This is a genomic window from Corallococcus sp. AB018 (genome assembly GCF_003986945.1).
Lineage (GTDB): Bacteria > Myxococcota > Myxococcia > Myxococcales > Myxococcaceae > Corallococcus > Corallococcus exiguus.
The window spans coordinates 1-56,429 of the sequence record NZ_RAWR01000008.1 but is presented as its reverse complement, the minus strand read 5'-3'; the positions used below and the strand labels follow the sequence as shown (position 1 = coordinate 56,429).

The 56,429-nt window shown below is 69.3% G+C and carries 52 protein-coding genes (1 of these 52 running past the window's edge); 32 read left to right on the top strand and 20 right to left on the bottom strand.

Annotated features, from left to right (window positions below):
* The 4 genes in view from D7Y11_RS03305 to D7Y11_RS03290 are tightly spaced (at most 19 nt apart) and all read left to right on the top strand, a layout consistent with a single transcriptional unit that may run on beyond the window.
* Positions 1-794: the 3' portion of an aspartate carbamoyltransferase catalytic subunit gene (locus D7Y11_RS03305; RefSeq protein WP_120576544.1), read on the top strand. Its footprint begins 100 nt before the window's first position; 794 of the gene's 894 nt are visible here — the last part of the coding sequence; the start codon falls outside the window, past its left edge; it ends in the stop codon at positions 792-794.
* Entirely contained in the window at positions 791-2,092 is a 1,302-nt protein-coding gene (locus tag D7Y11_RS03300) for a dihydroorotase (protein WP_199753682.1), read from the top strand. Before D7Y11_RS03305 ends, D7Y11_RS03300 begins: the two co-directional genes overlap by 4 nt.
* Entirely contained in the window at positions 2,092-3,219 is a 1,128-nt protein-coding gene (carA, locus tag D7Y11_RS03295) for a glutamine-hydrolyzing carbamoyl-phosphate synthase small subunit (protein WP_120576545.1), read from the top strand. The genes D7Y11_RS03300 and carA overlap by 1 nt, the downstream gene beginning before the upstream one ends.
* A gap of 19 nt (positions 3,220-3,238) precedes the next feature.
* Positions 3,239-3,904: a hypothetical protein gene (locus D7Y11_RS03290; protein WP_120576546.1), complete on the top strand. Its 666-nt coding sequence runs from the start codon at positions 3,239-3,241 to the stop codon at positions 3,902-3,904.
* A gap of 34 nt (positions 3,905-3,938) precedes the next feature.
* Here D7Y11_RS03290 and pyk read toward each other — a convergent pair whose 3' ends face one another.
* The 3 genes from pyk to D7Y11_RS03275 all read right to left on the bottom strand — a co-directional run bounded on the left by pyk (position 3,939) and on the right by D7Y11_RS03275 (position 6,845).
* Positions 3,939-5,339 carry a pyruvate kinase gene (pyk, locus tag D7Y11_RS03285; RefSeq protein ID WP_126932983.1) on the bottom strand — a complete coding sequence of 467 codons (1,401 nt, stop codon included), beginning with the start codon at positions 5,337-5,339 and terminating at the stop codon, positions 3,939-3,941.
* A gap of 216 nt (positions 5,340-5,555) precedes the next feature.
* Positions 5,556-6,350, bottom strand: a complete 795-nt coding sequence (locus D7Y11_RS03280; RefSeq protein WP_169820390.1) for a bifunctional nuclease family protein — start codon at positions 6,348-6,350, stop codon at positions 5,556-5,558.
* A gap of 129 nt (positions 6,351-6,479) precedes the next feature.
* Entirely contained in the window at positions 6,480-6,845 is a 366-nt protein-coding gene (locus D7Y11_RS03275) for a hypothetical protein (RefSeq protein WP_172810996.1), read from the bottom strand.
* Between the two features lie 95 nt (positions 6,846-6,940).
* Between D7Y11_RS03275 and D7Y11_RS03270 the strand changes: the two genes are divergently transcribed.
* Positions 6,941-8,761 (top strand): long-chain fatty acid--CoA ligase, encoded by a 1,821-nt coding sequence (locus D7Y11_RS03270; RefSeq protein ID WP_172810997.1) that lies wholly within the window; start codon positions 6,941-6,943, stop codon positions 8,759-8,761.
* 80 nt (positions 8,762-8,841) lie between these two features.
* Here D7Y11_RS03270 and D7Y11_RS03265 read toward each other — a convergent pair whose 3' ends face one another.
* The 8 genes from D7Y11_RS03265 to aroF all read right to left on the bottom strand — a co-directional run bounded on the left by D7Y11_RS03265 (position 8,842) and on the right by aroF (position 17,020).
* Positions 8,842-10,149: a citrate synthase gene (locus tag D7Y11_RS03265; RefSeq protein WP_120576549.1), complete on the bottom strand. Its 1,308-nt coding sequence runs from the start codon at positions 10,147-10,149 to the stop codon at positions 8,842-8,844.
* 86 nt (positions 10,150-10,235) lie between these two features.
* Positions 10,236-11,531: a 3-phosphoshikimate 1-carboxyvinyltransferase gene (locus D7Y11_RS03260; RefSeq protein WP_126932982.1), complete on the bottom strand. Its 1,296-nt coding sequence runs from the start codon at positions 11,529-11,531 to the stop codon at positions 10,236-10,238.
* Positions 11,528-12,598, bottom strand: a complete 1,071-nt coding sequence (locus D7Y11_RS03255) for a 3-dehydroquinate synthase family protein (protein WP_120576550.1) — start codon at positions 12,596-12,598, stop codon at positions 11,528-11,530. Before D7Y11_RS03255 ends, D7Y11_RS03260 begins: the two co-directional genes overlap by 4 nt.
* Complete coding sequence (aroC, locus tag D7Y11_RS03250) at positions 12,595-13,614, bottom strand: chorismate synthase (protein WP_120576551.1); 1,020 nt, start codon at positions 13,612-13,614, stop codon at positions 12,595-12,597. Before aroC ends, D7Y11_RS03255 begins: the two co-directional genes overlap by 4 nt.
* Positions 13,611-14,861, bottom strand: coding sequence for a shikimate dehydrogenase (locus D7Y11_RS03245; RefSeq protein WP_120576552.1), 1,251 nt, complete (start codon positions 14,859-14,861; stop codon positions 13,611-13,613). The genes aroC and D7Y11_RS03245 overlap by 4 nt, the downstream gene beginning before the upstream one ends.
* A complete protein-coding gene (locus D7Y11_RS03240; protein WP_233596925.1) occupies positions 14,858-15,334 on the bottom strand; it encodes a shikimate kinase in 477 nt (158 codons plus the stop codon). The genes D7Y11_RS03245 and D7Y11_RS03240 overlap by 4 nt, the downstream gene beginning before the upstream one ends.
* Positions 15,335-15,437: 103 nt before the next feature.
* Entirely contained in the window at positions 15,438-16,127 is a 690-nt protein-coding gene (gene ubiE, locus D7Y11_RS03235; RefSeq protein ID WP_120576554.1) for a bifunctional demethylmenaquinone methyltransferase/2-methoxy-6-polyprenyl-1,4-benzoquinol methylase UbiE, read from the bottom strand.
* Positions 16,124-17,020 (bottom strand): 3-deoxy-7-phosphoheptulonate synthase, encoded by an 897-nt coding sequence (gene aroF, locus D7Y11_RS03230; RefSeq protein WP_126932981.1) that lies wholly within the window; start codon positions 17,018-17,020, stop codon positions 16,124-16,126. The genes ubiE and aroF overlap by 4 nt, the downstream gene beginning before the upstream one ends.
* A 147-nt stretch (positions 17,021-17,167) precedes the next feature.
* Here aroF and D7Y11_RS03225 point away from each other — a divergent pair, with 147 nt between their 5' ends.
* The 7 genes from D7Y11_RS03225 (at position 17,168) to D7Y11_RS03195 (ending at position 26,038) form a co-directional block, all read left to right on the top strand.
* Entirely contained in the window at positions 17,168-18,388 is a 1,221-nt protein-coding gene (locus D7Y11_RS03225; protein WP_126932980.1) for an isochorismate synthase MenF, read from the top strand.
* Positions 18,385-20,157, top strand: coding sequence for a 2-succinyl-5-enolpyruvyl-6-hydroxy-3-cyclohexene-1-carboxylic-acid synthase (gene menD / locus D7Y11_RS03220; protein ID WP_233607183.1), 1,773 nt, complete (start codon positions 18,385-18,387; stop codon positions 20,155-20,157). The genes D7Y11_RS03225 and menD overlap by 4 nt, the downstream gene beginning before the upstream one ends.
* Entirely contained in the window at positions 20,148-20,999 is an 852-nt protein-coding gene (gene menH / locus D7Y11_RS03215) for a 2-succinyl-6-hydroxy-2,4-cyclohexadiene-1-carboxylate synthase (protein ID WP_126932979.1), read from the top strand. The genes menD and menH overlap by 10 nt, the downstream gene beginning before the upstream one ends.
* Positions 20,996-21,916: a 1,4-dihydroxy-2-naphthoate polyprenyltransferase gene (locus D7Y11_RS03210; RefSeq protein WP_120576696.1), complete on the top strand. Its 921-nt coding sequence runs from the start codon at positions 20,996-20,998 to the stop codon at positions 21,914-21,916. The genes menH and D7Y11_RS03210 overlap by 4 nt, the downstream gene beginning before the upstream one ends.
* A 9-nt stretch (positions 21,917-21,925) precedes the next feature.
* A complete protein-coding gene (menC, locus tag D7Y11_RS03205; RefSeq protein WP_126932978.1) occupies positions 21,926-23,080 on the top strand; it encodes an o-succinylbenzoate synthase in 1,155 nt (384 codons plus the stop codon).
* A 63-nt stretch (positions 23,081-23,143) separates the two neighbouring features.
* Entirely contained in the window at positions 23,144-24,607 is a 1,464-nt protein-coding gene (menE, locus tag D7Y11_RS03200; protein ID WP_120576698.1) for an o-succinylbenzoate--CoA ligase, read from the top strand.
* A 105-nt stretch (positions 24,608-24,712) separates the two neighbouring features.
* Entirely contained in the window at positions 24,713-26,038 is a 1,326-nt protein-coding gene (locus D7Y11_RS03195) for a cytochrome P450 (RefSeq protein ID WP_121751672.1), read from the top strand.
* A 69-nt stretch (positions 26,039-26,107) separates the two neighbouring features.
* On the opposite strand, the gene D7Y11_RS03190 is transcribed toward D7Y11_RS03195, so the two are convergent.
* Complete coding sequence (locus D7Y11_RS03190; RefSeq protein ID WP_120576700.1) at positions 26,108-26,308, bottom strand: hypothetical protein; 201 nt, start codon at positions 26,306-26,308, stop codon at positions 26,108-26,110.
* A 107-nt stretch (positions 26,309-26,415) separates the two neighbouring features.
* On the bottom strand, positions 26,416-27,210 hold the full coding sequence (locus tag D7Y11_RS03185) for a class I SAM-dependent methyltransferase (protein ID WP_126932977.1): 795 nt from the start codon (positions 27,208-27,210) through the stop codon (positions 26,416-26,418).
* A gap of 456 nt (positions 27,211-27,666) precedes the next feature.
* On the opposite strand from D7Y11_RS03185, the gene D7Y11_RS03180 reads away from it, so the two are divergent.
* Complete coding sequence (locus tag D7Y11_RS03180) at positions 27,667-29,307, top strand: bifunctional 3-(3-hydroxy-phenyl)propionate/3-hydroxycinnamic acid hydroxylase (protein WP_121751671.1); 1,641 nt, start codon at positions 27,667-27,669, stop codon at positions 29,305-29,307.
* A 6-nt stretch (positions 29,308-29,313) separates the two neighbouring features.
* Here the strand turns inward: D7Y11_RS03180 and D7Y11_RS03175 are convergent, their stop codons facing one another.
* Together D7Y11_RS03175 and D7Y11_RS03170 are read right to left on the bottom strand one after the other, a co-directional pair.
* Positions 29,314-30,057: a hypothetical protein gene (locus D7Y11_RS03175; RefSeq protein ID WP_126932976.1), complete on the bottom strand. Its 744-nt coding sequence runs from the start codon at positions 30,055-30,057 to the stop codon at positions 29,314-29,316.
* 11 nt (positions 30,058-30,068) lie between these two features.
* Positions 30,069-32,216 carry a hypothetical protein gene (locus D7Y11_RS03170; protein ID WP_169820686.1) on the bottom strand — a complete coding sequence of 716 codons (2,148 nt, stop codon included), beginning with the start codon at positions 32,214-32,216 and terminating at the stop codon, positions 30,069-30,071.
* A 403-nt stretch (positions 32,217-32,619) separates the two neighbouring features.
* Between D7Y11_RS03170 and D7Y11_RS03165 the strand changes: the two genes are divergently transcribed.
* The 18 genes from D7Y11_RS03165 (at position 32,620) to rsmI (ending at position 49,366) form a co-directional block, all read left to right on the top strand.
* On the top strand, positions 32,620-33,171 hold the full coding sequence (locus D7Y11_RS03165) for an ATP-binding protein (RefSeq protein ID WP_120576705.1): 552 nt from the start codon (positions 32,620-32,622) through the stop codon (positions 33,169-33,171).
* Between the two features lie 181 nt (positions 33,172-33,352).
* Positions 33,353-34,648 (top strand): NADP-dependent isocitrate dehydrogenase, encoded by a 1,296-nt coding sequence (icd, locus tag D7Y11_RS03160; RefSeq protein WP_120576706.1) that lies wholly within the window; start codon positions 33,353-33,355, stop codon positions 34,646-34,648.
* Between the two features lie 30 nt (positions 34,649-34,678).
* Complete coding sequence (gene mdh, locus D7Y11_RS03155) at positions 34,679-35,620, top strand: malate dehydrogenase (RefSeq protein WP_120576707.1); 942 nt, start codon at positions 34,679-34,681, stop codon at positions 35,618-35,620.
* A gap of 229 nt (positions 35,621-35,849) precedes the next feature.
* Positions 35,850-37,727, top strand: coding sequence for a succinate dehydrogenase flavoprotein subunit (gene sdhA, locus D7Y11_RS03150; protein WP_126932994.1), 1,878 nt, complete (start codon positions 35,850-35,852; stop codon positions 37,725-37,727).
* Positions 37,728-37,822: 95 nt separating this feature from the next.
* Positions 37,823-38,629 (top strand): succinate dehydrogenase iron-sulfur subunit, encoded by an 807-nt coding sequence (sdhB, locus tag D7Y11_RS03145; RefSeq protein WP_120576708.1) that lies wholly within the window; start codon positions 37,823-37,825, stop codon positions 38,627-38,629.
* Between the two features lie 262 nt (positions 38,630-38,891).
* Positions 38,892-40,052 carry an ADP-forming succinate--CoA ligase subunit beta gene (gene sucC / locus D7Y11_RS03140; protein WP_120576709.1) on the top strand — a complete coding sequence of 387 codons (1,161 nt, stop codon included), beginning with the start codon at positions 38,892-38,894 and terminating at the stop codon, positions 40,050-40,052.
* 32 nt (positions 40,053-40,084) lie between these two features.
* The gene (gene sucD / locus D7Y11_RS03135) at positions 40,085-40,981 is read left to right on the top strand and encodes a succinate--CoA ligase subunit alpha (protein WP_120576710.1); all 897 of its coding nucleotides are present in this window, start codon (positions 40,085-40,087) and stop codon (positions 40,979-40,981) included.
* Between the two features lie 42 nt (positions 40,982-41,023).
* The gene (ndk, locus tag D7Y11_RS03130; protein WP_120576711.1) at positions 41,024-41,449 is read left to right on the top strand and encodes a nucleoside-diphosphate kinase; all 426 of its coding nucleotides are present in this window, start codon (positions 41,024-41,026) and stop codon (positions 41,447-41,449) included.
* 150 nt (positions 41,450-41,599) lie between these two features.
* On the top strand, positions 41,600-42,415 hold the full coding sequence (locus D7Y11_RS03125; RefSeq protein ID WP_120576712.1) for a siderophore-interacting protein: 816 nt from the start codon (positions 41,600-41,602) through the stop codon (positions 42,413-42,415).
* Between the two features lie 88 nt (positions 42,416-42,503).
* On the top strand, positions 42,504-43,634 hold the full coding sequence (rlmN, locus tag D7Y11_RS03120; RefSeq protein WP_120576713.1) for a 23S rRNA (adenine(2503)-C(2))-methyltransferase RlmN: 1,131 nt from the start codon (positions 42,504-42,506) through the stop codon (positions 43,632-43,634).
* A 102-nt stretch (positions 43,635-43,736) separates the two neighbouring features.
* Complete coding sequence (rpsP, locus tag D7Y11_RS03115; protein WP_014397299.1) at positions 43,737-43,997, top strand: 30S ribosomal protein S16; 261 nt, start codon at positions 43,737-43,739, stop codon at positions 43,995-43,997.
* 23 nt (positions 43,998-44,020) lie between these two features.
* Complete coding sequence (locus tag D7Y11_RS03110) at positions 44,021-44,305, top strand: KH domain-containing protein (RefSeq protein WP_120576714.1); 285 nt, start codon at positions 44,021-44,023, stop codon at positions 44,303-44,305.
* Complete coding sequence (gene rimM / locus D7Y11_RS03105) at positions 44,302-44,853, top strand: ribosome maturation factor RimM (RefSeq protein WP_121751668.1); 552 nt, start codon at positions 44,302-44,304, stop codon at positions 44,851-44,853. The genes D7Y11_RS03110 and rimM overlap by 4 nt, the downstream gene beginning before the upstream one ends.
* Positions 44,850-45,587 (top strand): tRNA (guanosine(37)-N1)-methyltransferase TrmD, encoded by a 738-nt coding sequence (gene trmD, locus D7Y11_RS03100; RefSeq protein WP_120576716.1) that lies wholly within the window; start codon positions 44,850-44,852, stop codon positions 45,585-45,587. The genes rimM and trmD overlap by 4 nt, the downstream gene beginning before the upstream one ends.
* A 119-nt stretch (positions 45,588-45,706) precedes the next feature.
* The gene (rplS, locus tag D7Y11_RS03095; RefSeq protein ID WP_120576717.1) at positions 45,707-46,105 is read left to right on the top strand and encodes a 50S ribosomal protein L19; all 399 of its coding nucleotides are present in this window, start codon (positions 45,707-45,709) and stop codon (positions 46,103-46,105) included.
* A gap of 101 nt (positions 46,106-46,206) precedes the next feature.
* A complete protein-coding gene (locus D7Y11_RS44085; protein ID WP_233596970.1) occupies positions 46,207-48,117 on the top strand; it encodes an ATP-binding protein in 1,911 nt (636 codons plus the stop codon).
* Positions 48,118-48,153: 36 nt separating this feature from the next.
* Positions 48,154-48,519: a YraN family protein gene (locus tag D7Y11_RS03085; protein WP_120576718.1), complete on the top strand. Its 366-nt coding sequence runs from the start codon at positions 48,154-48,156 to the stop codon at positions 48,517-48,519.
* Positions 48,520-48,532: 13 nt separating this feature from the next.
* Positions 48,533-49,366 carry a 16S rRNA (cytidine(1402)-2'-O)-methyltransferase gene (gene rsmI / locus D7Y11_RS03080; protein WP_120576719.1) on the top strand — a complete coding sequence of 278 codons (834 nt, stop codon included), beginning with the start codon at positions 48,533-48,535 and terminating at the stop codon, positions 49,364-49,366.
* Positions 49,367-49,396: 30 nt separating this feature from the next.
* Here rsmI and D7Y11_RS03075 read toward each other — a convergent pair whose 3' ends face one another.
* From D7Y11_RS03075 to D7Y11_RS03055, 5 genes are all read right to left on the bottom strand, one after another.
* Positions 49,397-50,689, bottom strand: a complete 1,293-nt coding sequence (locus D7Y11_RS03075) for a hypothetical protein (RefSeq protein WP_120576720.1) — start codon at positions 50,687-50,689, stop codon at positions 49,397-49,399.
* Positions 50,690-50,767: 78 nt separating this feature from the next.
* On the bottom strand, positions 50,768-51,799 hold the full coding sequence (locus D7Y11_RS03070) for a M23 family metallopeptidase (RefSeq protein WP_120576721.1): 1,032 nt from the start codon (positions 51,797-51,799) through the stop codon (positions 50,768-50,770).
* A gap of 75 nt (positions 51,800-51,874) precedes the next feature.
* A complete protein-coding gene (locus tag D7Y11_RS03065; RefSeq protein ID WP_120576722.1) occupies positions 51,875-53,299 on the bottom strand; it encodes a sigma-54 dependent transcriptional regulator in 1,425 nt (474 codons plus the stop codon).
* 24 nt (positions 53,300-53,323) lie between these two features.
* The gene (gene encA / locus D7Y11_RS03060; protein WP_120576723.1) at positions 53,324-54,196 is read right to left on the bottom strand and encodes an encapsulin nanocompartment shell protein EncA; all 873 of its coding nucleotides are present in this window, start codon (positions 54,194-54,196) and stop codon (positions 53,324-53,326) included.
* 63 nt (positions 54,197-54,259) lie between these two features.
* Positions 54,260-54,748, bottom strand: coding sequence for a ferritin family protein (locus D7Y11_RS03055; protein ID WP_126932975.1), 489 nt, complete (start codon positions 54,746-54,748; stop codon positions 54,260-54,262).
* A 237-nt stretch (positions 54,749-54,985) separates the two neighbouring features.
* Here D7Y11_RS03055 and murJ point away from each other — a divergent pair.
* The coding region (murJ, locus tag D7Y11_RS03050) for a murein biosynthesis integral membrane protein MurJ (RefSeq protein ID WP_233607184.1) at positions 54,986-56,429 on the top strand (1,444 nt) is incomplete at its 3' end.

Below are 56,429 nucleotides of genomic sequence, written 5' to 3'. Positions count from 1 at the left end.
ACGTTCTGCGGGGCCGCGTCGTGGCGAACCTCTTCTTCGAGGACTCCACCCGGACGCGCTCCTCCTTCGAGGTGGCCGCGCGGAAGCTGGGCGCGGACGTCCTCAACTGGAGCTACGCGGGCTCCTCCGTGTCCAAGGGGGAGACGCTCCTGGACACCGCGCGCAACATCGAAGCCATGGGGCCGGCGGTCATCGTCATCCGCCACCGCTCCTCCGGCGCGCCGGGGCTCGTGGCCCGCCACGTGAAGTGCGCGGTGGTCAACGCGGGCGACGGCGCGCATGAGCACCCGTCCCAGGCCCTGCTGGACGCCTTCACCCTGCGCCAGCGCTGGGGCCGCCTGGACGGGCGTACGGTGCTGATTGTTGGCGACGTGCTGCACAGCCGCGTGGCGCGCTCCAACCTCTTGTGCCTGAAGGCGCTGGGGGCCCGGGTCGTGCTCTGCGGACCGCCCACCCTCCTGCCGCCAGGGCTGGAGGAGATGGGCGGAGAGGTGACGCATCAGCTGGACGCCGTGCTGCCCCAGGCGGACGCGGTGATGTGCCTGAGGCTGCAGACGGAGCGCATGTCGGAAGCCTTCCTGCCGTCCCAGCGGGAGTACTCGCGGCTGTTCGGTATCACGCCCGCCCGCGCGGAGCGGATGAGGCCGGAAGCCCTCGTGCTGCACCCGGGCCCCATCAACCGCGGCGTGGAGTTGTCGCCGGTGGTGGCGGACGGGCCTCGCAGCGTCATCCTGGAGCAGGTGGCCAACGGCGTCGCGGTGCGCCGGGCCGTCCTGGAGGCGTGCGCATCATGACCACGGTGCTCTTCCAGCGGGCGCGCGTCATCGACCCGCGCAATGGCGTGGACGGCGTTCGTGACGTCCTCGTGACGGACGGCCGGGTGGCCCAGGTGTCGCAAGGCCCGCTGCCCGCGCCCAAGGACGCGCGGGTGGTGGACGCCACCGACAAGTGGCTGGTGCCGGGCTTCATCGACCTGCACGTGCACCTGCGCGAGCCGGGAGAAGAGGGCAAGGAGACGGTCCTCACCGGCTGCCGCGCGGCGGTGGCGGGCGGCTTCACCGGCGTGGTGGCCATGCCCAACACCAAGGTGGTGAACGACAGCGCGCTCGTCACGGAGCTGGTGCTGTCGCGCGCTCGGGACGCGGACCTGTGCCACGTGTACCCGGCCGGCGCCATCACCAAGGGGCTCAAGGGCGAGGAGCTGTCGGAAGCAGGCGAGCTGATTGGCGCCGGCTGCGTGGCCCTCACCGACGACGGCCGCCCGGTGATGAACGCGAGCCTGATGCGCCGGGTGCTCCAGTACGCCACCCAGTTCGACGTGCCAGTGATGGTGCACGAGGAGGACCTCACCCTGTCCGCCGGCGGCGCCATGCACGAGGGCGCCACGTCCACGCGGCTGGGCCTGCGCGGCATTCCGTCCTCCGCGGAGGTGGCCATGGTGGCGCGCGACCTGGTGCTCCTGGAGGAGACGAAGGGGCGGCTGCACGTGGCGCACGTGTCCTGTGAGGGCAGCGTGCGGCTCATCCGCGAGGCCAAGGCGCGCGGCCTGCGCGTCACCTGCGAGGTGGCGCCGCACCACTTCACCCTGGATGACCGGGCGGTGGGGGACTACGACACCCACGCGAAGATGGCGCCGCCCCTGCGCAGTGACGTGGACGTGAAGGCGCTGCGCGAGGCGCTGGTGGACGGCACGGTGGACGCCATCGCCACGGACCACGCGCCGCACGGAGTGTCCGACAAGCTGGTGGAGTTCGAGAAGGGCATCAACGGCATCGTCGGGCTGGAGACGGCCCTGGGGCTCACGCTGGCGCTGGTGCACGAGGGCGTGCTCACCCCGCGCCGGGCGGTGGAGCTCCTGTCGGACGGGCCGGCGAGGGTATTCAGCCTGCCGGGCGGTCACCTGGCGCCTGGTGCCCCGGCGGACATCACTCTTGTGTCCCCTTCGGAGGAGTGGACGGTGGATGCCCACCGGTTCTATTCCCGCAGTCGCAACACGCCCTTCCACGGGCGCACGCTGAAGGGTCGCGTGACGCAGACGTGGGTGGGCGGCCGGTGTGTGTTCGAGGACGGTCAGCTCAAGGAGTCGCGGTGATGACGAAGCGGGCGGTGCTCGCACTGGCGGATGGCACCACGTTCGAGGGACGCGCCTTTGGCGCTTCCGGCGAGACGGTGGGCGAAGTGGTCTTCAACACGTCCATGTACGGCTACCAGGAGATCCTCACGGATCCCTCGTACGTGGGGCAGATCGTCACCATGGCGTACCCGGAGATGGGCAACATCGGGGCGAACGCGGCGGACGAGGAGGCGGGACTGCCGCACGCGGTGGGCATGGTGGTGCGCTCGCTGACGAAGACGCCCTCCAACTGGCGCTCGCAGGAGACGCTGGACGCGTACCTCGCGCGCCACGGCCGCGTGGGCATTGAAGGCGTGGACACCCGCCGGCTGGTGCGCCACCTGCGCACGCACGGCGCGCAGACGGGCATCATCTCCACGGAGAACGTGACCGCCGCCGCCCTGTCCGAGCGCGCGCGCACCGCAGTGGGCATGGAGGGCCTGGACCTGGCCACGGGCGTGTCCTGCAAGGAGCCCTACCTCTTCACCACGCCGTCGCCGGACGTGTTCCTGGCCACCGGTGACAAGCGCCCGGAGCCGGAGCTGAAGTTCGACGTCGTCGCGTACGACTACGGCCTCAAGCGCTCCATGCTCCAGTACCTGGTGGACGTGGGCTGCCGCGTGACGGTGGTGCCCTCCCACTTCACGGCGGAGCAGGTGCTGGCGAAGAAGCCGCACGGCGTCTTCCTGGCCAACGGCCCGGGCGACCCGGCCGCGGTGAAGGGCGCGGACCGCACGGTGGCGGCGCTGCTGGGCAAGGTGCCGGTGTTCGGCATCTGCCTGGGGCACCAGATCATGGCGCTGGCCCTGGGCGGCCGGACGTACAAGATGAAGTTCGGCCACCGCGGCGGCAACCAGCCCGTGAAGGACCTCACGACGGGCAAGGTGGAGATCACCGCGCAGAACCACGGCTTCGCGGTGGACGACGCCAGCCTCAAGGGCAAGGCCGTCGTCACGCACATCAACCTGAATGACGGCACGGTGGAGGGCCTGGCCGTTCCGGACGCGCGGGCCTTCAGCGTGCAGTACCACCCCGAGGCTTCGCCCGGCCCTCACGACGCGCGCTACCTGTTCAGCCGCTTCGCGACGCTGATGGCGGGTTCGTAGGAAGAGGCACGCACCGGCCATGGACACCGCGCTGACCCCGATGTCGTACCAGCCCTACCTGGACCAGCTCATCGCCTTCGGCAGCTCGGAGGCGCGCAAGCCGGACCTCCTGGAGGCCAAGGCGGAGTACTTCCGTCTCACCGGAGAAGTCTTCGAGGACGACAAGCTCTTCGAGCTGCGGATGGCGTCGTTCCTGGACTACTACCTCTACGACCGCGTCTCGCCGCTCACGGGCAAGACGCCGGCCGCGGAGCTGTACGAGCAGCGCCTGCAGTCCGCGCCGCCCGAGGAGGCCAACGCCTTCCGCAGCTTCACGGAGACGGTCCACGGCCTCTTCGAGGTGCGCAAGCTGGCCAAGGGCATGGTGCGCCTGCGCGAGCTCTTCTCCGGCAAGGACTTCGACGTGACGGAGCGCCGCCACATCGCGGGCCTGGAGACGGGGGACGTGCTGGAGGCGCGCCTGGTGCCCTTCGGCGGCCACCTGCTGTTCTCCTCCGCCTTCTGCTACCACCCGGCGCTGGCCCTCAAGTCCATCAAGGCCGAGGTGAAGCGCCGCAAGAAGAAGGAGCCGGAGCGCCCCGCCAAGGACCTGGTGTGGGAGTGCGCCCGCCGGGCCCTCAACGTGGAGCGCTACCGCCAGCTGTCGGTGGAGAAGATCTACGACTTCGAGCAGAAGGTCCTGTAGGCCTGCTGCCCGGAAGCCTCCACCGCGGGCTCTTTCAGATGCGGTGGATGCTCATCATGTTGGTGTTGCCCGGCACGTTGAGCGGCACGCCGGCCACCAGGATGAAGGGCGCGCCCGGTTCGCAGAAGCGCAGCTCCTGGCAGAGCCGGCGCACCTGCTTGAGCATGGCCTCCGTGGTGCTGACGCGCTTCACCAGGTGGCCCGTCACGCCCCAGTACAGCGCCATCCGGTTCACCGTGTCCGCGTTGGGTGTCAGGCCGAGGATGCGCGCGCCGGGACGGAACTCGGAGATGAGCCGCGCGGAGTGGCCGCTCTCCGTGTACGCGATGATGGTCCCGATGTTCAGCTGCCGGGACGCGGCCACCGCCGCCGCGGCGACGCCGGTGCCCAGGTCCTCGGAGCGCTCGAAGGGGGAGTGGGGCAGGGTGATGACGCCGGTGCGCTCCGTCTCCTCCACGATGCGCGCCATGGTGGCCACCGCGTCCACGGGGTAGCGGCCCGCGGCCGTTTCCCCGGAGAGCATCACCGCGTCCGCGCCGTCGAGGATGGCGTTGGCCACGTCCGACACCTCCGCGCGCGTGGGCCGGGCGTTGAGCACCATGCTCTCCAGCATCTCCGTGGCGACGATGACGATGCCGCCCATGCGGTTGACCTCCCGCACGGTGCGCTTCTGGATGGCCGGCAGCTGCTCCAGCGGCATCTCCACGCCCAGGTCGCCGCGGGCCACCATCACCCCGTCCGACTCCGCGGCGATGGACTCCAGGTTCTCCACCGCCTGGGGCTTTTCAATCTTGGAGATGATGGGCGTCTTGCCCTTCGCCACCAGCGTCCGCGCCTGGCGCACGTCCTGGGCGGAGCGCACGAAGGACAGCGCCACGTAGTCCACGCCCACCTCCTGGCCGAACGCCAGGTCCACCTTGTCCTTCTCCGTCAGCGTGGGCACCGACATGGCGGTACCGGGCAGGTTGAGCCCCTTGTGGTCCTTGAGCAGCCCGCCCACCTCCACGCGGCAGGACACATCCTGGCCGCTCACCTTCAGCACGCGCAGGCGCACCCGGCCGTCGTCCAGGAGCACCTCGTGGCCCTTCTCCACGTCCCGGGGCAGCGTGCGCACCGGGGTGGGGATGACTTTCCCCTGGCCCAGCACCGCGCGCGTCGTCACCGTCACCGTGTCGCCGGCCGTCACCATCAGCTGGCCGCCCTCGAAGCGCCCCAGGCGCACCTTGGGGCCCTGCACGTCCTGGAGGATGGCCACCGGCACGCCCAGCTTCTTCGACACCGCGCGGATGCGCTGGACGCGCTGGCGGTGCTCGTCGTGCGTTCCGTGGGAGAAGTTGAGCCGGGCCACGTTCATGCCCGCCTTCACCAGCCCCTCGATGACTTCCTTGGAGTCCGAAGCCGGACCCAGCGTGCAGATGATCTTCGCCTTGCGCATAAGGCGGCCCATCCTAGCGCCACGGGGTGGGCGTCTTGACAGGCTTGCGCCCGAAGGACTAACTCTTCGCTTCACGCGCTGGACGGAAAGTTACCGCAGGCCGGCGTACGCCATTCGTGGCTCTCAGACGCTTGAGACGAAGAAAGCCCGGCTACCCTGGGAGGGGGGGCCGGGCTTTTTTCGTTCCAGGTTCCAGGCAGGCCTTTTCGCGGACGCCTACAGGTCGATCTCCTGGCCCTTGCCCATGGGCTCCATCAGCGGGCGCGTGGAGTGGTCCATGCCGATGTCCTCCGAGTGAGGCTTCGGGTTGCCGGCGCTGGGGCCCATGGGAGGCGGCGGGGGCAGGGGACCCATGTCCTCTTCACCCAGGCCGCCGCTGCCGCCCACGCCCAGGTCCTGCTGCTTCTGGAGGGCTTCAATCTCCGAGCGGGTGATGCCCGCCATGGTCAGCACCTTGCGCGTCACGCGGATGCGGGCCTGGCTGTGCATGGCCATGGCGATGGAGTCCGAAGGGCGCGCGTCCAGCGCCAGCTCCTTCTTGCCCTGCTGGAGGAAGACGCGGCCGGAGTAGACGTTGTCGCGCAGGTCGTCGATGCGGACCTCGGTCACCTTGCCGCCCAGCTTGTTCACCACGTCGTCCAGCAGGTCCTGCGACAAGGGCTGCGGGGGCGGACGCTCCGCGAGGCGGAAGGCGATGGAGACCGCCGCGCCCTCGTCCACGAAGAGGGGCAGCACCGTCTCCCCGTCCTTGGTGGTCAGCACGACGGCGTGCGTCTGCGCCTCCATCAAGGGCACCACGTCCTTCACTTCCAGCTCCACCAGCTCCGAGCAGGCCTTGGGGTCGCTGCCCTTCTCCGTGATGCAGGGCCTCTCTTTGCCTGCCGCCGCTGAGTCTGCGGCGGCGTTGGCGCCGGGGATCCCGAACGCGGGGAGGAACAACGCTCCCCCCAGCGCCAGCACCACAGCCGTGAACGGAGCGACGAAGAAGTTGGCGCGGTTGGACGTTTTCACATCCCTAAGCTACGCACCTCCCCCTTCACCGGGAGGGCACCGCCCCCACGCCGTCGCGAGCAGCCCCCGGGCCCTGGCCCACCCGGTTGGAGGGCGGGCGGGCAGCCGGGAACAAGGGGCGCCAGGCGACTAGCGGTCGCCGTCCTCGGGCTCTTCGTCGTCGTAGTCCTCGTCGTCCTCGGACTCTTCGTCGTCCTCGTCCTCGTCCTCGTCGTCATCCTCGTCGTCGTCGGACTCTTCCTCGTCTTCGTCCTCGTCGTCGAGTTCGTCCTCGAGCTCCTCGGCTTCGAGCGTCATCGTCACCGCGAACTTCTTGCTCAGGATGGCGATCTGCGCGCGCATCTCCGTGAGCGCGGCGACGAAGTCCTCGGAGAGGTTGGCGGGCGCCTTCGCGTCGCAGTGGGGGCAGACAATCTTCTCCGTCCCCTCGATGAGGTCCTGGGCTTCCAACTCGAAGCTGGCCTCGCACTTCTGACAGGTGAAGTCGATGCTCATGGTCGGGCGCGGCATACAAAGCTGGTGAACATGCTGTCAACGCCTGAGACGCGGGGACGTGGAACGGGCGGGGAGCTTCCACTACGTTTCGCCAGATGGACCTGCCCAAGACGATGCTGCATGCGCTCCATGACCAGGCCGCGCGGCTGGAACACCGCCCGGCGCTCTGGTCTCGCCATGGAGGCGCCTATGTCCCCACCTCGTGGTTCGACTATGCCCAGCGCGTCAAGCGCTTCGCCCTGGGGCTGCACGCGCTGGGGTTTCAGGAAGGCGACCCGCTGGGCATCCTGAGCTTCAACCGCGAGGCGTGGCACGTCGCGGACCTGGGGGCCATGTCCCTGGGCGGCATCCCGGTGGGGCTCTACACCACCAGCAGTGTGGACCAGCTCGTCTACATCCTGGGCCACTGCGAGGCGCGCTTCCTCCTGGTGGAGAACGCGAAGCACCTGGCCACCGGCCTGGAGGTCCAGAAGCGGCTGCCCGCGCTCCAGCACCTCATCGTGATGGACGCGCCCACGCCGCTGCCCGAAGGCGTGCTGCGCTACGCGGACGTGCTGGCCTCTGGCGCGAAGGCGGATGAAGCCCCCTACTGGGACGGCGTCCACGCGCTCCACCCGGACGCGTTGGCCACGCTCATCTACACGTCCGGTACCACCGGCCAGCCCAAGGGCGTGGCGCTCAGCCACCGCAACCTCGCCTGGACGTCGAAGCAGCTGGGCGACACCATGGGCTTCCATGACATGGAGGACGAGCGGCTGGTGTCGTACCTGCCGCTGTCCCACATCGCGGAGCAGATCGTCTCCCTGCACAGCCCGCTGCTCATGGGCACGCAGGTGTACTTCGCGGACTCGCTGGACGCCCTGGGCAAGAACCTCACGGAGGTGCGCCCCACCGTCTTCTTCGCGGTGCCGCGCGTCTGGGAGAAGTTCAAGACGAAGGCGGAGGAGGGCCTGGCCGCGCAGCCACCCCTGAAGCGCCGGCTGGTGGAGTGGGCCCGCGCCACGGCGCTGGAGCGCAACACGCGCGTCCTGAGCCAGGAGCGCGTCCCGTCGTTCATGGAGGCCAAGTTCGCGCTGGCCAAGCGGCTGGTGTTCGAGCCGTTGAAGACGCGCATCGGCCTGGAGAAGGCGAAGCTGTTCTCCACCTCCGCGGCGCCCATTGGCCGGGACGTGCTGGACTTCTTCGCCTCCATCGACGTCGTCCTCTTGGAAGTGTGGGGCATGACGGAGGTGTCCGGCCCCGCCACGGTGAGCACCGCCGAGTGCGCCCGGATGGGCACGGTGGGCCGCCCCATGCTGGGCGTGGAGGTGCGCATCGCACAGGACGGGGAGATCCTCGTCCAGGGCGGCAACGTGTGCCTGGGCTACCACCGCAACCCGGAGGCCACGCAGGAGCTGCTGGCGGACGGGTGGCTGCACACGGGCGACGTGGGGCAGCTGGATTCCGAGGGCTTCCTGCGCATCACCGGGCGCAAGAAGGAGATCATCGTCACCTCCGGCGGCAAGAAGACGTCGCCCGCCAATATCGAAGAGCTGCTCAAGGGCGTGTCCCCCGTGGGGCACGCGCTGGTGGTGGGGGACCGGCGCAACTACCTGGTGGCGCTGGTGACGCTGGATCCGGACCGGGTGCGGAAGCTGGCGCGGGAGAAGGGCTGGCCGGAGGACGTGGCCACGCTGGTGAAGGACGCGCGCCTCCAGCAGCACCTGTACGAGGCCTTCGAGCGGGACGTGAACCCGAAGCTGTCGCGCTTCGAGACCATCAAGCGCTTCCGCGTGCTGCCGGGGGAGTTCTCCATCGACGGTGGCGAGCTCACGCCCAGCATGAAGATGCGCCGCAAGGTGGTGGAGCAGAAGTACGCGGACGCCATCGAAGCGCTCTACAACGAGCCAGGCGCGCCTGGCGTCGCCCACGGCTAGGCAAAGCGAAAGGGGCGGGGGACTCAAGCTTCGAGTCCCGCGCCCCTTCGTGCTTCAGTGGCTGCTACCGCCCGCGGTGACTACTTGCCGCCGGGGGTGCGCTTGTCCTGGGCCACGTAGTCGCGGCGCGCGGCGCCGGTGAAGACCTGACGGGGACGGGCGATCTTCTGCTCGTTGTCCGTCACCATCTCCTCCCACTGCGCGCACCAGCCCACCGTGCGGGGGATGGCGAACAGGACGGGGAACATCTCCGCCTGGAAGCCCATCGCCTCGTAGATGAGGCCCGAGTAGAAGTCGACGTTCGGGTACAGCTTGCGCTTCACGAAGTACTCGTCCTCGAGCGCGATGCGCTCCAGTTCGAGCGCGATCTCCAGCAGCGGGTTCTTGCCCGTCACGTCGAAGACCTCGTCCGCCACGCGCTTGATGACCTTCGCGCGCGGGTCGTAGGACTTGTAGACGCGGTGGCCGAAGCCCATCAGCTTCTTCTCGCCCTCGCCGCCCTTCACCTGCTTGATGAACTCCGGGATGTTGGACTTGCTGCCAATCTCGCGGAGCATGCGGAGCACCGCCTCGTTGGCGCCGCCGTGCAGCGGGCCGTAGAGCGCGCCCACGCCCGCGGCGACCGCGGAGTAGGGGTCCACCTGCGAGGAGCCCACCGTGCGCACGGACGTGGTGGAGCAGTTCTGCTCGTGGTCCGCGTGCAGGATGAAGAGCACGTCCAGCGCCTTCTCCAGCGTGGGGTGCACCTTGAAGGCGCTCGTGCCAATGCGCTTGATCATCGCCAGGAAGTTGGCGACGTAGGACAGGTCGTTGTCCGGGTAGACGAACGGCAGGCCCATGGCGTGGCGGTACGAGAACGCGGCCAGGGTGGGCATCTTCGCGATGAGGCGCGTGATCTGGATCTCACGGCTGCGCGCGTCCTTGATGTTCTTCGCGTCCGGGTAGAACGCGGACAGCGCCGCCACCGTGGAGCCCAGCATGGCCATGGGGTGCGCGTCGTAGCGGAACCCGTCGATGAAGGACTTGATGTTCTCGTGCACCAGCGTGTGGTGGGTCACGTTGAACGTGAAGTTCTCCAGCTCCTTCTGCGTGGGCAGCTCGCCCTTCAGCAGCAGGTAGGCCACCTCCAGGAAGGAGGACTTCTCCGCGAGCTGCTCGATGGGGTACCCGCGGTACTCGAGGATGCCCTTGTCGCCGTCGATGAAGGTGATGGCGCTCTTACAGTTCGCCGTGTTCAGGAACGCGGGGTCGTAACCCATCAGACCGAAGTCATCGCTGCCGGTCTTGATCTGGCGCAGGTCGGGGGTGCGGATACAGCCGTTCTCGATCGGGATCTCGTACGTCTTCCCGGTCCGATTGTCGGTGACGGTCAGCGTGTCCTTGGGCATGGGCGGAGATTTCACAGGGCGGCGGACGCTTTCAACAAAAAAGATCGATAAGTCTTAGAGGCGAAGTTTCCGGTCCGCGCGCCCGCTCAGGAATAGCGGACGCCGACCCGCGCGAGCTGCCGCCAGAATCCGGGGAAGCTCTTCTCCACGCACTCCGGCCCCGTCAGATCCAGAGGCACCCCGGACAGCACACACAGGGTGGCCGCTGACATCGCCAGGCGGTGGTCACCCCGGCTGTCCATGGCGAAGCGCGTGGGCTTCACCTTGGGCGGGAGGATTCGCAGCGTCTCACTGTCGGCTCCGGCCGACAGTTCCGTGGTGCCGCCGTAGGCCGCCACCAACGTGCGGATGCCCTCCAGCCGGTCGCTCTCCTTGACCCGCAGGATGCCCACGTCGCTGAGCGTGGTGGGCCGGGGCAGCACGCACGCGAGCGCCGCCAGCGTGGGCAGCAGGTCCGGGCACTCCTTGCCGGTCGCGCGCAGCTCGCCCGTGGCTTCACCCTCGACGCGCCAGGTGTTGGGCGCGCCCGACGGGAGCATCTTCAGACCCATTTCAGCGGCCAGCCGGAGGATCGCCTGGTCCGGGTGGGCGCTCTGGGGCTCCGCGCGCTCCACCGTGCCGCCCGTGCGCCAGGCGATGAGCACCAGGTAACCCAATGAAGACCAGTCGCCCGGCAGTGATGGGACGGATTCGGGCGCCTGATAACCCGTGACGGAATAGTGTCCTTCGGACTGTTCCACGGTGAAGCCGAAGCGGCGCAGCCACGCCACCGTGAGGTCCATGTAGCCAGCGCTGGTGAGCGCGCCTTCAATCTCCACGCTCCACGCGCGCTTCTCCCGGAGGAAGCGCTCGGCGCAGCCCAGCAGCAGGCTGGAGGCGTACTGGCTGCTCTGCGCACCCGGCACGCGGAACACCGGCGCGACCTTCGTGGTGTCCTGGGGCGCGTGCAGCTCCACCGGCCACGGGGTGCCTTCGGTGAGCGTCAGACCCGTGGGGCCCAGGGCCTGCTTCAACGACGTGAAGAGCGGGCCGTGCGGGCGCTCACCCAGGCGGGGCGTGCCGGTGAAGCGTACGCGCACGTCGGGAGTCACCGCGGCCTGCGTGACGAGGATACGGAAGGGGGCGCCGCCATCCGCGCAGTCCACGTCGCGCACGGGGCCGGCGGGAAGGCGCAGGGCCTCCACGCCCCGGCGCAGCACGCGCACGTCGGCGGGAAGGTCCTCGTCCGATTCCGCCTGCACCGACGGCAGCGGCCAGGCGCCGGTGAGGTGTCCCAACACCAGGGCTCGCTGGGCGTCCGACTTCGACACGGGCGGGGTGAGCGGTGAGGCGCTCAAGGCGCTCGGGTCGACGGTGAGACAGCTCGGCGAGGCGTGGCTCAAGGGCGGGCTCCACGGGTCCAGGCGGGCCACAGGGCCCGCCACGTCTTCGGCAGCACATCCACGACTTCGGAGGCGCCCACGGCGGTGAGCAGCACCATGCGCAGCTCGCCGTTGGCACCGGCCTTCTTGTCTGCGTCCAGGAGCGCGACCACGTCCTTCAGCGGCGCGCGCCGGGCAATCTCCGCGGCGCGGTCGCGGCCGAGCACGCCCGGGCCTCGGGCCAGCGCGCGCTCCACCTCGTGCGCCACGGGCTCCGGGGTGATGCCCAGGTGCCGGCCCACGTCCAGGGCCCAGAGGATGCCCAGGCCCACCGCGTCGCCGTGCGACAGCTTGAAGCGGGAAAGGCTCTCCAGCACGTGACCGAAGGTGTGGCCGAAGTTGAGCACGCGGCGCAGGCCCTGGTGCTCGTACGGGTCCTTCGCGCAGATGCCTTCCTTCAGGCCGCGCGCGTCCTTCACCAGCTTCTCCAGCTTCGGCGGCGTGCGCACGTAGCGCTTGAAGAGGGACGCATCCAGCGACGCGACCATCTTCCACGCCTCCATGGAGCCCTCGCGCACCTGCGCGTCGGACAGCGTGGCGTACAGCTCCGGGCACAGCCACGTCTCATCCGCGTAGTGGAAGACGCCCGCGGGGTTCTTCACCACGCGGCCGCGCACGACGAGGTCCACCGCGCCCTTGCCGCCCAGGCTGCTGTCCACCGCCGCGAGCAGCGTGGTGGGCACCTGCAACAGCCGCACGCCGCGCTTGAGCAGGTGCGCGGCCACGGTGGCCACGTCGCCCACGGTGCCACCGCCCACGGCGACGAGCGTGCCGGAGCGCGGCAGCGTGATGCCGCCCGCGAGCACCTTCTGGAGCGAGATGAGGCTCTTGGCGCGCTCACCGCCGAGCAACTGGATGATGGCGCGCGGCTTGCGGGCCTCCAGTGCGGGGATGAGCGTGGGGTGGAAGCGCGCGACGGTGCGGTCCACCACGGCGACACTGCCCTCGGGCAGCTTCGCGGCGAGCTTGGTGAAGGAACCCCAACGGTCGTTCGGGGGGCGGTAGGAACCGGGAGGAAGCGAGCTCATGCGGAGTGGGGGCGGGCGTTGAGTTGCTGGACGAGGTCGGCGATGACGAGCGACACCATGGCCTCCAGCACCGGGACGGCGCGGGGCATGATGCACGGGTCGTGACGGCCGCCCTTGGCGTGATCCGCCAGCGTCGCGGGCGGCTTGAAGAAGGCGCGCACCTGCATGGGCTCACCGTTGGCGAGCCCACCCTGGATGCCACCGTACGCGTCCTTCACGGCGTGGAACTTCGTGCCGGGCTGGCCGAGGCGCTGGATCAGATCCGGCGGGCCCCACACGACACCGGTGACGGCGCCAATGCTGCCCAGCGCCTGCGCGATGAGCGCCTTCAGCTTGCCGAAGATGGGCTCGCCCAGACCGACGGGCAGGCCCTCCACGCGCACGTCGATGGAGCCGCCCAGGCTGTCCCCGGCCTCCTTCGCGGCGAGGATCTGGCGGGCCATCTCCTCGCGCACGGCGGCGTCGGGGCAGCGGGTGGGGTGCGCGTCCACCATGGCGCGCGTGAGTCCCGGCGACGGAACGGGGGCGACCAGCTCACCCACCTGGGAGACGTAGGCCACGGTGCTGATGGAGGGCAGGTCGCGCGCGAGGTACGCCTCCGCGATGGCGCCCCCGATGACGCGGCAGAGCGTCTCACGTCCGCTGGTACGGCCGCCGCCCCGGTGGTCGCGGTGCTTGTAGCGCTCCCTCCACACGGCGTCCGCGTGGCCCGGCCGGTCCACGCTGGCCAGCTGGTTGTAGTCCTGCGAGCGCTGGTTCGCGTTGCGCACGATGGCCGCGATGGGCGTGCCCAGCGTCTTGTCCTCGAAGACGCCGGAGAGGATTTCAACGGTGTCGGGCTCGTTGCGCGGGGTCACCAGGGCGGACTGACCGGGACGCCGGCGGTCCAGGGCCGCCTGGATCATCTCGCGCGTCAGAGGAACGCCCGCGGGGCAGCCGTCGATGACGGAGCCCAGCGCGGGACCGTGGCTTTCGCCGAACGTGGTCAACCGGAAGAGGGTGCCAAAGGTATTCATGTCGCCGTTTCCCAGAGTTGTCGCTGCCGCCGGGCCTGGGCGACAAACCACGCCGCACCTAGCAGGAGAGGGGTGCCCCCGCGGCGAACGATCTCCGCGGCGACGCGCCGGCCGGGCGCACCGTATGCGATCACCGCCACGCGTGCCCCCTGGAATCTCAGGTTTTCGGGGGCGGCCACGCGGTCCGGCCACGTCCAGACCCAATCCCCGGACAGCGGTGCATGAATCTCCGCGCGCTTGACGACCCGCAGGGCGAGTCCTTGTTCAGCGGACACCAGCCGCAGGGCCTGCGTGGAACCGCCGTCACCCAGCACCGCCACGTCCTTCGTGCCCAGGCGCTCCAGCACGGCGCGCGCGCCTTCCGTGTCGGTGTTGAAGGACTCCCACCGAGAGCCCCGGCGCACCAGCGTGTTGATGGCGTCCAGCTGCGAGCCCGTGTGCTTCGCGAGCCGCATCTTGAACGGGCTCGTCACGGCGAAGCCCGCGTAGTGCGGCAGGAGCGCGTCCACCACCGCCTCCACCGGCGCGTCCTCGGCCAGGTCGATGCGGTCGAACGGCTGACGGTGGATGCGCGGCGAGCGCGAGTGCGGAATGGCCGTGCCCAGGATGCCCAGGCGCAACGAGTGCGGATCCTTCGCCTTGCGGTGCTCGCGCACCACGTCGTCCAGGAGACGCTGTCCCGGGGCCGCCGTCCACGGGCCGCCCATGGCCACGTACTCCAGGCCGTTCCCGCGAGAGAGCACCGCGCGCGCCGGGATGGCGACGGGCCCCATGCCCAGGACGGTGACGCGCTCGGCGCCGAAGCGCTGCGACAGCGCGGCCTGCGTCTCCAGCAGCACGTCCAGGTGCGCGGGCCCGTCCATGGGCTCCACGTGTTTCACCAGCGCGTCCGGCGGAATGGGACGGGACCAGCGCTTGAGCGCCTCAGTCGTCGTCAGCGGCCCTTCCGCGTGGTGCGACGCGAGCAGCTTCCCCGGCGGCGCGTCCATGTCCTGCGCGCGCTCCACGTCTCGGTCCACGCGCCACGCGGCCTGGACCCACGGCGCGGGCACCGGCTTGCCCCGCTCGGAGACGAGCAGCGGCATCACGCGGGCGAGGGCGTCCGGATCGATGTCACCGGGCGCGTGCAAGTCGGTCCGCACCTCGATGACGTCCGCGCCACGCTTGAGGCCGTCGCGCGCGAACGCAACGGCGTCCGCGCCGGTGAGGGTGGGGGGCAGGGTGATGATGCGCCGGGTGGCCATCACGCGGGCTCCTGGGCAAGGCAGCCCCGGAGGAAGTCCGCCAGGGAGATGGTGGGGACGCGGGCGTGCATCGCCTCGCGTTCATGGAACAGCGAGTGGAGCTCTTCCTCCAGCGACACATCAGCACGCAGCCGCGGGCGCGTGGTGTCCGCCATCAGCCGCTCGCGGTACGTGTCGAAGGTGACGGGGACGACGAGCGTGAAGTGTCCCGCGAGCACTTCCGGATGGTGCGACAGGAAGCCGCCGCCCACCGCCACCACGCTGCCCGAGGGCAACAGGCCCAGCGTCTCGCGCTCGGCGGCGCGGAAGGTGGTGGGGGACTCCGCGACCCAGGAGCGGAGCGGGCGCCCATGCCGGCGCTCCAGCTCCGCGTCCAGGTCCAGGCCAGAACGCCCGAGCAACTTCGAGACGAGCGGCAACAGGCGCGTCTTGCCGGCCGCGCGGTGTCCCGCGATGACGACGGTCTGCGCGCCCACGGGGCGAGGGCAGGGCCCCGGGGACGTAAGGGCCCCCTGGAGCACCTGCTGGAGTCTGGGATCTACCGACGCGACGACTTGCGAGACAAGGAGGCGCCGGGCCTCAACGGACGGTTCCGACATAGACGTAGGCGGTTCCAAACAGCAGGGGGTGGGCGGCGCGCTCAGCGTAGGCGCCGGCCTGGTCCATCAGGGAGAGGAAGCGATCGCCAGCGGGGAAGGCCGCGGCGGTGCGGGGCAGGTACTGGTACGCCGCGCGGTTGCCCGTCAGCAGTCCGCCAATCGCCGGCATCACCGTCTTGCTGTAGAAGCGGAACAGCGCGCCGTACGGGCCCGTGGGCTGGCCGAACTCCAGCACCACCACGCGGCCTCCGGGGCGCACCACGCGCGCCATCTCCTGGAGGCACTTCACCGGATCATCCACGTTGCGGATGCCGAAGGAGATGGACGCCACGTCGAAGCTGTTGTCCGGAAGGGTGAGCGCCATGGCGTCCTGCACCTGGAACTCCACGTCCAGGCCCGCCTTGGCCGCCTTGGCCGGCGCGCTCTCCAGCATCTCCGGGCAGAAGTCCGTGCCCACCACGCGGCCCGTGGAGCCCACCTTGCGCTTGAACGACAGCGCCAGGTCGCCCGTGCCGGTGGCGCAGTCGAGCACCTGACTGCCTTCCTTCGCGCCACTGAGCTTCACCGCCGTGCGCCGCCACAGCCGGTGGATGCCGAAGGAGAGGACTTCGTTCGTCACGTCGTAGCGCGTGGCGATGGAGGAGAACATCTGACGGACTTCGGTGCTCATCGCGCCCCCGCGATCTGTGCCGGCCCCGCCGGCGTCCAAAGGTGACGGTCCACCGTGGCGAGCACGCCCGGCAGCCGTTGCATCAACGTAGCGAAATCCCCGGGCGACATCGCCTGCTGCCCGTCGCACAATGCCTGCTCCGGCCGGGGGTGGACTTCAATCAACAATCCATCCGCCCCGCAGGCCGCGGCAGCCAGCGACATGGGAGTGATAAGCGACGGGATGCCCGTCGCATGCGAAGGATCCACGATGACCGGCAGGTGCGTGCGCTCCTTCGCCCACGCCACCGCGGCCAGGTCCAGCGTGTTGCGCATCGCGGTCTCGAAGGTGCGGATGCCGCGCTCGCAGAGCATCACCTGTTCGTTGCCGCCCGCGAGGATGTACTCGGCGGCGTTGAGCCACTCCTGCACCGTGGCGGACAGCCCGCGCTTGAGCAGCACCGGCTTGCGCAGCTTCCCCAGCGCGCGCAGCAGCCCGAAGTTCTGCATGTTCCGCGCGCCCACCTGGAGGATGTCCGCGTGCTGCGCCATGAGGGGCAGTTGCTCGGTCTCCATCACCTCGCTGATGATGGGCAGTCCGTGGCGCCGTCCGGCGTCCACCAGCAGCTTCAGCCCCGGCTCCCCCATGCCCTGGAACGCGTACGGACTGGTGCGCGGCTTGAACACGCCTCCGCGCAGCAGGTGCGCCCCCGCCTGCGCCACCGCGCGGGCCGCCAGTTCCAGCTGCTCCGTGCCCTCCACCGCGCACGGCCCCGCCATCACCACGAAGCCGGGCCCGCCCACCTCCACGGTCCCCACCTGGACGCGCGTGCCTGCTGGACGCGCTGCGCGAAGGACGCGGTGTGCACCCGGGTCACGCCGCCCGGCTGGGTCGTCTGGTTGCTGGCCTCCCACGGCGGCTCCCTCGCTGGAGTTACTGGAATTCGGATTCCATGGAGTTCAAGCGGTTTTGAACTCCTTGGTGCATGTATAGCCGAGATCGCTTAGAAGACAATCGAAGGTGATGTCACTCGCCTCCCCCGAGGTGCAGGAGAATGGCTGATGACGCCGCTCAGTCCCGCTGAGGATCCGCGATGGGTCGCCGGGATGATGCCCCTGCCTGGAGTGGATCCATTGGCTGGGGCGGGCGTGCTCGAGGCGCATGCGCCCGGTGAGTTGCCCTCGGTCCTGGGCGCGCTCGGGTGCGACAGCGTGCGGTGGCTGGACGCGGTGTCCCCTCAAATGCCGGGCCCCTGGTTTGGCGGGATGCGTTTCAGTCCCACGCAGCCGGTGGAGGGCGAGTGGCGCTCGCACGGGCTGGCCCGCTGGACGCTGCCGGAGGTGCTGGTGTGGCGCGAGGGCAGCGCGCTGGCGGTCGCGGTCTTCGCTCCAGAGGGGCCGGGCGCGGAGGACGTGGTGCGCTCGCGGCTGGAGCGCGTGCGAGCGTCCTTCCCACAGTCCTACCGCCATCCGTTGGGCGCGCCGGTCGCGCTGCGCACGGCTTCGTCGCGGCCGGACTTCGAGGCGCTGGTGGACCGCGCGGTGGAGGCCATTGGCGCGGGCCAGCTGCACAAGGTGGTGCTGGCGCGGGCGCTGGAGGCGGAGGGGCCGGAGCCCTTCGACGTGGTGGACGTGCTGGCACGGCTGCGCGAGCAGAACCCGAGATGCGCGACGTTCCTCTTCCGCGCACCGGACGGCACGGGCTTCCTGGGCGCGACGCCGGAGACGCTGTGCCGGGTGGATGGGCGCAGGCTGGAGACGGAAGCGCTCGCGGGGTCCGCGGCGCCGGGCGGCGCGGATGCGCTGGATGCCAGCGACAAGGACCGGCGCGAGCATGACGCGGTGGTGCGCTACATCCTCCAGGCGCTGACGCCGGTGGCGGCGAGCGTGTCCGCGGACGCGCAGCCGTCGGTGCTCGCGCTGAAGAACGTGGTGCACCTGCGCACGGGCATCCGCGCGGAGCTGGCGGACGGCGTGGACACCGCGACGGTCGTCACGGCGCTGCACCCCACGCCCGCGGTGGGCGGCACGCCGCGCGAGCGCGCGTTGTCATTCCTGGTGGAACACGAGTCCCTGGACCGGGGCTGGTACGCGGGACCGGTGGGCTGGGTGGGCCCCGGGCGTGCGCATCTGGTGGTGGCGTTGCGCTCGGCGCTGGTGCGCGGGGCGAAGGCCCGGCTCTTCGTGGGCGCGGGCATCGTCGCGGGCTCCAGCGCGGAGTCCGAGTGGCGGGAGACGGAAATGAAGAGTCTGGCGATGTTGCGCGCGCTGGGGGGCCGGTGAAGTCCCTGGACGCCAACCTCAACGTGCTGTGGTCGCGGGCCCTCCTGGAGGAGTTGGTGCGGGGCGGCGTGCGGCACGCGGTGGTATGTCCGGGCTCGCGCTCATCGGCGCTGGCGCTCGCATGCGCGCACACGCCGGACCTGCGCGTCTGGTCCGTCATCGACGAGCGGAGCGCGGGCTTCTTCGCGCTGGGCATGGCGAAGCAGTCGCGTCAGCCGGTGGTGCTGATCGCGACGAGCGGCTCGGCGGGCGCGCACTTCTTCCCGGCGGTCATCGAGGCTGCCATGGCCCAGGTGCCGCTGGTCATCCTCACGGCGGACCGGCCGCTGGAGCTGCAGGGCTGGGGCGCGCCGCAGACGGTGCCCCAGGCGCGCTTCTACGGTGACTTCGCGCGGCTGTTCGCGGACGTGGGCATGCCCGAGGCGAGCAGCCCCGCCATCGCGCACCTGCGAGCTACAGCCGCCCGCGCGGTGAGCACCGCGTGCCGCGCACCCCGAGGCGCCGTGCAGATCAACGTGCCGTTCCGTGAGCCGCTGGCGCCCATCGCGCAGGACTTCGGCGCGGAGAAGCTGACGGCGCTCGCGAAAGAAGGGCGGACGGACGCGCCCCTCACCCGCATCGCGCAGTCGTCGCGGGCTCCGGATGCGGCGGTGCTGGAGGACGTGCGCGCGCGCATCGCCGCCACCGAGCGTGGCGTCATCGTGTGCGGCCCTCGCGACGAGGACGACGGCTTCGCGGAGGCCATCACCGCGCTGAGTCTGGCCACGGGCTACCCGGTGCTCGCGGAGGCCACGTCGCAGGCGCGCTATGGAGGCGGCCCGCTGACCGTGTCGCTCTACGATGCGCTCCTGCGCCATGAGCCGTTCGCGCGCAGCCACACGCCGGAGCTGGTGCTGCGCTTCGGCGGAGGCCTGACGCCCAAGTCGCCGCAGCAGTGGTTGGACACCTCCGGCGCGGACATCACCGTCTTCAGCGACGAGGGCGCGCTGTATGACCCGGCGCACCGGGCCACGCGGGTGGTGGAAGGCAACGCGGTGCTCGCGTGCCGCACGCTGACGGAAGGCCTGTCGCGAGGTCCTGGCCGCTGGGCGCAGGACTTCGTCAACGCGGAGCGGGTGGCGCGCAACGCGCTGGAGCAGGCGCTCGGAGAACAGCCGGACGTGCTGACCGAGCCCCGGCTGGCGCGCGAGGTGGTGGCGGCGCTGCCGGCCAACGCGCTCTTCTTCGTGTCCAGCAGCATGCCCATTCGCGCGGTGGATGCGTTCGCGCACGGTGGCGGTGTTCCGCTGCGCGTGCTGGCGAACCGTGGGGCCAACGGCATCGACGGCATCGTGTCCAGCGCGGCGGGCATGGCCGCGGCGGCGGGAAGGCCCGCGGTGCTGCTGTCCGGCGACCTGGCGTTGCTGCATGACGTGGGCGGGCTCGTGTCCGCGGCGCGGGCGCGCGTACCCCTGACGGTCGTGGTGGTGAACAACGACGGCGGCGGCATCTTCTCCTTCCTGCCGCTGGCGCAAGTGGCGAAGCCGGACGAGTTCGAGGCCCTCTTTGGCACGCCACACGGCGTGGACCTGTCGCACGCGGCGGCGCTCGCGGGAGCCCGCTTCGAGCGGCCCACGACGCCCACGGCCCTGCGCGCGGCGGTGCGAGCCGGGCTGGAGGGAGGCCTCCACCTGGTGGAGGTCCTGGTGGACCGGGCCACCAACGTGGATACGCACCGACACCTCTTCGCGCGGATGGCCGCCGCACTGGGAGAAGGACCATGGGCGTGACGCTCGCTTATGACAGCTGGGGTGAAGGCCCCCATACGCTCCTGGCGCTGCACGGCTTCACCGGCAGCGGCGCTACGTTCGAGCACCTGCGTCCGCTGCTCGGCCGCTCCGTGCGCGTGGTAGCGGTGGACCTGCCCGGGCACGGCCGCACGCCGCTGCCGGAGAAGGCAGGCCGCGACGGCTTTCTGGAGACGGTGGACGCCGTTGTCCAACTGGCCCGCGAGCTGGGGGGCCGGGTGGATCTGCTCGGCTATTCGCAGGGCGCGCGGGTGGCGCTGGGCGCCGCGGTGCGCGCGCCGGACTGCTTCGGCCGGCTGATCATGGAGAGCGGCTCGCCCGGGCTGCACCGCCGTCAGGAGCGCTCCGAGCGGCGCGAGGCCGACGCGAAGCTCGTGGACTTCATCCGCACGAAGGGCGTGGACGCCTTCGTGGAGCGGTGGGAAGCGCTGCCCCTCTTCGACGGGCTGCGCCGCCTGCCGGAGCCGGAGCAGGCCGCGCTGCGCGAGCGTCGCAAGGCGTGCACGGCGCAGGGACTGGCCGGAGCGTTGGAGACCCTGGGCCTGGGCGTACAGCCGGATTACTGGCCGGCGCTGCACCGCCAGCGGCTGCCCACGCTGCTGCTCACCGGTGATCAGGACGAGAAGTTCACGACCCTGGCGAGGCGCATGGCGGCGGAGCTGCCGGTGGTGTGGCGCCGCGCCTTCGCGGGGGTCACCCACGCCCCGCACCTGGAGGCGCCGGAGGAGTACGTGCGCGAAGTGCTCTCGTTCCTCCAGACGCCCTGGTACGAAGCGCCGCAGTTCGAACACGCCATCCTGGCGCGAGAGGCGACCCACTCGTGACAACCCTGGTGAGCACCCCTCCCGATGCGGCGCGTCCCCGGCCCACGCTGAAGACGTGGCTGATGGCCGTGCGTCCGAAGACGCTGACGGCGGGCGCGGTGCCGGTGCTGGTGGCCACGGCGCTCGCGTACGGCAACGGCGTGGGGCGCCTGTTACCGGCGCTCGCGGCGCTCGTGGGCGCGGTGCTGATCCAAATCGGCACCAACTTCATCAACGACTTCTATGACTACAAGAAGGGCGCGGACACCGAGGAGCGCCTGGGGCCCAAGCGCGTGACGCAGAGCGGGCTCATCGCGCCGGGCACGGTGTTGCTGGGCGGCCTCGGGTGCTTCGCGCTGGCGACGCTGGTGGGCCTGTATCTGGTGGCGGTGGGCGGCTTGCCCATCGTGTTCATCGGGGTGGCTTCGCTGCTGTGCGGCTACGCGTACACGGGAGGCCCGTTTCCACTGGCCTACCTCGGCCTGGGCGACCTGTTCGTGCTCATCTTCTTCGGCATCGTGGCGGTGACGGGCACGTACTACGTGCAGGCCGGCTTCGTGAGCCCGGCGGCATGGTGGGCGTCGCTGCCGGTGGGCGCCATCGGCACGTGCCTCATCGTGGTGAACAACCAGCGCGACGCGAGCACGGACGTGAAGGCCAACAAGCGCACGATGGTGGTGCGCTTCGGCCAGGGCTTCGGCCGCGCGGAGTACGTGCTGCTGCTGGTGGCCTCCTACGTCACGCCGTTCGTGCTGTTCGCCAAGGGCTACGCGAGCGCCTGGGTCTTCTTGCCGCTCCTGAGCCTGCCGCTGGTGGTGCCGCCGCTGAAGCTGATGCTGAAGGCGGAGGGCGCGGCGCTCAACCCCGCGCTGGGCGGGACGGCGAAGCTGCAGATGCTGTTCGGGTTGCTGTTCGCGGTCGGCCTGTACCTGCGCTGAAGGAGCGTCATGCGCATCACCGAAGCGACGCTCACCCCGCTGCACCTCACTCTGGCCCAACCCCTGAGTACGGCGAGGGGCACCTACGCCACACGCGACGGGTTCATCGTGCGGCTGCGCGACGAGGAAGGTCGCGTAGGGCAGGGTGAAGCCATGCCGCTGCCCGAGTTCGGCACGGAGTCCCTGGCCACCACGCACACGGTGCTGCGCGGGTGGCTGAGCTCCCTCAAGGGCCAGACGTTGGAGGACAGCATCGAGGGGGTCGAAGCCACGCTCGTCCCGACCGCCAGTGAGGAGGTTCGCCAGCGAGGCGCGCGGATCCGCGGCATCGACCCGGAGGAGCCCGTCCCCGCCGCGCAGCACGGCCTGGAACTGGCGCTGCTGGATCTGGTGGCCCAGCGCAAGGGCATCCCCCTGTGCTGGCTGCTCGCGGAGGAGGCCCGGCAGGAGGTCCTGGTGAACGCGCTGCTGAGCGCGGAGGAACCGGGGGCCCTTGCCCAGGAAGCGCGAGAGGCGGTGGAGGAGGGCTATCAGACGCTGAAGGTGAAGGTCGCGGGTCGCTCGCTGGACGCGGATGAAGCGCGGGTCCGGGCCGTGCGCGAAGCGGTGGGGGCCCGCGTGCGCCTGCGTCTGGACGCGAACGGCGGCTGGACGGAGCCCGAAGCCAACCGCGCCCTGGATCGGCTGGGTTGGTACGACCTGGAGCTGGTGGAGCAGCCCACGCCGCCGGAGAACCTGCAGGCGCTGTGGCGGGTGCAGCGCCGAGCCCCGTGCATCATCGCCGCGGACGAGACGCTCGCCACGCCCGCAGCGGTGCGAACGCTCCTCACGATGGACCTGGGCGGTGGGCCGGCGGTGGGCGCGGTGGTGATCAAACCGATGGTGCTCGGGGGGCTGCTGCCCTCCATGGTGGTGGCGCTGCGCGCGGCCCACCTGGGCATGCACGCGTACGTCACCAGCTCCATCGACGGCGTGGTGGCCCGGGCCGGCGCCGCGCATCTGGCCTCCGCGCTGCCCTCGGGAGACCTGGCCTCTGGCCTCGCCGTGGGGCGGCTCTTCGCGGACGAGCCACGGGATCATCCGTATCAACCCCAGCGGGGACTCGTGCGGCTGCGCGACATGCCCGGTCTGGGACTGGGCCCGGACTTCAGCCGGGAACACTGAGCCATGCGCTCGGGCCATCGTCGCGAAGGCCCGCCGGATTCAACTCTTCGGAGGAGCGAGGCCATGACCTACGACTGCCCCATCCGCGAAGGCGCGCAGCTGCATCCCCATGCGGAAGCACTGCGCTTCGCGGGACAGACCTGGACCTTCCGCGCACTGGACGAAGAGGTGACGCGCTGGACGGAAGCCCTGGCCGCGCGAGGCTTGGACCAGGGGGACCGCGTGGCGTTGCTGTCCACGAGCCACCCGTCGGTGACCTTCCTCTTCTGGGCGCTGGGGCGTCTGGGCGCGATCTTCGCCCCGCTCAATGCCCGGCTCACGCCAGCGGAGCTGCAGCCCCTGATGGAGGACGTCGAGCCCCGGCTCACGCTGGTGCTCGGAGCCCTGCGGGACCGGCTCCCGGAAGCGGAGCTCCTGGAGTCCTTCCCTGACGGCGTGACGACCCACGCCGTGCCCGCCCGCACCTGGGACGCGGACACGTCCCGGGTCATCCTCTTCACCAGCGGAACGACGGGAAGGCCCAAGGGCGCCGTGCTCACGGAAGGTGCCTTCCGTGCCTCATGCCGCGCCTCCGCCGCGAACCTGGGCGCGCACCCCGCGCCGCGCTGGCTGGGCACGCTGCCCCTGTTCCACGTTGGGGGGCTGGCCATGCTCACGCGCACCGCGTACGAGGGCGGCTGCCTCCTCCTGCATGAGCGCTTCGACGCGGACGCCGTCAACCGCGCCATCGACACGGAGGGCGCGTCCCACGCCAGCTTCGTCGCCACCACGTTGGAGCGGGTGCTGGACGCGCGACAAGACCGCACGATGCCCGCGACCTTCCAATGCGCGCTCATCGGCGGAGGCCCCGTCCCCACGGCCCTACTCACGAGGGCACGCGCCGCGGGACTCCTGGCCCTCCAGACCTACGGACTCACCGAGGCCTGCTCCCAGGTCACCACCGAACGCCCCGGCGAAGCGGATGGCAGCACCGCGGGTCCGCCCCTGCCTGGACTTGAGGTCCGCATCGTCGGGACCGACGGTGAGACGCTCGGTGAAGGGCGCGAAGGGGACGTGGAGGTCCGAGGCCCCACGCTCATGGCCCGCTATTGGCGCCAGCGCGATGCCACGCGCGACGCCTTCCATGACGGCTGGCTGCGCACCCGCGACGTGGGCGTCCTGGACGCGAAGGGGCGACTCACCCTCCTGTCGCGCCGCACGGACCTCATCGTACGGGGAGGGGAGAACCTCTATCCGGCCGAAATCGAAGCGGTCCTCGCCAACCACCCGGCCATCGCGGAGTCCGCCGTCGTCGGCGTACCGGAGCCGCACTGGGGCGAGGTCCCCGTGGCCTTCGTCGTCTTGCGCCCCGGCCACACCCTCCCCGAGGACCTGGACGCCTGGTGCCGCCAGTCCCTGGCGCGCTTCAAGGTGCCCGCACGCTTTGTTGCAGTTGAAACATTGCCCCGGAACGCCATGAGCAAGGTGGAGCGCTCCGTCCTGAGAAAACAGGCTCGGTCTCATCCCCCGTATCAGCCTGGGTCCTAGCAACCCTGAATTCCGGATGGCTGAGGTTCGCAGGACTCGCTGAGAAGACCTGTCAGGTTGGGTTATAATATTCCGCTGTGGGGGGATCCTGAGAGGAAGCTCAAGGTGAGTACCGCAGTGGAAGCAGTGAAGGTGGAAGGGCAGTCTGAATCGATCCACATCGATGCGCACGCCAGCAAGGCCGCTGGCGCGATGAAGTGCCCCCATCTGGGCGCCCAGTACAACCCGTTCGCGGGACCGCACGTCGAGGATCCACATCCGTTCTACGCGGAGCTGAGACGGGACGCGCCCGTCAGCTACAACCCCATGCTGGGGATGTGGCTGGTGAGCCGTTACGAGGACATCTGCCATGTGCTCAAGGATCCGACGCGCTACTCGTCGGCGGACCTGGGCAACATGGGTTCGGTGCTGTCCCCGGCGACGCTCGCGGTGCTCGCCGAGGGCTATCCGCTGGCGGACAGCCTGATCAATTCGGATCCGCCCGCGCACACCCGGCTGCGCAAGCTGCTGGGCCGCGGCTTCTCCGCCCAGCGCATCGCCGCGCAGGAAGCCCCCATCCGCGCCGTCTCCGAGGAGCTCATCCAGGCCTTCGCGAGCAAGGGGCACGCGGACCTGGTGACGGAGTTCGCGTACCCGCTGCCCGTGCGGGTCATCCTGGGCATGGCGGGCGTTCCCCAGGAGGACATGGCGGACATCAAGCGCTGGTGTGACGACTTCTTCCGGATGATCTTCACCCGCGTTCCGCCTGAAGAGCAGCCGCCGCTCGCGCGCAGCTGGGTCACCTACCAGCACTACGTGGCCCGCCTCATCCGCGACCGCACGGACGACCCCCGCGACGACCTGATCAGCTACCTGGTCACCACCGACGCGGACGGCGAAGCGCTCACGCTGCCGGAGCTGATCATCGCCATCGCCGGAAGCATGCTGGCGGCAGGCCACGAAACCACCACCGCGCTGCTCGCCCAGTGCTGGAAGCAGGCCCTGCTCCAGCCCGGCCTCTGGCAGCGGCTGCGCGAGGACCGCTCGCTGGTGCCGCACCTCATCGAGGAGACGCTGCGCTTCGACTCCGTGGCGCACGGGATGATCCGCACCACCCTGGAGGATGTGGAGCTCGCGGGCGTCGCGCTGCCCAAGGGCTCGCGGCTACTCCTGCTCTACGCGTCCGGAAGCCGTGACTCCGCGCTGCTCGCGGACGGGGAGCACTTCGACATCTCCCGGCACCACCCGACGCACCTGGGCTTCGGCCGGGGCATCCACTTCTGCATCGGGGCGCCGCTCGCGCGGCTGGAGGCGCTCATCGCCACCAACCTGCTGCTGGATCAGCTCCCAGACCTGAAGCTGGAGGAGAACCCGGACTTCGGCCACACGCAGTCGCTGACCATCCGCACCATCCAGCACCTGCGCGTGAACTGGACCCCTACGGGGACCTGAACGCCACCCTGGAGGCTCCCGTCCCGCCCGTGGTGCCCCCACGGACGGGCCGGGTGCTTCATCCGCGTCTCAGCACTCCGACGCGGGGTGACCCCAGGGGTTGCTGCGCGGGTACTGGCGCAGCAGCGTGCACAGGCGGTGCGCGGCGAGCATCGTCGCGGACGGCCGCGGCGGCTCGGCGTGCATCGCCGTCTGGCCCAACCGGGCCGCCTGCAGTGCCAGCGCGTGCTGGACTTCGGGTGACCAACGCTTGAATTCGAGCCATTCCATGAGCCTGCTCCTCGTTGAAGGAGCGGCCATTGAACCCCCTTCAAACCTGGAAATCACGACGCCCCGCGTCGGCCCGGGGCGTCAGTGACCTCCTGCTGACAGGCCACTCAAGCCTTCGAGGGGGTGGCGGGTCGGCCAATGAGCATCATCAAGCCGAAGGGGTTCCCCGGGTTGGTGAGCCGGTCGATTTCCCAGATGTAGTCGTCGCTCAGGCCGTGGGTGAGCTCGCGCATCTCCTCCACGGAGTACGTGCGCAGACAGGACACCACGCCGTCGAACGCCGCCGCGATGGGGATGAGCGGCATGAGGTAGGTGAGGGCGAGCCTGTCCGCGCGAATGGGCCGGATGAACGGCGTCGTCAGCGGCACGTTGATCAGCGCCGCCGCCGTCATCGCGATGGCCGGCCCGCGCCGCTCCACCAGCTCCATGATGGCGATGCCCCGGCGCTGGGCCACGGCGTCCGCCAGCACCTTGCGCGCCATGTCCGGCGGCAGGTGGTGGAACGAATTGCACATGATGCGGAAGCCCTTGTACGTCGCGGGCACCGCGGTCGCGTCCACCGGCGTCGTCACGTAGTCGATGCGGCCCGGGTTCGCCGCCTTCGCCTTCTCGAACGCGGAGATCTCCGGGTACAGGTCCGTCAGGAGCGCCGTCGCCTGGTAGCCCTCCTGCGACTCCAGCATCTCCAGCAGCTTCGGCACCGGCCCCGCGCTGCCGGACGCCATGTCCAACAGCTGCGTCTCGCCCATCTCCGCCATCGCGCCCTTGAGCCGCTTCACGAACTCCGAATAGCGGTCATCCGACAGGCTCCACACGTACGCGAGGAAGTCCGTCACCCCCCGGCGCAGCACCTTCGGGAACCAGGGCTGATCCTCTAATTCAAAAAGTTGCAGTCTGGGCATAATCGCTGGGCGCTCCAAGGGGCTCAGTGGGGGGGACAACTCCCGCACTGTCCCGCAGTCCCGAGCGACGTACAAGGGGCGCCTTCCAGGGGCATCCGCACACATCAGGGGGCCGTGAAACACGGACAAGACCCAGAATCCCTGCCGCCTCCATGAAACTTTGAAGCCTTTCAGGAAATCACTGCGCGAAAGGCAGACAGCGGACTGTGCGTGCTGATCAGCCCTGCAAGGTTTCTGGAGGGGTGCGTTTGATTATCAGGCGGTCGGAATGACGCAGACCGGGTGTTTCTGACTCGGGGGGGCAGGCAGCCAGGATCGCGTCGAATCAGCGTATCTAGAGTGGGGTTGCCGGAGTTTATAGGTATTATTACTTACGACACTGGCGACCGAGGGGGGCTTCGGTCGTCCGGTCGCTCGGTTCAAAACGGATCAGCTCGCACACAACGGGAGGGAGTAATGGCTCCGGAATCTGTTGATGTGATCGTCGTCGGAAGCGGCCCGGTGGGGGCCATGGCGGCGAACCTGCTCGGCCAGTACGGCTTGCGCACCGTGGTCATCGAGAAGGAGACCACCGCGCACACCCAGTCCCGCGCCATCAACGCGGACGACGAAGCGCAGCGCATCTTCCAGGCCGCCGGTCTCACGGGGGAACTGGGGCCGGGTTTCCACCCGTGCCTGAAGATGACCTACGTGGACGACGAGATGCGGATGCTCGCCGAGGTGGACTTCACCAAGGTGGAGCGCCCCAACGGCCACCCCATCGGCTCGCTCTTCAACCAGCCCCGCCTGGAGGCCTCGCTGCACCGGGGCATGGAGCGCTTCGCGCACGTCAGCATGTGGCGCGGCCATGAAGTCGAATCCTTCATGCAGGACGACGAAGGCGTGTCCGTGCGCGTGAAGGACAACGTCAATGGCCGCACCATGACGGTGCGCGCGCGCTACCTGCTCGCGTGCGACGGCGCCAAGAGCGGCATCCGCCGCCGGCTGGGCCTGAAGCTGGAGGGCACCACGGCGCTGGAGCACGCGCTGGCCGTCTCCGTGGAGACGCAGTCGTCCGCGCCGGACTTCACCTACTACCCCTGCGGCCCGGAGCGCGTGGGCATCGTGACGCGCACCGCGCACGACGAGATCCGCTTCGACACGCTGGTGAAGCCGGGGCAGGACCTGGAGTACGTGAAGACGCCCGAGTACGTGCGCGGCATCATCGCGCCCTTCATCGACCCGGACACCGTGAAGGTGAAGAGCGTCAACCTCTACGCCTACCACAGCCGCATGGCGGAGAAGTGGCGCGTGGGCCGGGTGTTCCTGCTCGGGGACGCTGCGCACCTCATGCCGCCGTTCCTGGGGCAGGGCTTGTGCTCCGGCCTGCGCGACGCGGCGAACCTCACCTGGAAGCTGGCGCACGTGCTGGGCGGCGCCGCGGACGCGTCGCTCCTGGACACCTACGAGGTGGAGCGCCGGCCGCACGCCGCGGAGATGATGCGGATGTCGGACGCGCTGGGCTCGATGCTGGCGTCGGGCGGCCCGTTCATGGCCCGCGCGCGCAACGCCTTCATCAAGCTGCTGTACCACATGCCCGTCACCGGCCCGTTCATCCGCGAGTACAAGATGAAGCCGAACCTCTTCCACGCGGAGGGTTTCGTCTTCGGCGGCAAGCGCGGCAAGTCCAAGCAGGCGGCGGAAGGCGCCTACTTCCCGCAGCCGCGCGTGGAGCACGGCGAGGAAGGGGAGCGCCCGTTGGATGACGTCATCGGCCAGCGCTTCGCGGTGCTGACGCGGCCGGGTGCGCCCGCGGACGTCCAGCAGGCGGCCAAGGCGCTGGCGGAGGACATCGGCGGCGTGTGGCTGTCCGTGGCGCCGGCGGCGCGCTCCGGCGCGGGCCGCTCCGGAGAGGTGGTGGACCTGGAGGGCAAGCTGGGCGAGTGGTTCGCCCAGCACGGCTCGGACCTGGTCGTCCTGCGCCCGGACCGCTACGTCTACGCGGCCACGAACAGCGCGGGCGTCGCGCAGGTCCACGCTTCGCTGAAGCAGGCCGTCCGCGCGCTCACCCGCTGGGGCAACCGGGGCTCCCGGCGGGCGGCGCAGCTCGGGGCCTGAGGCTTCTCAGGCGGTGGCGGCCTGGAGGATCTGCCGGGCCTTCGCCATGCAGTCGCCGTAGAAGCGCAGGTAGATGTCCAGGGCACGGGCGCCCGTCTTCGCGATGGTCGCCGCGTGCTCGGGCTTCTGGCCCAGCAGCTTGTTGAGCATGACCTCGTTGAGCGCCGTGTGACCCACGTCCAGCTCCACGTGCTCCTTGATGAACGACAGCGAGTTCATCACGTCCGGGCCCAGCACGGCCTTGCACTGTTCGATGAGGCGGGGCGCGAACACCACCGACAGGTTTTCGATCTCGTACTCGATGGCGACCTGGCCGCCCGGCATGGGGCCCGCGATGGTCTCCTCGTGGATCTGCCGGTACTCCTGCATGGCCGGGGTGGGGGCCTGCGCCATCAGGGCCTCCGCGTCCAGCTTGGGAAAGCGGCGCGCGTTCCAGCTGGCCACCAGGTTCTTCGTGTCCTCCACCATCATCAGGTGGTGACCGGCCTCGTGCTTGGCGTGGGTGATGAGCTTCTCGCCCACGTCCACCATCCCCGCCTTCACACACGCCTCACCGGCGCGGCGGATCCACCCGTCCACGGGCTCCGTCATGTAGACGCCCAGGGCACACAGCTGGATGAGGAAGGCCTCCAGCAGGGCGGGCTCCACGTTGGGGTCCAGCAGCGTCGTCACGTGGGGACCGGTCGCCAGCAGGTGACGGACGTCGGTGACGTGGGGGAGGTACTGCTCTTCGACGAGGGGCTTGGTCATGGGGGGAATCCTCAACGGGAGTGGGCACCACGGCGCCCGATGGTGAGTTCGCTGATGTGCTCCAGGAAGTCCGGAACGAGCTTGGCGGAGATGATCCACAGGTAGGGATCCGGCCCGTCGTGCAGGCCGCACTCCTGCACGTAGTCGCCGCCCTCGTCCTCGCGCAGATAGAGGAAGGAGGGGCGGTTGCGCGCGGCGTACCAGCGGCGCGCGGCGTCCAGGAGCGCCGAGTACGCGCGCGTTCCATCCCCCAGCAGGGAGAACAGGCGGGTGTTGTCCAGCAGGCGGAAGAGGTTCGCGCCCAGCTGGCCCAGCTCCACCACGGCGGCGGCGTGGGGGACGCCGTCGCGGCGGGCGACCAGGACGGTGCGCTCGCGCTCCATGCCGAAGCTCTTCCACTTCGCCGTGACGGGACCCATGTCCAGCCGGTCGCGGGTGAGGTCCAACGACTGCACGTAGCACTCGGGGAACTGCTGCGCGATGGTCGCCGCCAGCAGGCTCAGCTCGCTCGCGGTGGCGGGGCCCACCGTGTACGGGTGCACGCGGCCGGTCAGCTCGTTGCTGAAGGCCTTCATCTTCTGGATCTTCCGGGTGAAGGCCAGGGGCGAACCGGCCTCCATCTGGCGCTGCGCGTACTTCACGTGCGCCTTGTTGATCCACGGGTTGAGGGCCTCCACGTAGGCCACCACCCAGTGGAAGTCCGGGTCGCTCTGCGGGTGCTCGAAGGTGCGCAGGTAGAGGTCGCGCATGATGGCGCCCGCCTCCTTCAGCCCCTCCGGCGGCTTGCCGGGCCGCTTCGCCACCTGGTGGCCCAGCCACGCGTTGCGGTACGGCTTGGTGAAGGACAGCGTCGCTTCAATGCCGCGCTCGGACGGCCACACCGCGTTGCAGAACAGCTGCGGCACTTCCGCGGCGCGCTTCGCCAGCGACGCGAAGTTCTGCTTCAGCTCCTCGAACTCCGCGGGGGTGCTGCCACCCAGGCTGAAGAAGCCGGAGCGGTTGAACAGGTCCCACAGCTCATCCACCAGGCCCTCGCTGGTGCGCGTGGCCGGAGACATCGTCTGGGACACGAAGCGCACCCAGCGCGCCTCGTCGGAAGAGTAGGGCAGCACGCTCAGGCCGCACAGCACGGTGCCGTCCGCGCGCATGCCGCTGACGTAGCGGATCTCCCCGCGCACGCTCACCCGCTGGCCGTCGCCCAGCTCCAGCTCGATGAGGGGCGGCAGCAGGCCCGGGAAGAGCAGGTCCTGCGGCTGGCAGCGCATGCACAGGCCGGAGAAGGACAGGTCCAGCACCTCGCGGCGCATCAGCCCCTGCTCCCGCCAGAGCGGGTGGTGGAACCGGGCGTGCACGCCCTCGGGGGCGGCGACGCGGCGGTGCCAGCGGTGGCGGATGCGGAACAGCTGCTCGGGCAGGGGGGTGAAGAGGCGGTCACCCTCGGTGCGGCCCGTCTCCACGCGCAGGCGGTACGCGGAGTTGTAGCCGATGACGTCGATGTCGTACGCCGGCTCGCCGAAGTCCGGGGTGGACTCCTCCGTACGCCACTCCAGCTGACCGGAAGAAGAGTGGAAGCGCTCCAGCACCATGCGCACCACCCGGCCCTGGCGGCGCAGCACGCCCTTGTTCCCGGACGCGCAGATGGCGGTGAAGATGGAGCGGATCCGCTCCCCGTCCGTGATGATGTCCTGCACGGGCAGCGCGGAGGCCGCCGGCACCGCCACGCCCTGGCGAAGCGCGTCCGACAGGAAGCCCAGGATCTGACGCCCCTGCTCCAGCGTCACGCCCACCAGCTGCAGCCCCACCGGCGCGTTCGGGGCGTCCATGTCCGTCCGGATGAAGGCGCCGTTGAGCGGACCAATCGTGGCGCCGTTACACGCCAAGTACACCGGGAAGGTGCGCGACTCGGTCGCTTCCGCCAGCGGCTGCCGCGGGGCCACCCACACCACCGTCGGAGACAGCCGCGTCACCTCACCCAGCACCGCGTCCGGCCGGCCCACCGCGCAGGTGATGGCCGTGGGGCCGCTGCCGTGCAGCGAGTAGCCCGAGTCATCCAGGGCGGCTTCAGCGGGGGGCAGGGGAATCACGTTGCGCAGCGCGTCGCCACTGCCGAATTCGATCGCATGCCGGAACTTCGAGGACGCTGGGATCCCTCCATCCATCGTCAGGACTCCCCTCTTGCGGGCAGCGCTACCGTTCGTGGTCGGCGATGTTGCGAGCACAACACTTCCTCCCTGATTCACTGGAGACGCTGACGGCTCTGGATTCTGGGAAGACATATTGAAGGTCTCGGCCGTAACAGTCAAATCGAATTTATATGCCTGGGCTGTTTTTTTCGTCCCCGCCCCTGACTCACCCTGGGTCGCAGTTGACCGACCATATACGGGTTTTCCGAGGAGCAATCAGGACCCAGCGTGCGCATCCATATCAGCAAGATGGCGCAGGGCTGTAACCCTCCTTCACGTGAATAAGCGGTGGCGGTCCGGGGCTGACGGGCAATGGACCCTGTCAGGGGGGGCCGTTATGGTCGGTACTTCTGGGACTGGCCGGGGATGGGAGCCGCGAATGAGCGCAGCGCTGGATGTGAAGGGATCGCCGGGGGGCGCGGGAGCCTCCTTCGGTGGCCAGGGGCTCGAGTCCGTGGACCTTCCAGACGTCTTCCAGGTGGACGTGGCGGTGTGCGTGCGTGACGCGCTGGGGCTGCTCGGCGCGACGCGGCGGTTGCGCGGCATGGAGGTGGCGCTGGAGCTCCCCGAGGATCCGGTGATCGCCCGGGTCAGCCGGCGCCGCCTGGAGCAGGTGCTCCTGTTGCTCGTCGCCCACGCGGCGGACGTGGCCCCGCAGGCGGCGCCCTCCGTGCGGGTGGTGGTGGATCCGCCGGACGACTTCGGAGACGTGGGGCCTCGCTTCCAGGTGGTGATGCCGGGCGTGAGCCTCTCTGAGCGGGAGACGCGCTCGGTGGTGCTGTCACCCCTGCGCGTGGGCAGCACCCAGCGGCGGCTCGCCCGCGCGCGGGAGCTGGTGGATGCCATGGGCGGGGAGTTCGCGGTAGAGCGCCTGGAAGAGGGGACGGCCGTGAGCGTCGTCCTGCCGGCTCCTGGGCTCGCGAGCTTCTAGGGCGCGCCCGAATTCCGGAATAACGATCCTGCTTTCCGGACCATTGGCTGCGATAAGCGCGGCACGCCCCGGGTGCATCCAACCCAGGGGGACGTGCGGCCAAACTCCTTGACGACCGGGGGCGGGTTCCCGACTATCCGCCGCCTCTCAATACCCCGGTCTCAATCAGGAGTTTGCGTTCATGGCGCCTCCCTCTGGCGAGAAGATCACCCTGCAGAACGGCAAGCTGACCGTTCCGAACAACCCGATCATCCCCTTCATCGAGGGCGACGGCACTGGCCGCGACATCTGGAAGGCCTCGCAGGCCGTGTTCGACGCGGCGGTGGAGAAGGCGTACGGCGGCAAGAAGAAGATCTCCTGGTACGAAGTGCTGGCCGGCGAGAAGTCCTTCAAGCAGGTGAACAACTGGCTGCCGGACGAGACGGTCGCCGCGTTCCGCGAGTACCTGGTGGGCATCAAGGGCCCGCTGACGACGCCGGTGGGCGGTGGCATCCGCTCCCTGAACGTGGCGCTGCGCCAGATGCTGGACCTGTACGTCTGCCTGCGCCCCGTGCGCTACTTCAAGGGCGTGCCCAGCCCGGTGAAGCAGCCGGACAAGGTGGACATGGTCATCTTCCGTGAGAACACGGAAGACATCTACGCGGGCATCGAGTTCGAGGCCGGCACCGCGCAGGCGGAGAAGTTCCTGGGCTGGCTGAAGCAGGAGTTCCCCAAGGAGGCGGGCAAGATCCGCTTCCCGGCGAACGTGGGCATCGGCATCAAGCCCGTGTCGCAGGAAGGCACGGAGCGCCTGGTGCGCGCGGCCATCCAGTACGCGGTGGACCTCAAGCGCAAGAGCGTCACGCTGGTCCACAAGGGCAACATCATGAAGTTCACCGAGGGCGCGTTCCGCAAGTGGGGCTACGACCTCGCGGCGCGTGAGTTCGGTGACAAGGTCTACACCTGGGACCAGTGGGAGGCGACCAAGGCCGCCAAGGGCGAGGAGGCCGCCAACGCCGAGCAGAAGGCCGCGGTGTCCGCCGGGAAGATCATCATCAAGGACTCCATCGCGGACATCACCCTGCAGCAGGTGCTGACCCGTCCGGACGAGTTCGACGTCATCGCCACGCTGAACCTCAACGGCGACTACCTGTCGGACGCGCTCGCGGCGCAGGTGGGCGGCATCGGCATCGCGCCGGGCGGCAACATCAACTACGTCTCCGGCCACGCCGTCTTCGAGGCCACCCACGGCACCGCGCCGAAGTACGCGGACCTGGACAAGGTGAACCCGGGCTCCGTCATCCTCTCTGGCGAGATGATGCTCCGCCACATGGGCTGGAACGAGGCCGCGGACCTGATCATCAAGGGCATGGACAAGGCCATCGCGGCGCGCACCGTGACGTACGACTTCGCGCGCCTGATGAAGCTGGAGACGAAGGAGACCGTGTCCGAGGTGAAGTGCTCGGAGTTCGGTCAGGCCATCATCAAGCACATGTAGTCCCCACCCCCAAAGCAGGAGGGCGAAACCATGGCTCACAAGAAGAAGAAGATCGGCCTCATCGGTGGCGGTCAGATCGGCGGCAACCTGGCGCTGCTGGCGGTCCAGAAGAACCTTGGCGACGTGGTGCTCTACGACATCCCGGCGGCCGAGGGTCTGGTCAAGGGCAAGGCGCTGGACATCAACCAGCTGTCCGCGGTGGACGGCTACGACAGCCGCGTCACCGGCTCCACCGACTGGAAGGACGTCGCGGGCTCGGACGTGATCATCATCACGGCCGGCGTGCCCCGGAAGCCCGGCATGTCCCGCGAGGACCTGCTCGAGGTCAACCTGAAGATCATGAAGGACGTGGCGGGCAACATCAAGCAGCACGCCCCGGACGCCTTCGTCATCAACGTGGCCAACCCGCTGGACGCGATGGTGTTCGCGCTCCACAAGATCGCCGGCCTGAAGGACAACATGGTCGTGGGCATGGCGGGCGTGCTGGATACCAGCCGCTTCAAGTGCTTCGTGGCCGAGGCCCTCGGCTGCTCCATCCGTGACGTGGAGGCACTCGTCCTCGGCGGCCACGGCGACGACATGGTCCCGCTCGTGCGTCACAGCACCGTGGGCGGCGTGCCCCTGACCCAGCTCATCGCCAAGGACAAGCTGGACGCCATCATCGACCGCACCCGCAAGGGCGGTGCGGAGCTGGTGGGCCTGTACAAGACGGGCAGCGCCTACTTCGCCCCGGCGTCCTCCTCCATCGCCATGGCGGAGAGCTTCCTCTTCGACCGCAAGCGCGTGCTGCCGGCCGCCGCCCTGCTCAAGGGCCAGTACGGCATCAGCGACTTCTTCTTCGGCGTCCCCGCCCAGATCGGCGCGAACGGCGTGGAGAAGATCATCGAGGTGGAGCTGAACGAGGCGGAGAAGGCCGAGCTGAGCAAGTCCTTCACCTCCGTCAAGGGCACCGTCGACCTCGTGAAGCTGTAGTCCCCGGTCTTCGGCCGGGCCCGCTGGAATGCTGCTGGCGGGCCCCGCCTGATGCCGTGAATGATCCGGGCTTATCCCCGGGCGCACCGTCCTTGCGGCGGTATTTTTCCAAGTTAACTAGCGTGTTGGACTCGCACCTGGCACGGGAGCGGGGCAGCGTCGCGAAGCAGGACTTCAGCGGCCCCCCGTGAAGGCACCCCCCCGGCTGCCGGTGGTCAAGGAGACGATGATGGCGGCAGCAGCGCGATTCACGGTGGTGGGCGGCGGTCTCGCCGGGCTGATGACGACGATCAAGCTGGCGGAGGCGGGCCACCAGGTGGACGTGCTCTCGCTCGTCCCCGTCAAGCGTTCCCACTCCGTCTGCGCCCAGGGCGGCATCAACGGCGCGGTGAACACCAAGGGTGAAGGCGACCACCCGGACATCCACGTGAAGGACACGCTGCGCGGCGGCGACTTCCTCGCGGAGCAGGTGTCCGTGAAGGGCATGTGCTACGCGGCGCCCGGCATCATCTACCTGTTGGACCGCATGGGCGTGACGTTCAACCGCACGCCGGAAGGCCTGCTGGACTTCCGCCGCTTCGGCGGCACCCTGCACAACCGCACCGCGTTCGCGGGCGCCACCACCGGCCAGCAGCTGCTCTACGCGCTGGACGAGCAGGTCCGCCGCTACGAGGCGGAGGGCAAGGTCACCAAGTACGAGTACTGGGAGTGGCTGGGCACGGTGAAGGACGAGTCCGGCCGCTGCATCGGCAGCGTGGCCATGGACCTGCGCACCATGGAGATCCGCACCTTCCCGGCGGAGGCGGTGTGCCTGGCCACGGGTGGCCCTGGCATCGTCTTCGGGCGCTCCACCAACTCCATCATCAACACCGGCACCGCCGCGGGCCGCGCGTACATGGAAGGCGCGCTGTACGCCAACGGCGAGTTCATCCAGGTGCACCCCACCTCCATCCCGGGCGAGGACAAGCTGCGCCTGATGAGCGAGTCCGTGCGCGGCGAGGGCGGCCGCGTCTGGGTGCCCCGGAAGAAGGGCGACACTCGCAACCCCCGGGACATCGCGGAGAGCGAGCGCTGGTACTTCCTGGAAGAGAAGTACCCCAAGTACAAGAACCTGGTGCCGCGCGACGTGGCGACGCGCGAGATCTTCATGGTCTGCCGCGACCTGGGCCTGGGCCTGGGCGGGCGCGACGGCGTGTACCTGGACGTGACGCACATCCCGGCCAAGACGCTCGACGCGAAGATCAAGGGCGTGATGGAGATCTACGAGAAGTTCGTCGGAGATGATCCGCGCCACACGCCCATGGTCATCTTCCCGGGCATGCACTACTCGATGGGCGGCCTGCACGTCTCCTTCGAGGCCGACTCGCGCACGCAGACGCCGCTGGACGGCAGCCCGGTGAACCAGAGCGCGCGCATCCCCGGCCTGTACGCGGCCGGCGAGGCGGACTCCGCCTTCCACGGCGCGAACCGTCTGGGCGCCAACTCGCTCCTGTCCTGCATCTACTCCGGCATGATCGGCGGCCCGGCGATGGTGTCCTTCGCCAAGAACCAGGAGACCAGCGCCGCGGCGATGCCGGAGAAGTACTTCGCGGACGCGAAGAAGTACTGGCAGGACCGCTTCGCCACCATCAAGGCGATGAACGGGCAGGAGAACCCGTACCAGATCGCCAAGGAGCTGGGCGAGGTGATGACGGAGAACTGCACCGTCGTCCGCTACAACGACCGCCTGAAGAAGACCATCGAGCGCGTCCGCGAGCTCAAGCAGCGCTGGAACAACGTCAACGTGCTGGACACGGGCGTCGTCGCCAACCGCGCGCTGTCGTACACCAACCAGGTGTGGAACATGCTGGAGCTGGGCGAGGTCATCGCCACCAGCGCGCTCCTGCGCGACGAGAGCCGCGGCGCCCACTACAAGCCGGACTTCTCCCTGCCGGAGCCCAAGGTGAAGGACCCGACCAAGGATCCGGAGTGGATGGAGCTGTGGCGCAAGCGCCACGAGAAGTGGGCGAAGACGACCATCGCCACCTACGCCGCCCAGGGCCCGCAGATCTCCTACCAGGACCTGCCCACGCCCGTGCTGGACCCCGAGCCCCGCTGGTACGCGTAAGGCGTTCGTTTTCTTTCCGGGCTCGCGCGCGTCGTCATCCGGCGCACGCGGGCACCGCCACCTGATTTGGCAGTGAAGGGAAGGGCAGCCGCACCATGGACACCGCACAGGCCAGCGCCGTCAGCTCGAAGACCATCGCCTTCCGCATCTGGCGGCAGGATGACCCGAACAAGCCCGGGCACTTCGAAGAGTTCAAGGTTCCCTATGCGAAGGGCGCCAACGTCATCTCCTGCCTGATGGAGATCCAGCGCAACCCCGTCACCGCGGAGGGCAAGAAGGTGGCCCCCGTGGTGTGGGACTCCGCGTGCCTCGAGGAGGTGTGCGGCAGCTGCGCCATGAACATCAACGGCCGGGTGCGCATGGCGTGCTCCGCCCTGGTGGACAAGCTCCAGCAGCCCATCACCCTGGAGCCGATGAAGAAGTTCCCGGTGGTGCGCGACCTCACCGTGGACCGCGACCGCATGTTCGAGTCGCTCAAGCGCGTGAAGGGGTGGATCCCCGTCGACGGCACGTACAACCTGGGCCCCGGCCCGCGCCAGTCGCAGAAGGACCACTCCGTGATGTACGTGCTGTCCACGTGCATCACCTGCGGCAGCTGCCTGGAGGCGTGCCCCCAGGTGACGCTGGACAACGACTTCATCGGCGCCGCGCCCATCAGCCAGGCCCGCCTGTTCAACATGCACCCCACGGGCAAGCTGAACGCGGAGGAGCGCACGCGCGCCCTCATGGGCCCCGGCGGCATCCAGGACTGCGGCAAGGCGCAGAACTGCGTGAAGGTCTGCCCGAAGGAGATCCCCCTCACCACCTCCATCGCGGTGATGAACCGCGAGGTGAGCAAGCTGATCATCAAGGACATCTTCTTCAAGGAAGAGGAGCAGAAGGCCTCCGCCGGTCCGGGCTAACCCTCCCGGACGCTGACCTGGCTTCCTCGCGGCCCCGTGCCTGCGCCTCCTGTCACGGGGGCGCCGGGCGGGGCCGTTTGCGTGAAGGTCGCCTCATTCGCCCGGACACCGGGTGTTATCCCTGGAGGCACACGCCTGTGTCCCGTCGCGACGCTGGAGGCCAAACGGCCTTGCCATCCGTCGTTTTCTGCGCAATGAGGGCCCGCGTTGACGCCCCGTGTAGGGGTTGTCCTCGTCTCCCCTCGTCCCACCCGGAGATTCGATGAAGATCCACGAGTACCAGGGCAAGGAACTCTTCCGGAAGTATGGCGTGCCCACGCCGCGCGGCATCCTCGCGCTCTCTCCCGATGAGGCGGAGGCCGCGGCGAAGGAACTCGCCACGCCCGTCGTCGTCGTGAAGGCGCAGATCCACGCGGGCGGCCGCGGCAAGGGCGGCGGCGTGAAGCTGGCCAAGAGCCCCGCGGAGGCCAAGGCGCTCACCCAGCAGATCCTGGGCATGATGCTCAAGACCATCCAGACCGGCCCGGAAGGGCAGAAGGTCCACAAGGTCTACATCGAGGAAGGTCTCGACATCGGCCAGGAGCTGTACCTGGGCGTGACGCTCGACCGCGCCACCAGCCGCGTCACCTTCATGGCGTCCACCGAGGGCGGCGTGGAGATTGAAGAAGTTGCGGAGAAGCACCCGGAGAAGATCCTCCGCGCCGTCGTGGACCCCACGGTGGGCTTCGCCGACTTCCAGGGCCGCGAGCTGGCCTTCGGGCTGGGCCTGTCGGGCCCCACGGTGAACAAGTTCGTCCAGTTCTGCACCGCGCTCTACAAGATGTACATGGAGACGGACGCGTCCCTGGTGGAGATCAACCCGCTGGTCATCCGCAAGAGCGGCGGCGTGGTGGCGCTCGACGCGAAGGTGACCTTCGACGAGAACGCGCTCTACCGGCACAAGGACCTGCTGGAGTACCGCGACCTGGCGGAGGAGGAGCCCCGCGAGACGCAGGCCAAGGAGCACGACCTGGCCTACATCGCGCTGGACGGCAACATCGGCTGCATGGTGAACGGCGCGGGTCTGGCCATGGCCACCATGGACACCATCAAGCTGGTGGGCGGCGCTCCGGCCAACTTCCTGGACGTGGGCGGCGGCGCGAGCAAGGAGAAGGTGACGGCGGCCTTCAAGCTCATCCTCGCGGATCCGCAGGTCAAGGCGGTGCTCGTCAACATCTTCGGCGGCATCATGAAGTGTGACGTCATCGCGGACGGCATCATCGCGGCGGCGAAGGAAGTGCAGCTGAAGATCCCGCTCGTCGTGCGCCTGGAAGGCACCAACGTGGAGCAGGGCAAGGAACTGCTCCGCAACTCGGGCCTCGCCATCACCCCCGCGGACAACCTGCGCCAGGCGGCCGAGAAGGCCGTGGCGGCCATCAAGTAGGGCCTTCGCTCCCTCTTTCCTGAAAGAACGCCATGAGCATCCTCGTCAACGAGAACACGAAGGTCCTCGTCCAGGGCATCACCGGCTCGGCGGGCTCGTTCCACGCCAAGCAGATGCTGGAGTACGGGACGAAGATTGTGGGCGGTGTCACGCCGGGCAAGGGCGGCACCTCCTTCGAGGGCAAGGTCCCCGTGTTCAACACGGTGGCCGACGCGGTGAAGCAGGCGGGCGCGAACACGTCCGTCATCTTCGTGCCGCCGCCCTTCGCCGCTGACTCCATCATGGAGGCCGCGGACGCCGGCATCTCCCTCATCATCACCATCACCGAGGGCATCCCGGTCAACGACATGGTGCGCGCCAAGCGCTACCTGCAGGGCAAGCCGGGCGTGCGCCTCATCGGGCCGAACTGCCCGGGCGTCATCACCCCCGGCGCCAAGTGCAAGATCGGCATCATGCCGGGCCACATCCACAAGCCGGGCCGCATCGGCGTGGTGTCCCGCTCCGGCACGCTGACCTACGAGGCCGTGCACCAGCTGACGCAGCTGGGCCTGGGCCAGTCCACCGCGGTGGGCATTGGCGGCGACCCCGTCAACGGCACCAACTTCGTGGATGTGCTGAAGCTCTTCCAGGCCGACCCTGAGACGGACGCCGTCATCATGATCGGTGAGATCGGCGGCAGCGCCGAGGAAGAGGGCGCCGAGTACGTCAAGCGCGAGTTCACCAAGCCCATCGCCGGCTTCATCGCCGGTCAGTCCGCGCCCCCGGGCAAGCGCATGGGCCACGCGGGCGCCATCATCTCCGGCGGCAAGGGCACGGCCGGGGAGAAGATCAAGGCGATGGAGGCCGCGGGCATCCTGATGGCCGCCAGCCCCGCCGAGCTGGGCACCACGCTGCAGGAGGCCGTCAAGCGCGGCCCCCCGAAGCGCTAAGCCGAACCTTTCACACGACACACACACGAGGAGCCAACGACCATGGCCATCGAGCGCACGCTGTCCATCATCAAGCCGGACGGGCTGAAGAACCACCACATCGGGGAGATCATCGCCCGGTTCGAGAAGGCGGGCCTGACGCCCGTCGGCATCCGTCTGCAGCAGCTGTCGCAGAAGGAAGCGGAAGGCTTCTACGCCGTCCACAGCGCCCGGGGTTTCTTCAAGGACCTGGTCTCGTTCATGACCTCCGGACCGGTGGTCGTGATGGCCCTGGAAGGCGAGAACGCCGTCCTGAAGAACCGTGACCTCATGGGCGCCACGGATCCGAAGAAGGCCGACAAGGGCACCATCCGCGCGGACTTCGCCCAGAGCATCGACGCGAACACGGTGCACGGTTCGGACAGCCTGGAGAACGCGAAGAACGAGATCGCGTACTTCTTCCGCGAGACCGAGCTCCAGAAGTACTAGGCAGCGTCCAGCCTGCTGACAGCGGCCCGGTGTCCACGCCCCACGAGGCGCGGATCCGGGCCGTCGTCTTTTCCGCGCTCCGTATCCGGTTGCCCTGCCGGGCGGTCCTTGCTACCGATAATGAAAATCACAATCGGCAAGGAAGCACGCATGAGCGGCGATTCAGAGCGCGTGGCCCGTCGTGGGCCGTTCCCGGTGAAGTTGCGGTTGCTGGAAGTCCTTCGCGTGACGCGGCTGTCGCCGCACATGGTGCGCGTGACGCTGGGCGGCCCGGAGCTGGAGGGCTTCACGTCCCCCGGCGCGGATGACCACGTGAAGTGCTTCTTCGCGAAGCCCGGCGTGAAGAAGCCGAACATGCCGGTGGTGGGGCCCCACGGCCTGTCCATGCCGGAGGGGCTGGAGAAGCCGGCGTCGCGCGACTACACGCCGCGCCGCTTCGACCCGAAGGCCGGGGAGCTGGACATCGACTTCGTGCTGCACGGCGAGGGCCCCGCGTCGCTGTGGGCGCAGCAGACGAAGCCCGGCGACTACATGGGCATTGGCGGTCCGCGCAGCACGCACGACGTGGCGGACGACTTCGACTGGTACCTGCTCGCGGGGGACCAGAGCGCTCTGCCGGCCATCGCACGGCGCCTGGAAGAGCTTCCGGCGGGCAAGCGCGCGTTCGCCTTCATCGAGGTCGCGGACGCCGCGGAGGAGCAGCCCATCGCCAGCAAGGCGGACGTGAAGGTCACCTGGCTGCACCGGGGCAGCGCGGAGGCCGGCACCACGAAGCACCTGGAGGACGCGCTGCGCGCCTGGACGCAGCCCTCCGGGGACGGGTTCGTGTTCGTGGCGGGCGAGTCCACGTCGCTCAAGCCCATCCGGGAACACCTGGTGAACGAGCGCGGTCTGAACAAGAGCTGGATGCGGGTGACGGGCTACTGGAAGCGCGGCGTCGCCGAGCACCACGACTCGAAGGGGTAGGCAGGGGAGGGGGCGGGCACTCCTTTGACTTGCCGTGCCTTCTTGTGGGAAGCACGCCCCATTGCCCTCCGTTAGCCCCGACTGAACGATGTCCGAGCCTACCGCCACAGCCCTTCCTGTCACCGAGCCCCTGCCGGTGTCGGCCCCCGCGAAGCTGGTCGACGTGGCCAGCCTGTCGCGCGAGAAGCTCGCGCTGTTCCTGAGCGAGCAGCTGGGCGAGCGCCCGTTCCGCGCGGCGCAGCTCTACCGCTGGCTGCATCAGCGCGGCGCCACCTCGTTCGAGGAGATGACGGACCTGTCCAAGGTCCTGCGTGAGAAGCTCAAGGTCAAGGCGGAGATCGTCCCGCTGGTGAAGGACCTGGAGCAGCGCAGCGTCGACGGCACCATCAAGTACCGCTTCAAGACGCGCGACGGGCGCTTCATCGAGTCCGTCTACATGCCGGCGGAGGACCGCAAGACGCTCTGCGTGTCCACGCAGGTGGGCTGCGCCATGGCCTGCACGTTCTGCATGACGGGCACGCTGGGCCTCAAGCGCAACCTCACGGCTGGAGAGATTGTCGCCCAGGTGCACGCGGTGAACCGCGAGGTGCGCCGCAACGAGGGCCTGGAGACGCTCCGTCCGCTCACGAACCTGGTGTTCATGGGCATGGGCGAGCCGCTCCACAACTTCGAGAACCTCAAGACGGCGCTCGCCATCCTCCAGTCGGAGGAGGGGCCCAACTTCAGCCACCGGCACATCACCGTCTCCACCGTGGGCCTGGTGCCCATGATTGAGCGCTTCGGCCAGGAGACGGACGTCAAGCTGGCCATCTCGCTCAACGCCAGCACGGACGAGCAGCGCAGCCAGACGATGCCGGTGAACCGCAAGTGGAACATCCAGGCGCTCCTGGATGCCTGCCGCAAGTTCCCCCTGCGCCAGGGCCGCCGCATCACCTTCGAGTACGTGCTGCTCAAAGGATTCAACGACACCGACGACGACGCGCACCGGCTGAAGGAGCTCCTGCGCGACATCCCGGCGAAGGTGAACCTGATCCCGTACAACGAGAACCCCGGCCTGGGGTTCCAGACGACGGGCGAGCAGCGGGCCGAGGAATTCCGGGCCATCCTTGCCGAGGCTCACGTCGCGGCATACATCCGGAAGAACCGGGGCCGGGACATCGCCGGGGCCTGTGGTCAGCTCGCCAATCGCGACGAGACGGCCGCGGAAGCCCCGACGTGACATAAGCACCCGAGCTTCCTTGACAATCCAGTCAGCAGGGCGCTAAGAGCGCGCCCTCCGCACTGTTACCGTAGAAGTCACACGATTTCGCTGGAGCGTTCCATGGCCGTTGTCCTCCGTCTTGCCCGCGCGGGCGCCAAGAAGATGCCGTACTACCACGTGGTTGCCACCGACTCGCGCAGCCCGCGTGACGGAAAGTTCCTGGAGCAGGTCGGTTCCTACGACCCCAACCACAGCCCCGCGAAGGTGCAGTTCAACGAGGAGCGGCTGAACTACTGGCTGAAGAGCGGCGCGCTGCCCTCCGAGACGGTCGCGGACCTGATCAAGACGGCGAAGAAGCAGGCTCCGGCGACCACCGCCTGAGCACGCCCCCGTCTGGACAAGACGTGGAGCCGCTGCTCACGTATCTGGCGAAGGCCCTGGTTGATCAACCCGACCAGGTCACCTTACGCATCTCCGAGGCGGATGGCGGCCGGCTCTATGAGCTGAAGGTCGCCCCCGAGGACGTCGGCAAGGTCATCGGTCGTGATGGGCGCACCGTGAACGCCCTCCGGACGCTGATCAACGCCGCCGCCCAGAAGCAGGGCCAGAAGGTCCGCCTGGAGATACTCGACGATCGCCGCGCTCCGGGTTCTCCCCCGGCGCCGCCCGCTCCGGACGCCGCGCAGTGAGCGCGCAGGACTGTCTGGAGTTGGGCTACGTGGCCCGTGCGCACGGGCTGCGCGGCGAGGTGGCGGTCAGAAGCTTCGACCCCGCCTCGGAGACGCTCGGCACCGTCGAGCGTGTCTGGTTGCGCCTGCGCTCCGGCGAGGAGCGCGAGTACGCCCTGGAGACCTTCCGTCCCGCCAACAAGGAGGATCTGGTGTTCTTCGAGGGCGTGGCGTCCCGCACGGCCGCCGAGGCATTGGTGGGCGCGAAGGTGTTCGTCTATCGCGAGGATCTGGAGCCGCCCGAGGAGGGCGAGTTCTTCCAGGGCGACCTCGTGGGGTTGAACGCCGTGGACGAGCAGGGCGCCTCCCTGGGCACGGTGGAGGAGGTCTGGGCCACCGGTGAAGTCCCCAACCTGGTGATCCGCGCGAAGGGCCGGCCGGAGCTGGTGGTGCCTTTCGCGGATGAGTTCGTGCCGGCGGTGGACGTGCCGGCGGGGCGCATCGTGATCCGGCCTCCGGAGTACCTGGAGGCGGACGGGCCGCCGGAGGAGTCTGGAGACGGCGGGTGAGCTACCGCGTGGAGCTGCTCACGCTGTTCCCCGGGATGGTGTCCGGCTACCTGGGCGCGAGCATCCTCGGGAAGGCCCAGGAGAAGGGGCTGATCTCCGTCACGCTCACCGACGTGCGCGACTACGCCGAGGGCAAGCACCGCGTCACCGACGACGCGCCCTATGGCGGCGGCGCCGGCATGGTGATGAAGCCCGAGCCGCTGGTGGCCGCCATCGAAGCAGCCCGGGCGCGTCAGCCCGGGGCGAAGGCGCTGCTGATGAGCCCTCGGGGGCCCACGTTCACGCAAGCCACGGCGCGGGAGCTGGCGCGGCACGAGGCCGGGCTGATCCTCGTCTGCGGCCGCTACGAAGGCGTGGACGAGCGGGTGATGCCCTTCCTGGACGGCGAACTGTCCCTGGGCGACTTCGTGCTCACGGGCGGGGAGGTCGCGGCCATGGCGGTGGTGGACGCGGTGGCGCGGTTGGTGCCGGGCGTCCTGGGCAACGAAGCGTCCTCCGTGGCGGAGAGCTTCGAGGAGAACCTCCTGGAGCATCCGCACTACACCCGGCCGCCTGTCTTCCGGGGAGCCGAGGTGCCTGCCGCCCTCCAGTCCGGCGATCACGCACGCATTGCCCGCTGGCGCCGGTGGAAGGCCATCAAGCTCACGCAGGAGCGGCGGCCTGACCTGTTCGCGCGGCTGGTGTTCAGCAAAGCGGATCAGAAACTGCTCGCCAGGGAAGAAGAAGCGTTGTAACCCTCAGTGTTCTCGCGGAACCCTTCGTTGCAGGCTTGTTCGTCCCGGCGGTCTCTGCTAGGACGGCCCGCTCTTTTCCACGCGTCCTACGCGTCAAGTTCCGCTTTCTGGAGTCCGTTATGCGCCGCAGCCTCATCGAGCACGTCGAAAACAAGTTCCTGCGCAAGGACATCACCGCGTTCCGCACGGGTGATTCCGTTCGCGTCCACTGGAAGGTCAAGGAAGGCGAGAAGGAGCGCGTGCAGGCCTTCGAGGGCGTGGTCATCCGCAAGACCAAGGGCACGAACCGCGCGACCTTCACCGTGCGCAAGATGTCCTTCGGCGTCGGCGTGGAGCGCATCTTCCCCATCCACAGCCCGCGCTACGAGAAGATCGAAGTCCTCACCCGCGGCGACGTGAACCGCAAGCGCCTGTTCTACCTCCGCGATCTGAAGGGCAAGGCCTCGCGCGTGGACGTGCTGGTGGACCCGGAGAAGCTCGCCGCCAAGGCTGCCAAGTCCGCCGTCGCTCCGGGCTAGTAGGTCCGCAGAAACCCTCTCGCGGCCTTCGCGGCCGCGTGAGACAAGGAGCGTCCTTCACTGGACGCTCCTTTTTTCGTTCGGGCTAGACTGCGCGCGCCATGCACTTCGTCGAGGTCGCCATCCAGAACGTCCGCGGGTTCTCTCCCGCCGGGCGCTTCCCGCTGAAGAGCGGGTATCTGATCCTCAAGCCGCCCACGGCGGACGTGTTGCCGCTGGCGAACGTGGCGTTGTCGCTGCTGTTCGCGGATGGCCGCGGCGGGGACTCAAGCCTGGTGGGCTCGGCGGGACGCTCCGGCAAGGCCGCGCTGACGTTCGTGGGCCAGGACGGGATGACGTACCGGATATTGCGCGAGCTGGGAGGTTCCGGATCGCTGCACCGGCTCAATCCCGCCACCAGCCAGCCAGAGCTCGTGTCCACGGACGTGTCGGAGATAAACCAGTACCTGCGCGGCCAGGCGGGCCTGCCTCCGCGCACCACCTTCGAACAGGTGTACTGCCTCCAACTGGTGATGCTGCCGTCGCGCCGGCCTCGCAAGAGCGTGGCCAAGGCCGCCGCTGCCGCGGGCGCGAAGGCCTCCGGGGCCACGCCGTCGCTGGCGGCCGCCTCCCAGGTGGCGCCGGCGGAGGACGTCCCGGCCGCCGAGGCGAAGGTGAAGGTGCTGCAGAAGGAGCTCGTCACCGCGAAGGAGGTGGATCAGCTCCAGTTCAAGGTGGATGAGCTGGCATCGCTCATCTTCGAGGCGGACTCGAAGCTCAAGGGTGGCGAGGGCCTCAAGGAGGCCATCTCGCGCGCGGAGGCCGCCTGGCGCGCGGCGCCCTCGCCGGAGTCGATGGGGTTACCGCTGGACATCCTCACGCGCGTGAAGCGCTATCCGAAGGCGGTGGCGCGGCGGGACGAGGCGCTGGCGCGGCTGGAAACGGACCGCGAGCCGGAGCAGGAAGACGCGTCGCTGAAGGTGCCGCCACTCACCGAGAACCGCTTCTTCTGGGGCGGCCTGGGCGCGGGCGTGCTCTTCATGGGCCTGAGCGTGGGCCTGGGCATCGTCGCGGCGCAGCCCATGTGGCGCTACCTGGCGTTGATCAACATCCCCGCCTTCGGCACGGCCGCGTGGATGGCGCTGCGCTACGTGGACGACCTGCAGCACGCCACGCGCAAGGGCTCCAAGGACAACCGCAAGGACGCACGGCAGAAGAAGATCCTCGACGAGTTCGAGCTCGAGGATGCTCCGGTGCGCATGGCCATCAAGGCCCTGAACCTGGAGTCCCACACGGAGATCCCCGCCGCGCTGGAGCAGAAGGATCTGCTCGGCATCCGGCTGGGAGAGCTGCAGACGCAGCTGGAGGAGTACGAGTCCTCCCCCGAGTTTCAGGCCGCCATACGCGACGGACAGGAGCTGCGCGCGCAGCAGGAGACGCTCAACGCGGAGCTGACCGCCAAGGGCACCTACGTGCGCGACCTGCGCGAGGTGGAGCGGGAGCTGTCGCGGCTGAAGGAGTCCATCGCGCTGGCGAAGGCGCCTCCGGTGCAGGTGGCCGCGGCTCCTGGCCAGACGCCGGTGCCGGTGGATCCGCTGGAGGATCCGTCCCCCCTGGTGCTGTCGCAGGCCGCGGACGTGCTCACGACCGACATCCTGTCGGTGCAGGCGCTCCTGAAGGACCGCTGCGTGCAGTACCTCACCGCGCTCACGGACCGGCGCTACCAGGGCGTGGAGTGGGACCGCGAGGGCAACGCCTTCCTGCTCACCCAGAACAGCCGCATCCCGGTGGGCGAGCTGTCCCCGAAGGACATCGACCTCTACTACCTGGCGCTGCGCCTGACGGTGGTGGAGAAGACGTGCGCCCGGGTGAAGCGCCCCTTCCTCCTGGACGACGTGCTGACGGGCGTGGACGAGGCGAAGCTGCCCCTCGTCGCCCGCATGCTCAAGCACCTGGGCACGCTCACGCAGGTCCTGCACGTCACCGCCCACCCGGGCTTCGGCCAGATGTCGGACGGCACCGTTAACGTCTAGCCGCCGCCGGAATCACGAGGGGCGGCGGGGACGGAAATGGGGACGCGGCGGGACGTGGGCGACGTGGCGGAGGCGGAGGGCGTGCGCCTGCTGGAGTCGCAGGGCTTCCGGGTGGTGGCGCGCAACTGGACGTGCCGCTACGGCGAGCTGGACATCGTGGCGGAGCAAGGGGAGCTCGTGTGCTTCGTGGAGGTGCGCATGCGCTCCTCCTCTGCGTGGGGAGACCCGTCGCACACCGTGTCCTTCGCCAAGCAGCGCCGGGTGGTGAAGGCCGCGTTGCACTACCTCTTCCAGAACGGCATCGACGGGCGCATGGTGCGCTTTGACGTCATCTCCGTCGTGGGCCAGGGCGAGCACGCCCGGGTGGAGCACCTGCCCGCCGCCTTCGACGCTGGCATGTAAAGGAATCCGTCCCTTGGCTGGAACGCTCTACCTCGTGGCCACGCCCATCGGGAACCTGGGGGACGTCACCGCCCGGGCCCTGGAGACGCTGCGCACCGTCGGCCTCCTCGCGTGCGAGGACACCCGGCACTCGCGCATCCTGTTGGACCACTTCGGCATCACCGGGAAGGACCTGGTGAGCCTGCCCGCCTTCGCGGAGGGGCAGCGCGCCGGCCGCATCCTGGACCGCATCGAGGCGGGGGAGGACTGCGCGCTCGTCACCGACGCAGGCAGCCCTGGCATCAGCGACCCGGGCGAGAAGCTGGTGGCGGAGGCGCTGGAGCGAGGCCTGAAGGTGGAGCCGGTGCCCGGCCCCACGGCGCTGGTGGCCGCCCTGAGCGCTTCGGGCCTGCCCACCGGGCGCTTCCACTTCCTGGGCTTCCTGCCGCGCAAAGGGCCGGAGCGCCGGGCCATGCTGGACGAGGTGGCCCCCTTGTCCGCCACCTGCGTCCTCTACGAGTCCCCGCGCCGTCTGGCGGAGACGCTGGTGGACCTGCAGGAGGCCTGGGGCGACCGCCGCGCATGCGTGGCGCGGGAGCTGACCAAGCTGCACGAGGAGTTCGTCCGGGGGCCGCTGTCCGCGCTGGTGGCGCGCTACGCGGGCGAGGAGACCCGGGGCGAGGTGGTGGTGCTGGTGGAGGGCCGCACCGGCGAGCAGCGCTGGAGCGAGGACGAGCTGCGCCGGGCGCTGGAAGCGGGACTGGCTCGCGGCGAGAAGCTCAAGCCGCTGAGCACGGAGCTGGCCCGCCGCGCGGGGTGGCCCGGCCAGGAGGTGTACCGGCTGGGCCTGGGGCTGAAGCAGCGGTAGGGGAGGCCCACCGCTGCTCCGGGCGGGACTTCAGAAGCTGAAGGTCGCGCCCAGGTCGAAGCGGAACGTGGTGCTCTGGATGGCCCGGAAGCGGCGGGACACCAGGTCGTAGCGCCAGTCGAACGTGGGGTTCAGCTCCGGCGAGCCCACGGCGGTGTCCACGGTGCCGTCGCCGTTCAGGTCCTGGCCAATGGCCTCGGTCGTGAGCAGGTGGTCCGTGTTGTAGAGGAAGTTGCCGGAGGCCCGGATGGTGAAGGCCTCCGCTGCACGCGCGGTGATGCCCACCTGGCCACCCACCTGGAGGTAGTCGTCGGAGGTGAGCAGCTTGCGCAGCGCGGAGCTCAGCTCGTTGTAGTACCGGCCGCGGCCCACGTAGTTGCCCAGCAGCCGCAGGTCCAGGGTGAACTTCTGGGACTTCGCCGCGTTCTCGAACGGCACCAGCTCCATGCCGAAGGTGAGCGCCGTCTGCGAGGGGGCCTTGATGCCCGTCTCCTGGCGGGTCCACGGCTCGCGGTAGCAGTTGTACGGGGCACCCAGGTTACCCGGGGGGGGGGCGCTGGACTGGTCGCAGTTGGAATAGGCGCCGGGGCCGCGCACCGGGATGGTGTGGGACGCCTTGAAGTACGGCTCCGCCACGCCCATCTTCCGCGAGAAGGTCGTGTAGAGCTGGTACTTGTGGACGCGGTCGCCCACGTTGCCGCGATCGCCGTCCGGGTCGGTGTTGTCCAGGCTCGGGTCGCGCTGCTTGGCGGTGGGCGCCTCGTAGTCGATGCCGACGATCCACGTGGGCTTGGTGTCGTCCTTCTCCTGGTTGAAGAAGGCGTACGCCAGTCCGAAGTGCACGTTGCCCAGGCCGCCGCGGTAGCTCTCCTGGGGCACCTGGAACAGCCGGCCCACGCAGCCCTCGACCCCGTCCAGATAGAGCGATCCGTCCGCGTTGAAGCAGCTGTTCGTGATGGTGGAGTTGCCCTGGGTCGTTCCCGAGACGAAGTTCCACGTCTCGTTCTGCTGGAAGACGATGGGCAGCTTGAAGCTGAACTCCAGGTCCTTCCACAGACCGAAGGCGACGGCGAGATTCAGCCGCGCGTCCACGCCCTTGTACCAGAGCTCGTTGACCTCCGGGACGTTGGTGGCGTCGCCGTCGCGAAGCTGCTCGCGGACGATCTTCGCGCGCGTCTGCGTGCGCTCGAAGCCCACGTCGAGGAAGAGGTCGAACGGATCATCATCCTCGAACGAGGAAGCAATCCGAGTGATCTCCGCCGCGCTGGCGGCGAAAGGCACGCCCAGCGTCAGCGCGGCGATGACGGCACGAAACCTGTGCATCCACTACCTCCGACGACCACGGCTCAGGCCTGCCAGCTAGCCGTGCCGTCGGAGGAGTGTCAAGAAATGGGTGGGGCTTTACTTCCCCGCGACCGACGTTCCCAGCAGTCCATCCAGCCGCTGGACCTCGGTGTCGAAGGCGCCCTTCTGTGCGGCCGCCAGGGACGCGCGGAAGGTCTTGTGCTGGTCGAAGGGGTCCAGTACGCGGTTTTCGCCCAGCATGAGCTGGTAGTGCAGGTGGGGGGCGAAGGAGTGGCCCGTGTTGCCGCTCTGGGCCAGGACCTGGCCCGCGTTCACGCGCATCCCGGGCTGGACTGTGCGGGGCAGCTCCGCCAGGTGCAGGAAGAGGGCGCGGCGGCCCTTGCCCCCGGTTTCCACCAGCTCGATGCAGTTGCCGTTGCTGCCGAAGTTCCAGTTCTTGCGCTTGATGACGCCCGCGAAGGGGGCCCGGACCGTCGTGCCCACCGGCGCGCGGAAGTCCACACCCTTGTGGCCGCGGCCGTCGCGCAGGAGCGAGGTGATCTGCTCGTAGCTGTCGATGGGCGACTTCTCCATCCGCAGCTCCAGCTCGTCGCCGCCCGGCAGGTAGTAGCGGGAGTTCACCTCACCCGCGGGCGTGAAGCGGTAGGCGCGGTGCGTCTGGCCCGTCTTGCCGCTCACGAAGCGCACTGCGTACACCAGCGGCTCCTCGTTGGGGCGGCGCTGGAAGAGCACGTCCAGCGTGTCTCCCCGGAGGATTTCGCCGGGGACTCGCACCCACCACACCAGCGTGCGCGTCACCACCTGCGCCAGGGCGGGGCCCACGGTGGAGTCGGAGGCCTGGACGAGCGCCGTCTCCAGCGGGCCCTCGATGCGGATGGACACGCGCTCCAGGCCCGCGGCCTTCACGGGGTCGGTGGGCGCGGGCGGGGCCACGGGGGCCGCGGCCACGGTGCCGGCGTCCAGCGCGGACGCGGTCTGCGAGGCGACGTCCATGGGGACATCCGCCATGCGCTGTTTCCACCACCACACGCCACCCGCGGCCGCGCCGAGGATGACGGAGACGGCAACCACCGGTCCGAAGGGATTGCGCTTCGGTGGTCCACCGAGGGTGGGAAGATTCGGCCGCATTCAGGCTCCCTGAGGGTAAGAAGGTACGCGGGGGCCGAAACCGCTGGCGAAAGGGCGATATTTCGGCCCCCCAGGCTACTCGTCCGGGCCGTCGTCCTGACCGTCCGGGGTGGTGTCGCGCAGGCCGAACTCCTTCATCTTCGTCTGGAGCGACTTGCGGCTGATCTGCAGGAGGCGCGCGGCGCGCGTGACGTTGCCGCCCGTCTCGTCCAGCTTCTTGACGATGAGGTCCCGCTCCAGCTCCGCGGCCTTCATGCGCACGATGTCCTTGAGGCCCACCTCGCCCACAGGGACGTCCAGCGTGCCCAGCGAGGCGGCGACCTGTGCCCCTGCCTGCACGCCCGCTCCCCCGCGCACCGGCTCCGGCAGGTCCTTCGCGGTGATGAGGGGACCGTCCGCGAAGAGCAGCACGCGCTCAATCAGGTTCTCCAGCTCGCGGATGTTGCCCGGCCACGCATAGGCCTGGAGCAGCGCGAGCGCGTCGTCGGCGATGCCTTCGATCTTCTTGTGGAGGCGCCGGTTGTACTTGTCCACGAAGTGCGAGGCGAGCATCGGGATGTCGCCGCGGCGCTCGCGCAGCGCGGGCAGGCCAATGGGCACCACGGCCAGCCGGTAGTACAGGTCCTTGCGGAAGCGGCCCGCTTCGATCTCCGCCTGGAGGTCGCGGTTGGTGGCGGCCACCAGGCGCACGTTCACGCGCGTCGTCTTGATGCCGCCCACGCGCTCGAACTCGCCCTCCTGGAGCGCGCGCAGCAGCTTCACCTGCATCTCGACGGGGATCTCGCCAATCTCGTCCAGGAAGAGGGTGCCCTCGTCGGCCAACTCGAAGCGGCCGGGCTTGGACGTGACGGCGCCGGTGAAGGCGCCCTTCTCGTAGCCGAACAGCTCGCTCTCCAGCAGCGTGGCGGGGATGGCGGCGCAGTTGATCTTGATGAACGGCTTGTCGCGGCGGCTGGACGCGCCGTGCAGCGCGGTGGCGATGAGCTCCTTGCCCGTGCCGCTCTCCCCGGTGATCAGCACCGTGGAGGGCGTGTCCGCGACCTTGTCGATGATCTTGTAGACGTCCTGGATCTGCGGCGACTCGCCGATGATGGCGGACCGGGCCTTGTGGTCCGCGCGCACGGAGCGCTTGGCGCTCTCGTTCGTCTTGGCGGCCTTGGACACGACGGAGGACAGCTCCGCCTGATCAAAGGGCTTGGTGATGTAGTCGAACGCGCCCGCCTTGATGGCCTCCACCGCGGAGTCCACGGTTCCGTGCGCGGTGATGATGATCACCGGCACGTCCGGGTTGGCGGTGCGAACGGCGGCGAGGACCTCCATGCCGCCCAGCTTGGGCATCACCAGGTCGGTGACGACGATGTCCGCGCCGTTCTTGTGGAACTCGGCCAGGCCCTGCTCGCCGTTCTCCGCCACGGTGACGTCGAACCCGTCGCGGCGCAGCAGGGCGGCCAGCACCTTGCGCAGGTTCGTCTCGTCATCGATGACCAGGACCTTGGCCATGAGTCTCCGCGCGGGGACCGCGACTTAACGGCGCGCTGGGGGAGCGGCCGGGATGGCGCCTTCCAGCGTGCAGATGGCGTCCGGGTGCTTGATGCGCAGGAGCAGCGACTCCAGCACGCGGAACGGGTGGTTCATCTTGCTGGCGCCCAGGTAGGCCGCGACCATGTCCATGGCCACCGCCAGGTCCATGTTCTCCCGGCCCGTGGACACCACCACGCCGGACTCACCGCGCAGGCGGTTGGACTGGTAGACGCCGTCTGACGCGAGCTGGCGGATGGTTTCAATCTCCAGCACGCCCGTCTTCTCGTAGATGCGGTGCAGCTGCGAGTACAGGCGCGGCGACAGCACCACGGCGTAGGGCCCGAAGTGGCCTGCCTCGTTGAGCTTGCGCGTGGCCTCCACGATGGTCTGGAACCCGCCGCCCGGCGCCGTCCAGTCCCCCAGCGTGGCGGTGAGGCGGCCGTTGGCCGTCATCAGGCCCTCGTAGCCCAGGCGCTGGTCGCCGTAGAAGATGAGCTCGTCTTCCTGCTGCGCGCACAGCGCGGCGGCGCCAGCGGCGGCGGACACGTCCAGCGGCATGTTGTGCGTGCGCGCCGCCTCGATGTCCCGCCAGTGCAGCAGGAAGTCCTTGTAGATGATGGGGATGGTCTTGAACTTGCGGACGTCGGTGAAGACCATCGCGGTCTCCTGCTCCCCGACGATGTCCACCGCGCCCGGGGACACGCCCTGGAACTCGTCGTAGGCCACGGTCTGCACGCCCGCGCCCAGCGGCCCGTAGATGTCCAGGATGCGGCGGCCCACCAGCGAACGGCGAGCCACCTGGATCACCGTCTCGTTGAGGCGCGCCCACTCCTCTTCGCGCAGCGGGTTCTCGGCATGTCCAAGGAAGTCAGGCATCGGTGTCTCCGTCACGAGCGGCGGCAGAGGAGGGGAGAGGAGAAGGCAGGAAACAAAAGGGTTCTAACGACCGCCACTGGAGCCACCGCTTCCACCGCCGCGGCGCAGGCTGCCGATGGTGAGCGGATGGCCGTTGGCCGAAGGCGGCGGCGCGGGGACGCCGTAGATGAGGCGTTGAGGCGGAAGGGACGTCAGGGGCTCGTTCGCCAGGCGGCCCACCGAGGGCGGCGCGCGCGTCACCAGGGGCGCGGGTTCGGCGGCGGGCACGGCGGGCTCCGCGGGGCCCCCCCCCACGGCGCCCTGGAAGTGGCCGGGGACGAAGGGCTTGGCGAAGTGCGCGTCCTGGCCCTTGTCGAGCATGCGGAGCATGTGGGTCGCCTCGGACACGTGCTCCTTCTCCTCCGCCGCCAGGTGGAGGAAGAAGGCCTTGACCTCTGGGAGGGAGGAGTCCTCGGCGAACGCCTCGTACTCGTTGATGGTCTCGAGTTCGCGTGCCAGGACGGCGCGGATGCGCGCGACGTCGGACCGCTCGGTGTCGGACTTTCCGGCCATTGGGGGCGGACCCTCGCAACCTGTGAGGTGAGCGTCAAGTGAAACAGCGGTCGAAGGGTTTCCTGCTGCATGCCGAAGTACGGGGGACATAGAGTTCGCCTCTTCGTGACCGCCCCCGCACCTGTCCCGCAGTCCCAGCCCGACTCTCCGGCAGCCTCTCTTCCGTCCAGCCCTGAACGCAGCGCGGGAGGCCGGGGCGCGACGCTGGTGGCCATTGGCATCCTGGCGTCGCGGTTGATGGGCCTGGTGCGCGAGCGGGTCTTCGCGCACTACCTGGGCAACGCGGAGGCCGCCGCCGTCTTCAAGGCCGCGCTGCGCATCCCCAACTTCCTCCAGAACCTCTTCGGCGAAGGCGTGCTGTCGGGCTCCTTCATCCCCGTGTACGCCCAGCTCCTGGGCAAGAAGGACGCGGACGAGGCGGACCGGGTCGCGGGCGCGGTGTTCGGCCTCCTGGCCATGGCCACCGCCGTGATGGTAGCGCTGGGAATGCTGGCCACGCCGCTGTTCGTGGACCTCATCGCGCCGGGGTTCGACGGCGGCGAGCGCGACCTGGCCGTGCGGCTGGTGCGCATCCTCTTCCCGGGCACGGGCTTCCTGGTGCTGAGCGCGTGGTGCCTGGGCATCCTCAACAGCCACCGGCGCTTCCTCCTGTCCTATCTGGCGCCCGTGGTGTGGAACGTCGTCATCATCGCCACACTGCTGGTGGTGGGCAGCCTGCACGGCACGTCCGGGGGCCGCGCCGCGGAAGAAGCGGTGACGGAGTGGCTGGCCTACGGCGTGGTGCTGGGCAGCTTCCTCCAGTTCGCGGTGCAGGTGCCCACGGTGATGCACCTGCTGGGCCACTTCCGCCCGGTGGTGTCGCTGGCGAGCGCCTCCGTGCGCCAGGTGCTGAAGAACTTTGGCCCGGTGGTGCTGGGGCGCGGCGTGGTGCAGTTCAGCGCGTGGGTGGACACCGCCTTCGCGTCGCTCATCTCCAACCGCGCGCTGTCCTCGCTCCTCTACGCGCAGACCATCTACCTCATCCCGGTGAGCCTCTTCGGCATGGCGGTGTCCGCCGCGGAGCTGCCGGAGATGGCGCGCGCCACGGCGGAAGGGGATGCCCAGGCGCACTCGAAGCTGCGAAGCCGCGTCGATGCAGGCTCGCGGCGCATCGCCTTCTGGGTGGTGCCCTCCGCCGTCGCGCTCTTCTTCCTCGGGGACCTGGTGAGCGGTGCGCTCCTTCAGACGGGCCGCTTCGGTGCCTCGGACTCGCGCTACCTCTGGTACCTGCTGATGGGCGCGGCGGTGGGCCTGGTGGCGTCCACGGTGGGCCGGCTCTACGCCTCCGCCTTCTACGCGCTGAAGGATCCGAAGACGCCCCTGCGCTACGCCATCGTGCGAGTGGCCCTGGGGACCGTGAAGGCCTGGTTCCTGGCGCTGTGGCTGCCGGAGCGCCTGGGCCTGCCCCGGGAACTGGGCGCGGCGTTCCTCACCTTGTCCAGCGGCCTCGTCGCCTGGGTGGAGACCACGCTCCTGCGCCGCAAGCTGCGCTCCATTGTTGGGCCCGTGGGCCTTCCTTCGGGGCTGCTGCCCCGGCTGTACGGTGCGGCGGTGGTGGGCGGGCTCGTGGCCCTGGCCGTCAAACAGGGGCTCACCGGCCTCCTGGGCCCCATCCTGGGCGCCATCGTCCTGCTGCTGGTCT

Excerpts from the sequence above, each read along its gene's own strand:
- D7Y11_RS03185 (WP_126932977.1), bottom strand. The coding sequence starts at position 27,210 with ATGCCCAGACTGCAACTTTTTGAATTAGAGGATCAGCCCTGGTTCCCG.
- icd (WP_120576706.1), top strand. The coding sequence starts at position 33,353 with ATGGCGCCTCCCTCTGGCGAGAAGATCACCCTGCAGAACGGCAAGCTG.
- D7Y11_RS03270 (WP_172810997.1), top strand. The coding sequence starts at position 6,941 with ATGGACCTGCCCAAGACGATGCTGCATGCGCTCCATGACCAGGCCGCG.
- pyk (WP_126932983.1), bottom strand. The coding sequence starts at position 5,339 with ATGCGCAAGGCGAAGATCATCTGCACGCTGGGTCCGGCTTCGGACTCC.
- sdhA (WP_126932994.1), top strand. The coding sequence starts at position 35,850 with ATGGCGGCAGCAGCGCGATTCACGGTGGTGGGCGGCGGTCTCGCCGGG.
- rplS (WP_120576717.1), top strand. The coding sequence starts at position 45,707 with ATGCGCCGCAGCCTCATCGAGCACGTCGAAAACAAGTTCCTGCGCAAG.
- D7Y11_RS03290 (WP_120576546.1), top strand. The coding sequence starts at position 3,239 with ATGGACACCGCGCTGACCCCGATGTCGTACCAGCCCTACCTGGACCAG.
- D7Y11_RS44085 (WP_233596970.1), top strand. The coding sequence starts at position 46,207 with ATGCACTTCGTCGAGGTCGCCATCCAGAACGTCCGCGGGTTCTCTCCC.
- D7Y11_RS03055 (WP_126932975.1), bottom strand. The coding sequence starts at position 54,748 with ATGGCCGGAAAGTCCGACACCGAGCGGTCCGACGTCGCGCGCATCCGC.
- D7Y11_RS03265 (WP_120576549.1), bottom strand. The coding sequence starts at position 10,149 with ATGCCCAAGGACACGCTGACCGTCACCGACAATCGGACCGGGAAGACG.
- D7Y11_RS03070 (WP_120576721.1), bottom strand. The coding sequence starts at position 51,799 with ATGCGGCCGAATCTTCCCACCCTCGGTGGACCACCGAAGCGCAATCCC.
- D7Y11_RS03225 (WP_126932980.1), top strand. The coding sequence starts at position 17,168 with ATGACGCCGCTCAGTCCCGCTGAGGATCCGCGATGGGTCGCCGGGATG.
- mdh (WP_120576707.1), top strand. The coding sequence starts at position 34,679 with ATGGCTCACAAGAAGAAGAAGATCGGCCTCATCGGTGGCGGTCAGATC.
- D7Y11_RS03065 (WP_120576722.1), bottom strand. The coding sequence starts at position 53,299 with ATGGCCAAGGTCCTGGTCATCGATGACGAGACGAACCTGCGCAAGGTG.
- menE (WP_120576698.1), top strand. The coding sequence starts at position 23,144 with ATGACCTACGACTGCCCCATCCGCGAAGGCGCGCAGCTGCATCCCCAT.
- carA (WP_120576545.1), top strand. The coding sequence starts at position 2,092 with ATGACGAAGCGGGCGGTGCTCGCACTGGCGGATGGCACCACGTTCGAG.
- encA (WP_120576723.1), bottom strand. The coding sequence starts at position 54,196 with ATGCCTGACTTCCTTGGACATGCCGAGAACCCGCTGCGCGAAGAGGAG.
- D7Y11_RS03255 (WP_120576550.1), bottom strand. The coding sequence starts at position 12,598 with ATGAGCTCGCTTCCTCCCGGTTCCTACCGCCCCCCGAACGACCGTTGG.
- rlmN (WP_120576713.1), top strand. The coding sequence starts at position 42,504 with ATGTCCGAGCCTACCGCCACAGCCCTTCCTGTCACCGAGCCCCTGCCG.
- sucD (WP_120576710.1), top strand. The coding sequence starts at position 40,085 with ATGAGCATCCTCGTCAACGAGAACACGAAGGTCCTCGTCCAGGGCATC.
- D7Y11_RS03275 (WP_172810996.1), bottom strand. The coding sequence starts at position 6,845 with ATGAGCATCGACTTCACCTGTCAGAAGTGCGAGGCCAGCTTCGAGTTG.
- rpsP (WP_014397299.1), top strand. The coding sequence starts at position 43,737 with ATGGCCGTTGTCCTCCGTCTTGCCCGCGCGGGCGCCAAGAAGATGCCG.
- D7Y11_RS03075 (WP_120576720.1), bottom strand. The coding sequence starts at position 50,689 with ATGCACAGGTTTCGTGCCGTCATCGCCGCGCTGACGCTGGGCGTGCCT.
- D7Y11_RS03125 (WP_120576712.1), top strand. The coding sequence starts at position 41,600 with ATGAGCGGCGATTCAGAGCGCGTGGCCCGTCGTGGGCCGTTCCCGGTG.
- menC (WP_126932978.1), top strand. The coding sequence starts at position 21,926 with ATGCGCATCACCGAAGCGACGCTCACCCCGCTGCACCTCACTCTGGCC.
- aroC (WP_120576551.1), bottom strand. The coding sequence starts at position 13,614 with ATGAATACCTTTGGCACCCTCTTCCGGTTGACCACGTTCGGCGAAAGC.
- D7Y11_RS03300 (WP_199753682.1), top strand. The coding sequence starts at position 791 with ATGACCACGGTGCTCTTCCAGCGGGCGCGCGTCATCGACCCGCGCAAT.
- sucC (WP_120576709.1), top strand. The coding sequence starts at position 38,892 with ATGAAGATCCACGAGTACCAGGGCAAGGAACTCTTCCGGAAGTATGGC.
- ubiE (WP_120576554.1), bottom strand. The coding sequence starts at position 16,127 with ATGAGCACCGAAGTCCGTCAGATGTTCTCCTCCATCGCCACGCGCTAC.
- D7Y11_RS03170 (WP_169820686.1), bottom strand. The coding sequence starts at position 32,216 with ATGGATGGAGGGATCCCAGCGTCCTCGAAGTTCCGGCATGCGATCGAA.
- ndk (WP_120576711.1), top strand. The coding sequence starts at position 41,024 with ATGGCCATCGAGCGCACGCTGTCCATCATCAAGCCGGACGGGCTGAAG.
- D7Y11_RS03165 (WP_120576705.1), top strand. The coding sequence starts at position 32,620 with ATGAGCGCAGCGCTGGATGTGAAGGGATCGCCGGGGGGCGCGGGAGCC.
- D7Y11_RS03190 (WP_120576700.1), bottom strand. The coding sequence starts at position 26,308 with ATGGAATGGCTCGAATTCAAGCGTTGGTCACCCGAAGTCCAGCACGCG.
- D7Y11_RS03180 (WP_121751671.1), top strand. The coding sequence starts at position 27,667 with ATGGCTCCGGAATCTGTTGATGTGATCGTCGTCGGAAGCGGCCCGGTG.
- D7Y11_RS03175 (WP_126932976.1), bottom strand. The coding sequence starts at position 30,057 with ATGACCAAGCCCCTCGTCGAAGAGCAGTACCTCCCCCACGTCACCGAC.
- sdhB (WP_120576708.1), top strand. The coding sequence starts at position 37,823 with ATGGACACCGCACAGGCCAGCGCCGTCAGCTCGAAGACCATCGCCTTC.
- menH (WP_126932979.1), top strand. The coding sequence starts at position 20,148 with ATGGGCGTGACGCTCGCTTATGACAGCTGGGGTGAAGGCCCCCATACG.
- D7Y11_RS03085 (WP_120576718.1), top strand. The coding sequence starts at position 48,154 with ATGGGGACGCGGCGGGACGTGGGCGACGTGGCGGAGGCGGAGGGCGTG.